This is a genomic window from Arthrobacter sp. Soil_N43 (assembly GCF_057655195.1).
Genome location: NZ_JBDGML010000062.1, coordinates 1 through 57,671, shown reverse-complemented (window position 1 = coordinate 57,671; position 57,671 = coordinate 1). Strand labels below are relative to the sequence as shown.

Below are 57,671 nucleotides of genomic sequence, written 5' to 3'. Positions count from 1 at the left end.
GGGTGAGCGTCTATGAGGGGCTGAACGTCCGTTACATGGACCCGGACCAGATCGGCGGCACGGCGGAGCTGACCGTGGCGGACCTGTCCTTCATCTCGTTGACGCTCGTCGTGGCCCCGCTGGCCGCGTGCACCAGCCCCGGCGGCGACCTCGTGCTCATGGTCAAGCCGCAGTTCGAGATCGGCAAGGAGCGGCTCGGGCGCACCGGCGTGGTCACGTCCGAGCGCGAACGCCGGATGGCAGTCGGTAAAGTGGCGGGGGCTGCCGTGGATGCTGGACTGGAACTCCGCGGACTGGCCACCAGCCCGCTGCCCGGGCAGGACGGAAATGTCGAATACTTCCTGTGGATAAAACGAAGAATTGCCGAAGACTTGCCTAAGATCGAAGAGCGGGATGCAGCCGTGGCTGTGTTGCTCGGAAAAATCTGGCCGAACCACTAGAGAGCGGAACCGATGAGCAGGCGTGTACTGGTACTTGCCCACACCGGCCGCGAAGAATCCCTGAAGGCTGCCTGGGAGGCGTGCGCCCAGCTGCACGCGTCCGGCATCATCCCGGTGATGCAGGAATCGGAACTGGGCGACATGGAGGGCTTTTTCGGCCGGCTGGAGCACCCTGTGGAGGTTCTGCACGACCATGTCCAGCTGCCCGATGTGGAGCTTGTCATGGTGCTCGGCGGGGACGGCACCATCCTTCGGGCCGCGGAACTCGTCAGGGAAGTGGATGTTCCCCTCCTCGGCGTGAACCTGGGCCACGTGGGGTTCCTGGCCGAAAGCGAGCGGGCGGACCTCGCCCAGACCGTGGAATGGATCGCCAGCCGTGAATACACGGTGGAAGAGCGCATGACCATTGACGTCCAGGTGTGGGTCCGCGGGCAGAAAATCTGGCACACGTGGGCACTCAATGAGGCAGCCATCGAAAAGGGGAACCGCGAGCGGATGCTTGAGGTGGTCACCGAGGTGGACGAGCGTCCGCTGACCTCCTTCGGGTGCGACGGCGTGGTGCTCGCCACGCCCACGGGATCGACGGCCTACGCGTTCTCGGCCGGCGGCCCCGTGGTGTGGCCCGAAGTGGAAGCCCTGCTGATCGTCCCCATCAGCGCCCACGCGCTGTTCGCCAAGCCGCTGGTGGTCTCACCGCGGTCCAGGCTTGCCGTGGAGGTGCTGAACCGGACGGACGCGCAGGGCGTGCTGTGGTGCGACGGCCGCCGATCGGTTGACCTTCCGCCCGGCGCCCGGGTGGAGGTCACGCGTTCCGCCACCCCCGTCCGGCTGGCCCGCACCCACCAGACGCCGTTTTCCGCACGGCTGGTCCGCAAATTCGAACTGCCCATCCACGGCTGGCGCGGGCCGGTGCCGCAGTCCGGGACCGTCACCACAGGCCCTGTGCCGATCGTGCGGACGCCCCGGTCCATGGCTCCTCCGCCGGCGCCCGGCTACGCCGGGCAGATCCTTGCCGGGCAGTCCGAAGAAACCGATCCTCCGACTGGGAAGTGATCCATGCTTGAAGAACTGAGAATCCGCGATCTGGGCGTTATTGCTGACGCCACGCTGCCGCTGGGCCCCGGGCTCAGCGTGGTCACCGGCGAAACCGGCGCCGGCAAGACCATGGTGGTCACCGCCGTCGGGCTGCTGCTCGGCGCGCGGTCCGACGCCGGTGCCGTCCGCAGCGGCGCAAAGAGCGCCTCCGCCGAAGCCGTCGTCAGGCTCGAGTCCGGGCATGGCGCCGTGGAACGAGCCCGTGACGCCGGGGCGGAAATCGAGGAGTTCGACGGCGGCGCGGAGCTGCTGCTGGCACGGCGCCTGGGTGCAGACGGGCGCAGCCGCGCGTTCCTCGGCGGCAGGGCCGCGCCGGTGGGCGTGCTGGCCGAAATCGGCGAGTCGCTCGTGGTGGTGCACGGGCAATCGGACCAGATCAGGCTCAAGAGCGCCGCAGCCCAGCGCGAGGCCCTGGACAAGTTCGCGGGGGAGGCCCTGGCCGCCGCCCTGGGTGGATTCCAACAGCTGTACGCCTCGTGGAAGGCCAGCCAGACCGAGCTGGAGACCCTCCGCAGTGCGGCGCGGGACCGGCTGCGCGAGGCCGAATCCCTCGAGGCCTCGCTGGCGGAGATCGACGCAGTGGACCCCCAGCCGGGGGAAGACGAAACTCTCAAGGCCGAGGCCGTGAAGCTGGCGAACGTCGAGGAGCTCCGGATCGCGGCCACCGCGGCACACCAGGCGCTTATCGCAGAGGACTTCGGCGAAACCGGTGACGCCACGACGCTGGTGGACAGCGCCAAGCGGACACTGGAGCACGTGGCCGAGCACGATGAGGAGCTCGGCGCGGCCGCCGCGCGGCTCGCGGAAGTGGGGTTCCTGCTCAACGACATCGCCACCGAGCTGGCAAGCTACCAGGCCGGCCTGGACTCGGAGGGCCCTGAACGGCTGGCAGAGATCGAGGAACGCCGGGCAGCCCTCGCCAAGCTCGTCCGCAAGTATGCACCGAGCATCGACGAAGTCCTGGAGTGGGCGGAGAAGGCCCGCGTCCGCTTCGATGAGCTGCAGGACGATTCCACGCGGATCGAGAGCCTGGACGCAGAGGTGGCCCGGGCAGAGGTGGAGCTCACCAAGCAGGCTTCGGCCATCAGCAAGATCCGGGCGAAGGCAGCCAAGGACCTGTCCGCAAGGGTGAGTGCCGAACTGACGGCCCTCGCCATGGCGGATGCCACCCTCGTGATCAACATCGAGGCCGCAGGCCAGCTGGGCCCCTACGGCGCGGACGACATTTCCTTCCTGCTCCGGCCCCACTCGGGTGCGCCGGCCCGGCCCCTGGGCAAGGGTGCATCCGGCGGTGAGCTCTCGCGTGTCATGCTCGCCATCGAAGTCGTGCTGGCCGCCGTCGACCCCGTGCCCACGTTCGTCTTCGACGAAGTGGACGCCGGGGTGGGTGGCCGCGCCGCCGTCGAAATCGGGCGCCGGCTGGCCATGCTGGCACGGCATGTTCAGGTCCTCGTGGTCACCCACCTGCCGCAGGTCGCCGCCTTCGCTGACCAGCACATCCGGGTGACCAAGACCTCCGTACGGGGTGCCGACGGCGCCACCGCCACCGGGTTCACCTCCAGCGACGTGCAGCTGCTGGACGAACCCGAGCGGGTCCGGGAACTGGCACGGATGCTGGCGGGCCAGGAGGATTCGGAGACGGCGCAGGCCCACGCGCAGGAGCTGCTGGACGACGCCAGGCTGCTGCCGCAACAGGCCTAGGCGGCCTCAGCCCCTGGGTCTCTCTTGCCCTCAGGGCGCCGGGCACGGGAGACTGAGGCATTTGGGGGCGCGTTACCCGACCCGTGGAAGGCTCAATTGATGATAGGCTCGAATTCCGTGGTGCAGCGATCAAATTCCCGTGTAAATTCCCGGTTCCCGGGCTCGTCCAAGACGACCAAACACATCTTCGTCACCGGCGGTGTGGCGTCCTCGCTCGGTAAGGGACTGACGGCTTCAAGCCTCGGCCACCTGCTGCGGGCACGCGGTTTGTCTGTAACTATGCAGAAGCTCGATCCCTACCTCAATGTGGATCCGGGCACGATGAACCCCTTCCAGCACGGCGAGGTCTTCGTCACAGATGACGGCGCCGAGACCGACCTCGACATCGGGCACTACGAGCGCTTCCTCGACGAAAACCTCGAGGGCTCCGCGAACGTGACCACCGGCCAGGTCTACTCCACCGTGATCGCCAAGGAGCGCCGCGGCGAGTACCTCGGCGACACCGTCCAGGTCATCCCGCACATCACCGATGAGATCAAGCGCCGCATGCGGCTTCCGTCCGAGGGCAAGAACGCGCCGGACGTCATCATCACCGAGATCGGCGGCACGGTTGGCGATATCGAGTCGCAGCCGTTCCTTGAGTCCGCCCGCCAGGTCCGCCAGGACATCGGCCGGACCAACGTCTTCTTCCTGCACGTGTCCCTGGTCCCGTACATCGGGCCCTCGCAGGAACTCAAGACCAAGCCCACCCAGCACTCCGTGGCGGCCCTCCGCTCCATCGGCATCCAGCCCGAAGCGATCGTGATCCGCTCCGACCGCGAAGTGCCCGATGCTATGCGCGAGAAGATCGGCCGTATGTGCGACGTCGATATCGACGCCGTGGTCAATGCCGCCGATGCGCCCAGCATCTACGACATTCCCAAGACCCTGCACACCCAGGGCCTGGATTCCTACATCGTCCGGGCGCTCGACCTGCCCTTCAAGGACGTCGACTGGACCAGCTGGGACAAGCTGCTCGAAGCTGTCCACAATCCGAAGCACGAAGTCGAAATTGCCCTCGTGGGCAAGTACATCGACCTTCCGGATGCCTACCTCTCCGTGACCGAGGCCCTGCGCGCCGGCGGTTTCGCCAACGACGCCAAGGTCAAGATCCGCTGGGTGCCGTCCGATGAGTGCGAAAGCCACGAAGGCGCGGTCCGGTCGCTGGACGGCGTGGACGCCATCTGCGTTCCCGGCGGGTTCGGCATCCGCGGCCTCGAAGGCAAGCTGGGTGCGTTGAAGTTCGCCCGTGAATCCAGGCTGCCGGTGCTGGGCCTGTGCCTGGGACTGCAGTGCATGGTCATCGAGTACGCCCGCAACGTGGTCGGCCTCGAAGGCGCTTCCTCCAGCGAGTTCGAGCCCGACTCCAAGTACCCGGTCATCGCCACCATGGAAGAGCAGCTCGAGTTCGTCGAGGGCCGCGGTGACCTCGGGGGCACCATGCGCCTCGGACTCTACGAGGCCAAGCTGGAAGAGGGCTCGGTCATTGCCGAGACCTACGGCACCACCACCGTCAGCGAACGCCACCGCCACCGCTACGAGGTCAACAACAAGTACCGCGAGCAGATTGCCGCCCAGGGCCTCGTGTTCTCCGGCACATCGCCGGACGGCAAGCTCGTCGAGTACGTGGAGCTGCCGCGTGAGGTGCACCCGTATTACGTGGCAACGCAGGCCCACCCCGAGCTGAGTTCGCGGCCCACGCGCCCGCACCCGCTGTTCGCAGGGCTGGTCAAGGCTGCGCTGGACCACCAGAGCGGCAATGCCGACACCGGCTCCGTTGCTCCTGTGTCCGGGACCGCAGCGCCGGAGGTGCCAGCCGCTGAGGCTGCCTCCGGGGCGACCGCCCGCTAACTGATTGCACGGTAGGCCAGAGCACTAATGACGGAGGACGGCGCGATGCCCGGTATTTCTGAAAACACCCCTGCTGCACGGCAGGTTTCGGATGCGCCGAGCCCGCGCCGTCTGCTGTCCACGGAAAAGGTCTACGAGGGCCGGATCTGGGACGTCGTGAGCGACAGCTTCAAGCTGACCGACGACGGCACCGCGCTGGTGCGTGACTACATCGACCACCCCGGGGCCGTGGCCGTGCTGCCCATGAACGACGACGGCGAGGTGCTGCTGATCAAGCAGTACCGGCACCCGGTCGGCATGGACCTCTGGGAGATTCCCGCAGGCCTGCTGGACGTCGAAGGCGAGGACTTCGTGGCAGGAGCCGCGCGGGAACTCGCCGAGGAAGCGGATCTCGTGGCCGGTACATGGAACGTCCTGGCGGATTTCTTCAACTCTCCCGGATCCTCCAGCGAAGCCATCCGCATCTACCTTGCCCGCGGGCTCACCGAAGTGCCGCACCACGAGCTTCACGTCCGCACGGACGAGGAAGCCGAAATTGAACTGCACTGGATTCCGCTCGAAGAAGCCGTGGCTGCGGTGCTGGAGGGTCGCCTGCATAACCCGTCCGCCGTCGTCGGGGTCCTTGCCGCCGCGGCGGCTAAGGCAGACGGATTTTCCGGGCTGCGGCCGGCCGATGCCCCGTGGCCGGCCCACCCCAGCCAGCGCTGATGACGGCGGGCACGGCAGCAGCTGAGACCCCGCCCGCCCCGGGCGATCCTGGAGGGGACCGGGAGGCTCAGGTGCGCCCGGGCGCCGACCGTACCCGTTCCGAACGCCCGAGGACCGCGATCGACCGCGCCGTCACCGACTACCTCCAGCACATGGGCGTCGAGCGGGGCCTGGCCGCCAACACCCTCTCCGCCTACCGCCGCGACCTCGTGCGGTACTCCAACTACCTCGCCGCCGAAGGCCTCAGCCGCCCCGGCGATGTGACGCGCCGGCACGTGACGGGCTTCGCCCAGGCATTGTCTGACGGTTCGGACGGCGGAACTCCCCTGGGCGTGAGGTCGGCGGCCCGCACCGTCGTCGCCGTCCGTGGGCTGCACAAGTTTTGGGCACTGGAAGGCATGACGACGGCGGATCCCGCCAGCGACGTCCACCCGCCCCTGCCGGGGAAGCGGCTGCCCAAGGCCATCACCGTGGACGAGGTCACCCGGATCCTGGAAGCCGCCGGTACCGACACCGCCACGGGCCTGCGGGACAGGGCCCTGCTCGAATTCCTCTATTCCACCGGCGCCCGCATCAGCGAGGCAGTCGGGCTGGACGTGGATGACATCTCCGTGCAGCCGGCCGAAGACGGACCCGCCATAGTGCGGCTGTTCGGCAAGGGATCGAAGGAGCGGCTGGTTCCGCTCGGATCCTATGGGGCCCGGGCCCTGGATGCGTACCTGGTGCGCGGCCGGCCCCTGCTCGCGGCCAAGGGCAAAGGAACACCGGCGCTCTTCCTCAATGCCCGGGGCGGGAGGATCAGCCGGCAGAGCGCGTGGACGATTTTGAAGGCCGCAGCCGAAAAAGCCAACATCACCAAGGATGTGTCCCCGCACACCCTGCGCCACTCGTTCGCCACCCACCTGCTCGAGGGCGGGGCGGACGTCCGCGTCGTGCAGGAACTGCTGGGCCATGCCTCGGTCACCACCACCCAGGTGTACACGCTCGTCACAGCTGACACGCTCCGGGAAATCTACGCCGCCGCCCACCCGAGGGCGCTGGGATAGAGAATGGATCCATGAGTTCGACGTCTGTCACGCTGTGCTTCCTGTTGCGCGATGGCCCAGCAGGCCCCCAGGTCCTGCTGGGCCTGAAAAAGACCGGGTTCGGCGTCGGCAAGATCGTTGGTCTGGGCGGTCACGTTGAAGCGGGGGAGACCGACGCCCAGGCTGCCTGCCGTGAGGTTCACGAGGAAGCCGGCGTCACCGTGCTGGAGGAAGACCTTCGCGACGCCGGACTGATCGAATTCGTCTTTCCGGCCCGGCCGGAATGGAATATGTCCACCCGGCTCTTTACCGCCCGGCGCTGGGCCGGCGACCCGGTGGAGAGCTCGGAAATTCTTCCGGAATGGTTCCTGGTTTCCGCTCTTCCCTTGGAGCGCATGTGGCAGGACGCGGAGCACTGGCTGCCCGCGGCCGTGGACGGGGGAGTCGTCGAGGCCGTCATCACCCTAAACGAGGACAACGAGACCGTGGCCTCCGCTGAATATTCTTCGCGGAGTGTGTAACAGCCCGGGCCGCTGGCGGAAACAATACGTGTAGCCTGCCAGGCCAGGACCGTACTTCTTTCGTTTGGGGGATGCGTGGGATCGGAACGCGAACTGGCGTTCATCGCCGTTCACAGGGAAAGCTATCCGCGGGTCTACAGATTCGTGCGTCGGCGCGTGGAGTCCGCGGAGGTTGCCGAAGAGCTTGCAGCGGACGTCTTCCGCGTGGTGTGGCAGAAGTGGGACGACAGGCCCCGGACGGACTCCGCCTGGCTTTTTACGGTTGCCCGGAACCTGATCGGAAATGCCTACCGCAGCCGTGACCGGATGCTGGCGCTGCAGGAGAAACTCAGATCAGCCGCGGAACTCCGCCCCGATGCGGAGTCCGAGGACCTGGTGGTCCAGGATGTCATGGCGGCACTGCGTGAGAACGAGCGCGACATCCTCCAGCTGGCCTACTGGGACGAGTTAAGCATGGCGGAAATCGCCGGCGTCCTTGGGTGCAGCGAATCCGCCGCGAGGGTCCGGCTGCACCGTGCGCGGGCGGCCTTTCGCAAACGGATGCCGGCGGCGGCAGGGTCGATCACTCAGAAGATGGAGGCATGAGATGGATCCGATCCAGAAGCTGATTTCCGGGGCCGACCCGCTCCGTAATGACACTGCGGAAGTTCCCGACGCTGACGCGGCCCTGCGCGGAGTCCTCGCCGGACCACCCGTCTTCAGCGACGGCCTGCCAGCCAACGTGGTGCCGTTCGTGGAACGGAGGCGGAGCAGGGCGCGGTTAGCCGGCGTGCTTGGGCTGGCCGCAGCGGCAGTGACCGCCGGCGTCCTGGTGGGCACGAACCTCGGGGCCGTGACGCTGGCCCCCGCTCCTGCCGGCCCCGCCGCGCCGACAGCCTCAGAAGCCACTCCGACGGTATCGCCGACGCCGGCTGCATCACGGACGGCGGCGGCGCCGGCACCAACCCAGGCAGCGCCAGCAGGTGCGTGGGTGTCCTTTACCGACGCGACAGGCCAGGCCACCTTCGAACACCCGGACGGATGGACGGTAAGAGAAGATCCGCAAACCATCGCCGGAGGCTCCTACAACGCTGTCGAGGTGAGAAATTCCGGCGGCAAGACCGTGGCCACCCTGAATCTGGCCTACGACGGCACGGGAGGCCCGATGTGCCCCGACCCAAAGCCCTTCCAAACGCTTGATTCAGTGGTTCTCGATATTCCGCAAAAGGCCGCCAAACTCAGGGAATTTCCGCGTGGCCCCTCGGCATTTGTCTTCAGGGTCATCCGGGGAGAGAAGGTGTACGGCTCCATGGCACTCACCGACGGCGAGCTGGCTCCGCAGCCCACCACGTGCGGTTTGTATAACGGGATCCTGGGTCCGGACAACGTTCCTTTCGCGCACTTTGGTGACTCCGTGTGGCTCACCGCTGATGGTCAGAACGCTCCGCTCACCTTCGATACCGTCGCAGCAGCGAAGGCCCACATGCAGACGCAGGAGTACCAGGACATTAAGCGCATGCTGGTCTCCCTGGCGCTGCGCCCGGCCGGAACGGCCCCGGCACGTGGTTAGTTAGCAGACAGGCCTGCCGTAACGGCGCCGGGCCGGCCACCGATGTGGTGACCGGCCCTGCGTCGTGCGTTCCGCGGCTGTGGAACCTAGGGCACGTGCCGTTCCTCGGCGCCGTTGTAGGTGCTCAGCGGCCGGATCAGTGAGTTCGATTCGAGCTGTTCCATGATGTGGGCCGTCCAGCCGGTGATGCGGCTGGCGACGAACAGCGGGGTGAACATCTGCGTGTCGAAGCCCATGAGGTGATAAGTAGGCCCGGCCGGGTAATCCAGGTTCGGCTTGATCCCCTTGGCCTCATCCATGGCGGACTCGAGCCCGTTGTAGAGCCCCAGCAGTTCCGGCCTGCCGTAGTGGGCGATCATCTTGTCCAGGGCGGCCTTCATGGTGGGCACGCGAGAGTCGCCGTGCTTGTACACGCGGTGCCCGAAGCCCATCACCTTCTTTTTGTTCGCCAGCGCATGTTCCATCCAGGCCTTGGCCCGGGCCGCGGCATCCTCCAGGGATTCCTCCGGGCGGATCCCGATCTCGTCGAAGGTGTGCATGACGGCCTCGTTCGCGCCGCCGTGCAGCGGACCCTTGAGCGCGCCGATCGCGCCGGTCACCGCCGAATGCAGGTCGGACAGCGTGGACGTGATGACCCTGCCGGCGAAGGTGGAGGCGTTGAAGGAGTGCTCGGCGTAGAGAATCATGGAGACGTTGAAGGCCTCCACCACTTCCGGCACCGACTCCTCGCCGAACGTCATCCACAGGAAGTTGGCGGAGTAACCAAGGTCGTCGCGGGGCTCCACCAGGGCCTGGCCGCGCCGGCGGCGCTGGTCGTACGCCACGACGGCGGGCATGGCCGCGAACAGGTCCACGGCCTTGGCCATGTTGGCCTCCCGGGAGGAATCCTCCGCGAGTTCGTGGCGCGCGCCCATGACCGAGGCAGCGGTCCTGCAGACATCCATGGGGTGGGCCGTGACCGGCAGGATGTCGATCACCTGTTTCACCACAGGGTCCAGGGGACGTCCGGCCCGCTCCCGCCCCGTAAAGGCGGCCAGCTCCTCTGTAGTGGGGAGTTCGCCGTTCCAGAGCAGGTAGGCGACCTCTTCGAAGCTGCACCGTGCTGCGAGTTCCTGGACCGGATAGCCCCGGTACAGCAGCGAATTGGTATCGGAGTTGACCTTGGAGACGGCGGTGTAATCCACCACGACGCCTGCGAGGCCTTTTTTGATCTCTTCTTCAGCCATGCTGAACTCCTTCGTTCCTTGCCTCAGTTGACCGGCCCCCCAGGGCCGGCGGTCCGGTTTGGACTGCGCGTCAGTCGGTTCCGGGGATCCGGAAATTAAAGACGCCCGTATCAAAGCGGTTGTAGGCCTCGTAGTCCACGAGGTCGTACAGCCGCGCACGGGTGAGCATGCTTCCTACCTGTGCCTCCTGCGTTCCGTCGGCCCTGATCGATTCCAGCGTACGCTCCGCGGCGCCCATGGCACTACGGAGCAGGGTCACGGGATAGATGACCATGTTCACGCCGACGTTCTGGAGCTGGTCCACGGTGAACAGGGCGCTTTTCCCGAACTCGGTCATGTTGGCCAGGATCGGCACGTCGACGGCGTCCCGGATGGCCTGGAATTCGCTGAGGTCCTTCATGGCTTCCGGGAAGATGGCGTCGGCTCCGGCATCCACCAGGGCGCGGGCCCGGTCCTTCGCGGCCTCCAGGCCCTCAACCGCCCGGATGTCGGTGCGGGCCATGATGAGGAAGTTGGGGTCGCGCCGGGCATCGGCGGCGGCCCGGATGCGTTTGGTGGCGGTGTCGAGGTCCACGACGTTCTTGCCGTCCAGGTGGCCGCAGCGTTTGGGGTTGAACTGGTCTTCGATGTGGCAGCCGGCGAGTCCGGCGTTTTCCAGTTCCTGGACGCTGCGGGCGACGTTCATGGGCTCGCCGAACCCGGTGTCGGCGTCCACGATCGAGGGCAGGTCGGTCATCCGGGCGATCTGCCCGGCCCGTTGCGCGACTTCTGTCAGGGTGGTCAGCCCGATGTCCGGCAGGCCGAGGTCGTTGGCCAGCACCGCGCCGGAGATGTAGACCCCGGCGAACCCCTTTTCCTCGATCAGCCGTGCGGAGAGGGGGTTGAAGGCGCCGGGGAACTGCGCGATGGTGCCGGAGGCCAGCAGTTCACGGAAGCGCAGGCGTTTCTGTTCGGGTGTGGTCTTGGAGTACAGCATTTAGAACAGCCCCTTGGGTGCCGCGGCGAAGTCGATGACGCCGGGGGCGGCGGTGATGTTGAGCTGGTCGAGTTCGCCGGCCACCAGTTCCGGGAGGCGTTCGACGGTGGCGAGGAACCTGTTGATTTCGGCTTCTTCGACCAGGCCGGTGGCCAGGGTGCGGAACTTGTTCACGTACTGCTCGCGGGCGAACGGCCGGGCACCGAGCGGATGGGCATCGGCCACGGCGATTTCGTCGGTGATGACGGTGCCGTCGGTCAGGGTGATTTCCACGGACCCGCCGAAGGCCTTCTCGTTGATGTCCAGGGAGTGGTAGCGGCGGGTCCATTCCGGGTCCTCCACGGTGGTGACCTTGTGCCACAGCTCCACCGTGTCAGGCCGGGCGGCGCGCTCGGGGGCGTAGGAGTCCACGTGGTGCCAGGCGCCGTCCTGCAGCGCGACGGTGAAGATGTACGGGATGGAGTGGTCCAGGGTCTCCCGGGACGCGGTGGGGCTGTACTTCTGCGGATCGTTTGCGCCCGAGCCGATCACGTAGTGGGTGTGGTGGCTGGTCTTGATCAGCACGGACTGCACGTTGGACGGGTCCGTGGCCTCGGGGTGTTCCTTGTGCAGCTTCCGTGCCAGGTCGATCCAGGCCTGGGCCTGGTATTCCGCGGAGTGCTCCTTGGTGTAGGTGTCCAGGATGGCGCGTTTCGCCTCACCGGGCGTCGGCAGCGGGACCATGTAGGAGGCGTCCGGGCCGTCCAGCATCCAGGCGATGACACCGTCCTCGCCTTCGTAGATGGGCACCGGGGAGGTCTGTCCGCGCATCGAGCGGTCCACGGCCTCTACGGCCATCTTGCCCGCGAATGCAGGGGCGTGGGCCTTCCAGGTGGAGATTTCGCCCTTGCGGGACTGCCGCGTCGCGGTGGTGGTGTGCAGTGCCTGGCCCACGGACTGGAAGATCGTTTCGACGTCGAGGCCCAGCAGGGTGCCGATCCCGGCCGCGGCGGACGGGCCCAGGTGCGCCACGTGGTCGATCTTGTGCTTGTGCAGGCAGATCGCCTTCACGAGGTTCACTTGGATCTCGTAACCGGTGGCGATGCCGCGGATGAGGTCCGCGCCGCTGGATCCCACGTGTTGGGCCACCGCCAGGATGGGCGGGATGTTGTCGCCCGGGTGGGAGTAGTCCGCCGCGAGGAAGGTGTCGTGGTAGTCCAGTTCGCGGACCGCGACACCGTTGGCCCAGGCCGCCCATTCAGGGGAAACCCGTTCGCCGATTCCGAAGACCTTTGCGCCCTTGCCGTTGGCAGAAGGGCCGTGGGCGAGGGCTTGCGCCCGGGCCGCAATGATGGGAGCACGGTTCAGCGATGCAATGGCCACCGAAGCGTTGTCGATGATGCGGTTGATCACCATTTCGGTGACGTCGTCGGTGACGGCTACCGGGTCGGCGGCGACCACGGCGATCTTGTGGGCCAGCTGGTCCTCGCGGGGCAGGTTTTCCTCGCTCTTGTATACGCGGACGTGGTGTTCCTTCACTATGGGGGCTCCTTGCTAGGTATGGACGGCTAATGGGGTGTGTGGGTCGCTTTGACGTGGGAAAGACTGCGGTGCAGGTGCACGGTGGTGGCCGCTTCGGCCAGGCGCGGGTTGCGGGCGGCTATCGCTTCGGCGATGGCCGCGTGCTCGGCCGCTGCTGCGGTGAGCCGGGCGGCGTCGTCGGCGGCCAGCCGCCGGACGCGCACCAGATGCACCCGAAGGCTCCGCATGGCCTGGGCCAGATAGGAGTTGGAGATAGCCGCATCAATGGCTTCATCCAGCCTGCCGACAAGCTCGTAGTATTCGTGCCGGGCCGGATCAGCGCCGCTGATCAGGTCCGGCGCTTCGAGCAGCTCCTTCTGGAGCTGGAGGAAGAGTGCGGCGTCGCCGCGCTCGGCAGCCAGGGCAGCTGCCCTGCCCTCGAGCGTTTCGCGGAGCTCGAACAGTTCGTCGATGTCCTCAAGCGAGATATCGGTGACGACGACGCCACGGCCGCCCGCCGTCGTCGTCAGCCCTTCCGCCGTCAGGCGGCTCAGCGCCTCCCGAAGGGGCGTGCGTGAGACGCCCAGGCGTTCGGACTGCTCGACTTCGGCGAGCACCGTCCCGGGGAGGAGCCGCCACTCGATGATGTCATCACGCAGTGCCGCGTACGCCCGGTCGCTGGCGCGCATGCCGCCTCCCTTCAATGGTCGATGCCACTGAGTGTATACATGAAGGCGGACTTTGCCCAGCGTTATCCGGATTTTCCGCGCATTATCCGGTTCCGTGTATACACGGAACCTGGCCCGGAGGCGCTCAGGCCCGGGACCAGCGGTATTCGTTTTCCGGGCGGCCTGGCGCCCCGTACCGGGCGGTGCGGGAGACCGTGCCGGCGTCGGCCAGGTACTCCAGGTAGCGCCGGGCCGTGACCCGGGACATGCCCAGCGCCGTCATCACCTCTGTGGCTGAAACCGCCCCCGGCTGCTGCCTGATGAAGTCGCGGACCGCCTCAAGGGTGGACGGTGCCAGGCCTTTGGGAAGGGGCAGCTCGGACGGCGCCCTGAGGCTCGCGAACGCCTGGTCGACGTCGCTCTGGGAAGCTCCCATCTTGGAGGATCCGGCTCCGGGTGCGGCCAACTGCTCGCGGAACTGCCGGTAACTCTCCAGCTTGTCCGCGAACGTGGCAAACGTGAACGGCTTGATGAGGTACTGCACCACGCCGATGGAGACAGCGTTGCGGACGATCGTGAGCTCCCTGACCGCCGTGATGGCAATGATGTCGGCAAAGTGGCCGGCGGAACGCATGCGGCGGGCGATGTCCAGCCCGTGCAGATCCGGAAGGTTCATGTCCAGGAGGACCAGCTCCACGGGACTGCCGGCGGCTGCGAACTCGGTAAGCATCCGCAGGGCAGACTGCCCATCCGGGGCGGTACCGGCCAGCGTGAAGCCGTCCAGCCTGCCCACATAGGCGGCATGCGCCGCCGAGGCGATCGGCTCGTCCTCGACGACGAGGACCCGGATGTCTGTCACGCTTGCTCCTCCAGGAGACTGTGCGGGTCCGGCAAGGGCAGCGCGATGTGGAAGCGTGCGCCGCCCGAGCGGCCGGAATTGGTGATGGTCATCGTACCGGCCAGACGCTGGACCGCCTGCTTCACAAGCGCCAGCCCGAGGCCGCGGCCGAAGGGCCCGGCCTCCTTGGTGCTGAAGCCGTACCGGAAAATGTCGTCGATGGCATCCGGTGCAATGCCCTTGCCGGAATCCTCGACAGTGATCTCCAGTCCGCCGCCGTCTGACTCCACCGTCAGCTCCACACGCCTCGGGGCCGGTGCGTCGGAGGCGGCATCGATGGCGTTGTCCAGCAGGTTGCCAAGAATGGTGACGAGGTCCTGGACGGCAAGGCCCGTGGCGCCTGTTGTCCGGGACGCCTCCACGGCCAGCTCCACGCCGCGTTCATGGGCTTCGGCGGCCTTGCCCATGATGAGCGCGCTGAGCACGGGTTCCTGCACGGACCCCATGATGTCGTCCGTCATCTGCTGGCTGAGTTCAAGATCTTTGGTGGCGAAGTCGAGGGCCTCGCCGGTCCGGCCGAGCTCCAGCAGCGAAACCATGGTGTGGAGGCGGTTGGCGTGCTCGTGGGTCTGGGCGCGCAGTGCGTCCGAGAGCGTCCGCATGGTCTGAAGCTCGCTTCCCAGCGATTCGATTTCGGTGCGGTCCCGGATCGTGGCAACTGTTCCGAACACCGGGGCAGGCCGGCCTGCGGGGGAGTCCGGGCCCACGGCGGGGCCCTGGTTCACCACCAGGACGCCGGAGGCCGTCAAATGGATTTCATCGTGGACGGTGCGGCCCGATTCAAACAGGTTCTTCAGGCTCGGCGTCAGCGGCAGGTCGGCCAGGAACGGAGCGTTTGACGGATCGTCGCCCGAGTCCCGCGGCTCGAGCCCCAGCAGTTCGGCGGCCTGGTCGTTGTACATCACCACGCGTCCCCTGGGGTCGATCAGGATGACACCTTCGCGCACCGAATGCAGCACGGATTCGTAGTAGGCAAAGAGCTGGGCAAGCTGTTCCGGTCCCCAGCCGCGCGTTACCCGCCGGAGATATCCTCCGAGCAGCCAGGAGGCGATGGACCCGGCCGCGAGGAGGGCGCCGGAGATAGCCAGCAGGGCCGGAATCCTGCCGGCCACCGCGACGTCGATGGTTCTGACCGTGACACCGGCGGCCACCAGGGCCTTTACCGAGCCGCCGGCGTCCTTGACCGGAGCAATTGTCCGTACGGAGGGGCCCAGGGTTCCGGCGGTGATTTCCGTGAACACGCGCCCCTCAAGGGCATCGGAGATTGAACCGATGTACGGCTGGCCAAGCTCCTCGGTCCGGGGGTGCGTCCAGCGTGTCCTGTCCGGCGCCATGATGGTGATGAAATCGGCGTCGGCGTCCTCCATCACCCTGAGCGCGTAGGGCTGGAGCCGGGCCGAGGGATCAGCGGAGGCCGCGGCCTGCAGCACCAGCGGGTTGTCTGCAACTGAAACCGCCAAGGCCGTCATCCGGCGTCCGGCCTCGTCATAGGTGCGGTCGCGGGCGTCGATGAAGGCCGCGGTCCCCACGACTGCGGTGAGCGCCAGCACGAACAGCAGATTGGCCACGAACAGCCGCCTGGCAATGCTCCAACGGTGGATCACAACACCTCCTATGACCAATATGAACGCAACGGTGAGCCAAGTCACTTTGTGCCGAATGATGGAAATCACAAAGGACCGACGCGATCAGCCCAGAGTCTGTGCCGAAGCGTTTTCCAGATTATCCATAAGGAGACACATCATGGCTTCTCAACGAGGAGAGTCGGCTGCACCGGCCAAGGCCGGCCGCAAGGGACTGGACAAGTCCCACTACCTTTACATCGCCGTCATCGCCGCCGTCATCCTGGGCGCCGTGGTGGGGCTGCTGTTCCCCGAAGTCGGGAAATCCCTGAAGCCGCTGGGCGACGGGTTCATCAAACTCATCAAGATGATGATCGCCCCGATTATCTTCTGCACCATCGTCTTGGGCATCGGCTCCATCGCCAAGGCCGCGACCGTCGGCAAGGTCGGCGGCCTGGCCCTCGGGTACTTTGTCCTCATGTCGACGTTCGCCCTTGGCATCGGCCTTGTGGTCGGCAACCTGATCCACCCCGGTGAAGGCCTGAAGCTGGCGCCGTACGATCCCAACAAGAAGGCTGAACTAGACAGCACCGTAGCTTTCCTCCTTGGCATCATCCCGGGCGACATCCCTGTCCTGCCCACACTCTTCGCCGCCATCCTCGTGGGCTTTGCACTGCAGAAGATGGGCGCGCAGGGCGCCCCGGTCCTCAAGGCCATCGGCCACGGCCAGGCTGTGGTGTTCCGGATCCTCATCATGATCATGTGGCTGGCTCCGGTCGGCGCATTCGGCGCCATCGCTGCGGTTGTCGGTGCCACGGGCTTCCAGGCAATCGTGAGCATGTTCACCCTGATGGCCGCGTTCTACATCACCTGTGCACTTTTCATCGTGGTAATCCTCGGCGGCCTCCTGCAGGCGGTGGCAGGCGTGAACATTTTCAAGCTGATGAAGTACCTGGCACGCGAATACCTCCTGATCTTCTCCACCTCATCGTCCGAGGCCGCGCTGCCCCGCCTGATCGCCAAGCTCGAGCACCTGGGTGTCTCCAAGCCGGTCGTAGGCGTCACCGTTCCCACCGGTTACTCCTTCAACCTGGACGGCACGGCCATCTACCTGACCATGGCATCCCTGTTCGTGGCCAACGCCATGGGAACCCCGCTGGATCTTGGTGCCCAGATCTCCCTGCTGATCTTCATGATCATCGCCTCCAAGGGTGCAGCCGGCGTCACCGGTGCAGGCCTGGCCACACTGGCCGCCGGCCTGCAGGCCCACAAGCCCGAACTTCTGGGCGGCGTCGGCATGATCGTCGGCATCGACCGCTTCATGTCCGAGGCCCGGGCCCTGACCAACTTCACCGGAAACGCCGTGGCCACCGTTCTGATCGGAACCTGGGTCAAGGAGATCGACAACCAGCAGGTGGGCCGCGTCCTGTCCGGCGAGGAGCCCTTCGACGAGCAGACCATGATTGCCAGCCACCACGGTGTCCAGGAGACCCCGGCGCAGCAGCCCGTTCCGGCCAACGCCTAGGCATCACAGGGCCAGGCTGAAACCCAGGCTTACCATGCAGCGGCGCTCCAGCGCCCATAACCGCCCGCACAGGCCAGCCCTGTGCGGGCGGTTTGCATGAGCGGAAGGCTAACCTTCGACCTCAAGTAAAAGGTCAAGGCTCAAACGCCATCAAAAGTCAAGTTCCACGAAATGCCGTGTCGGGCGCTGTAGCCTTGGGTGGAAGAAGCACGGGTGCTGGACATTCAGCGGCCCCGGCATTCAGCGGCACAGAAAAATCACCGTCATCGAAAGTGTGGATAGATACGTGAGCAGCGAACAGGGTTCAGCAACTCTGGAAGGCACGGAACTCGACCTGGAAGACGCCGTGATGGGTCCCACAGGACGTCCCTACCGCGAATTTCCGGAGCCCGCGCCGCTGTCCTCCCATGGACCGGCCCGCGTGATTGCAATGGTCAACCAGAAGGGCGGCGTGGGTAAGACCACGTCAACCATCAACCTCGCGGCCGCGCTGGCGGAGTACGGCCGCCGCGTGCTGCTGGTGGACTTCGACCCCCAGGGGGCGCTGTCCGCCGGGCTCGGCGTCAACCCGCACGAACTCGACCTAACCGTCTACAACGTCCTCATGGACCGCAAAGTGGACATCCGTGACGCGATCCACCAGACCGGCGTCGAGAACGTTGACCTGCTGCCTGCCAACATTGACCTGTCCGCCGCGGAGGTCCAGCTCGTCAATGAGGTGGCTCGCGAACAGGTGCTCGACCGCGCGCTGAAGAAGGTCGAGGACGACTATGACATCGTCCTGATCGACTGCCAGCCCTCGCTGGGCCTGCTCACGGTGAATGCGCTCACGGCCGCCCACGGCGTGATCATTCCGCTGATTTGCGAGTTCTTTGCACTGCGGGCCGTGGCGCTCCTGGTGGAAACCATCGACAAGGTCCAGGACCGCCTCAACCCGCGGCTGCAGGTGGACGGGGTCCTCGCCACGATGTACGACGCCCGGACACTGCACAGCCGCGAGGTGATCTCCCGCCTGGTGGAGGCCTTCGGCGACAAGGTCTTTGAGACAGTCATCAAGCGGTCCATCAAGTTCGCCGACGCCACCGTTGCCGCCGAACCGATCACCAGCTACGCCGGCAACCACATCGGCGCCGACGCCTACCGCCGTCTCGCCAAGGAGCTCATTTCGCGCGGCGGCGCGCCGTAGCCTGGGCCGTGGCTGAGTCGGCAACTCCCCTCGCGGAACGTGCCCGGCCGGCCGGCACTTCCGACGGCGGTGCCGCGCCGGAAGCTGGCGCCGCGCCGGATGCCGGCGTTGCGGGCGCGAAAAAGCCGGGTTTCGAAGTCCGCCTGGCGAACTTCACCGGCCCCTTCGACCTCCTGCTGGGGCTGATCGCCAAGCACCAGATGGACATCACCGAGGTGGCACTCGCCACCGTGACCGATGAGTTCATCAAGTACATCCGGAACCTGCAGTCCCTGGGGGAGGAGTGGGCCCTCGACGAAGCCAGCGAGTTCCTCGTCATCGCCGCCACCCTCCTGGACCTCAAGGCCGCCCGGCTGCTCCCGGCCGGCGAGGTCGAGGATGAGGACGACGTCGCACTCCTGGAGGCCCGGGACCTGCTTTTTGCGCGGCTGCTGCAGTACAAGGCGTTCAAGCAGGTGGCCGCCCTCATGGACGCGACCCTTGAGCTCGAGTCCCGGCGGTATCCGCGGCAGGTGGCGCTCGAGGAACACTTCGCGGCGATGCTGCCTGAACTCGTCTGGAAGCACACTCCGCAGCAGTTCGCGGCCCTGGCCGAAGGCGCCCTGACGCCCAAGGCCCCGAAACCCACCGAAGTGGGGATGGCCCACCTGCACGGGAGCCCGGTCAGCGTCAGGGAGCAGGCGGAGCTTATCGGGCTTCGTCTGCGGGAAGGCGGGCCCCTGTCCTTCCGCGCCCTGATTGTCGACGCCGAATCCACGCTCGTGGTGGTTGCGCGTTTCCTCGCCCTGCTGGAGCTCTTCCGCGATCAGGTCGTGGCATTTGACCAGGTGGCGCCCCTCGGCGACCTGGCAGTGCGGTGGACGGCATCGGCCGAATGGAGCAGCGATCAACTGAGCGAAGAATATGAGGACCAGCCGTGAGGAAGCCCCAACAGGAACCGCAGCCCGGCGACGCCACCGACCTGTCCGGGCTACCGGGTGGCGCACGCGCCGCCCTGGAGGCCGTGCTGATGGTGCTGGATGAGCCGGCGTCCGCCACGGACCTTGCAGCAGGCCTGAACCTGACCGTGGAAACGGTGGAGAAGTTGCTGCTGGAACTGCAGCGCGAGTATGACGGCTATACTGTTAAAGCCCCGGATATGGAAACCGCCAGTGACGCTGGCTTCACCTCCAGCCCCCGGGGTTTTGAATTGCGGAATGTTGCCGGTGGCTGGCGCATCTACTCCCGGGCTGAATTCGCCGACATTGTCGGTGCCTTCGTCCTGGAGGGCCAGACAGCCAGGCTGACGCAGGCAGCGCTTGAAACGCTTGCCGTCATCGCTTACCGGCAGCCCGTTTCCAGGGCCAGGGTGTCTGCAATTCGAGGGGTCAACGTTGACTCTGTCGTGCGGACGCTGACCCAGCGCGGGCTGATCGAGGATTCCGGAACTGATCCGGAATCGGGTGCAATCCTGTACCGCACAACGTCGTATTTCCTTGAACGCATGGGAATCGGCTCGGTGGCGGAGTTGCCTCAGATTTCACCGCACCTTCCGGGGCTTGACGGAATCGATGAGTTTTACGACGCCGGAAGAATGTAGGCAACTGTGCCTGCAGAACAGTATTAACCAGTGCAGATTTAATCTGCAGGGCTGGCTAGTGTTGTCCTTGGACAACCGTTGCCGGTCAACACAACGAAGGACGGGTCATGACACAGGCGGGACGCCAGGGTTCACCACGTAAAAGTTCAGGACGTAAAGCTCCGGAACGAAATTCAGCGGGCAGCGCAGGACGCGGTGCCCCCAGCCCCCGCGGCGGCGGTTTCGGCGCCGGCCAGCGGGACTTCTCCAAGGGCGGCGACCGCCCCTACAAGGCCCCCAAGCCGCGCGAGGAGCGTTTTGTCGATCCCGACGAATCACCCGTCGCTGACACGGGCCGGCCTGCCGCAGGCGACTGGAAGTCCGGCGCCAAGCCGGCAGCCAGGAAGCCCGGAGCACGCAAGCCCGGGGCAGGAAAGACGCCCGGCACTCCCGGTGCGCTCAAGCCCAAGCCGCGCTCCGCTGCGGCCAAGGCCTACGGTACGCGCGCGTTCGGTGGCGAGCGGTTCGGCCAGAACCTCGGCGCCGTCCGCAAGCCGTCTCGCAAGCGCGGCCCCAGCGGCCCCGTGCCGCAGTCCGAACTGCACGACGCCGACGGCGTCCGCCTGCAGAAGGTCATGGCCCAGGCCGGAGTGGCTTCGCGGCGCGTCTGCGAAGAGATGATCGCCGAAGGCCGTGTGGAAGTCGACGGCCAGGTCGTCACCGAACTCGGTGTGCGCGTCGACCCCAAGACATCCGTTATCCACGTGGACGGCCTCCGCATCCAGCTCGATGAGTCCCTCGTATACATGGTCTTCAACAAGCCCAAGGGCGTCGTGTCCACCATGGAAGACCCGGACGGGCGTCCGTGCATCAGCGATTTCGTCCGCAATACCCATGGCGAGCGGCTCTTCCACGTCGGCCGCCTGGACGTCGCCACCGAGGGCCTCCTGCTGCTGACGAACGACGGCGAACTGGCCAACCGCCTGACGCACCCTTCCTACGAGGTGCCCAAGACGTACCTGGTCCAGGTCCGGGGTCCCTTCCCGCAGGGCATCGGTGCGAAGCTGAAGGCCGGCGTTGAACTGGAAGACGGCATCGCCTCTGTGGACTCCTTCCGCCTCGTGGACTCCACCCCGGGCCACGTGCTGATCGAAGTTGTGCTGCACTCGGGCAAGAACCGGATCGTCCGCCGGCTGTTCGACGCTGTCGGATTCCCTGTGCTGCGCCTCGTGCGTGTCAAGGTTGGCCCCATCGGACTGGGAGACCAGCGCCAGGGAAGCATCCGCAACCTCGGTAAGCAGGAAGTCGGCCACCTGCTGGCATCCGTAGGACTCTAGGGCATGTCGGCATTCCGTAATCACGGCCGAGGGCACTTGAGCGGACCGGTCGTCGTGATTGGCACGGGCCTGCTCGGCACGAGCATCGGCCTTGGTCTTCGCGGCCGCGGCGTGGCCGTCTACCTCTCCGATCCGTCGCCCACCAACCAGGCCGTTGCCGTGGACATCGGCGCAGGCCTGCCCCTGGCGGCGCTGGAAGGTGAGCAGCCGGAACTCGTCGTCGTGGCTTCACCGCCGGACGTGACGGCCGACGTCGTCGAACAGGCGCTGTCCGACTACCCGGACGCCACTGTGGTGGACATTGCCAGCGTGAAGGCAGCCATCCAGGACGAGCTGCGCCGCCGCGGCGTGGACCTGTCCCGGTACGTCGGAACCCACCCGATGGCAGGGCGCGAGAAGTCCGGGCCGGTGGCTGCCCGCGGCGAGCTGTTCACGTCCATGCCATGGGTCGTCTGCCCGTCGGAGGAAACCTCGGCCGCGGCCTTGCAGGCCGCAAGGGCGCTGGCCACGGATCTTGGCGCCCTCGTGTCGCAGTTCACCGCCCATGAGCACGACGAAGCCGTGGCCCTGGTCTCCCACCTGCCCCAGGTGATGTCCTCGCTGCTGGCCAGCCGCCTGCAGGGCACGCCGCTGCACGCGCTGTCCCTGGCGGGCAACGGGCTCCGTGACGTTACCCGCATCGCCGCCAGCGACCCCACGCTGTGGGTGCAGATTCTCGGCGCCAATGCCGGGAAAGTCGTCGAGATCCTCTACGGCGTCAGGGAAGACCTCAACAGGCTGATCGGCACGCTGGAGGACCCGGCGGCACCGGGTGCCCGGCTGGACCTCGCCCAGCTGATGAGCGAGGGCAACGCCGGCCAGTCACGGATTCCGGGTAAGCATGGAGGGCCTCCGCAGGCCTATTCATGGCTCACCGTGCTGGTGGATGACAGGCCGGGGCAAATCGCCCGGCTGCTGACGGAAATTGGCGAGATCGGCGTCAACGTCGAGGACCTGCGGCTGGACCACTCGTCCGGCCAGAACGTCGGCATGGTGGAATTGTCGGTCCTGCCCAACAGGCACGATCTCCTCATTGAAGCCCTCAACGACCGTGGATGGCGGGTACTGCAGTAATGACACAGGAACTTATCGACACGATGCCGGCGCTCCGGCTGGGCCGTCCGCTTGTGGTGGCCATCGACGGACCGTCGGGATCCGGCAAGTCCAGCGTCAGCAAGGAAGTGGCCCGCCGCCTCAACCTCGCCTACCTGGACACCGGCGCCATGTACCGTGCGCTGACCTGGTTCTGCCTGGACCGCGGCACCGACCTCAACGATGCCTCCGCAGTCGAGCTCGCGGCCGAAGACATGCCGCTGGACATCAGCACCACCCCGCACGAGGAGTACGTGCGGGTGGACGGCACCGATGTCACCGCAGCCATCCGGGAACCCGCCATCTCCTCGGCGGTCAGCACCGTGGCAACCACGCTCGGTGCCCGGACGGAACTCATCCGCCGCCAGCGGGCACTGATCGAAAAGCACCACCGCCGCATGGTGGTGGAAGGCAGGGACATCACTACCGTCGTCGTGCCCGGCGCAGAGGTCCGCATGCTGCTCACCGCCAGCGAAGAGGCACGGCTGCGCCGGCGCGGAATCCAGCTCGGCGGCACCCAGAGCGCCGAACAGCTCGCCGCCCAGGTAACCCAGCGGGACGCCAAGGACTCGACTGTGGTGAATTTCACCCAGGCGGCCGACGGCGTGGTGACGCTCGATTCGTCCGACCTGGACTTCGAGGAAACCGTGACGGCGGCGCTGCGGATCGTCACCAAAGTGATCAACCATGAGTGACGCCGCTGCGGCCGCCGCGACGGGGCTCCCGCCCCGATGGACCATGGGATGGAGCCGGCCTGTGGGCTGGCTGCTGGATCATGTGGTCTACCGGACGTCCGTCACGGGGCGCTCCAACGTCCCCACCGAGGGCCCGGTGATATTCGCCGGCAACCACATCAGCTTCCTGGACGGGCCTGTCATGTTCGGAGCTTCCCCCCGTCCCATGCACATCCTCGTCAAAAAGGAGATGTTCACGGGGTTCCTGGGGCGCGTGCTGCGGGCTTCGGGCCAGCTGCCCGTGGACCGTACCGGTGACCGGGCCGCGCTGCAGGTCAGCAAGGCCGTGCTCGATGCCGGCCGCTGCATCGGGATCCTGCCGGAAGGCACCAGGGGGAGCGGGAAGGCAGCCGGCATCAGCAACGGCGTCGCCTGGCTCGCGCTGAACTCGCAGGCCACGATTGTGCCGGTGGCCATCCTGGGCACGCGGCAGGGCGGCGAGCACCTTGACACGGTTCCGCGCCCGGGCCGCAGGCTCCATGTCAGCTTTGGCGAAGCTGTCAGCATCAGCCGGAATCCCGGCGAGACTGGGCGTGCTTCAATGGACAGGGCGGCAAAGGAAATCCGCGCTGCGCTGGCGGACCACGTCCAGAACACCATTCATCTCAGCGGGCAGGCCCTGCCTTCCGCGGATTTCCCACACGAACGTACAGACGCAGTAGCCGGGTCGCCGGCAGATCACCACTAAGGAAAGTGCAATGAGCGATACGACTCAAACTTCCGGCCGCTCCGGCGCCGGCGAAGACGAATACACGCCCACCGGCACCGACCAGGTGGCTGAACATCTCGCAGCCCTGGACGATGAGGAGGCAGAGCTCCGCGCGGCCTCGCTCCGGGCTGGACTGGATGACTACGAACTCGACGAGGAAGACGCCGCCCTCCTGAGCGGCCGCTACGATGACGAGGATCTGGAGGGCCCGGTCAAGCTGGACCCCGTCCTGGCGATCATCGGACGCCCCAACGTCGGCAAGTCCACACTGGTTAACCGCATCCTGGGCCGCCGCGAGGCTGTCGTGGAGGACACCCCCGGGGTGACCCGCGACCGCGTGATGTACTCCGCCCACTGGAACGGGCGCAACTTCACCGTCGTGGACACCGGCGGATGGGAACACGATGCCCGCGGTATCCATGCCCGGGTGGCGGAGCAGGCCGAAATGGCCGTTGAGCTCGCAGACGCCGTGCTGTTCGTTGTCGACTCCGCCGTGGGTGCAACCGCCACGGACGAAGGCGTCATGAAGATGCTGCGCAAGAGCAAGAAACCCGTCATCATGGTCGCCAACAAAGTGGACGACTTCGCGCAGGAAGCAGACTCCGCCACGCTGTGGGGCCTCGGCTTCGGCGAGCCGTACCCCGTCTCGGCCCTGCACGGCCGCGGCGTTGCAGATCTCCTGGACCACGTCATGGACACGCTTCCGGAGTTCTCCACGATCGAGGGGCTCGAACGCTCGGGCGGCCCGCGCCGCGTGGCCCTGATCGGCCGGCCCAACGTGGGCAAGTCATCCCTGCTGAACAAGCTGGCCGGCTCGGAGCGCGTAGTGGTGGACAACACCGCCGGCACCACCCGCGACCCGGTGGATGAATTCATCGAACTCGGCGGGCGCACCTGGCGCTTCGTCGACACCGCCGGGATCCGGCGGCGCCAGCACATGGCGCAGGGCGCCGACTTCTACGCCTCCCTGCGGACGCAAAGCGCGCTCGAAAAGGCGGAGGTCGCCGTCGTGCTTCTGGCCGTTGACGAGGTGCTGAGCGAGCAGGATGTCCGCATCCTGCAGCTCGCCATCGAATCGGGACGCGCCCTCGTGCTCGCTTTCAACAAGTGGGACCTCCTGGATGACGAGCGCCGCCGGTATCTGGAACGCGAAATCGAGCAGGACCTGGCCCACGTTGAATGGGCTCCGCGCGTCAACATCTCGGCCAAGACCGGGTGGCACAAGGACCGCCTCGTGCCCGCACTGGACCTTGCCCTCGAGAACTGGGACAAGCGCATCCCGACCGGCCGGCTCAACGCCTTCCTGGGCGAGCTCGTGGCCGCACACCCGCATCCGGTCCGCGGCGGCAAGCAGCCCCGCATCCTGTTCGGCACCCAGGCCTCCAGCCGCCCGCCGAAGTTCGTCCTGTTCACCACGGGATTCCTGGACCCGGGTTACCGCAGGTTCATCACCCGGCGGCTGCGTGAAACGTTCGGTTTCGAGGGTACGCCCATCGAGGTCAACATGCGTGTCCGCGAAAAACGGGGCAAGAAGCGTTAATTAGGACACACCGGGCCCGTGGCGGACGAAAATGTCACGGGCACCCTCCGGAATCGTGTAAGCTTTTGGAGGTGGTTCGGCCGGACTGCTTAGGTGAAATTCTTCTGAACTTCACTGAAGCGGAGAACGGCGGAACTGACGGGCTGTAGCGCAGCTTGGTAGCGCACTTGACTGGGGGTCAAGGGGTCGCAGGTTCAAATCCTGTCAGCCCGACCATAAAAACCCCGCCGATCCTGTACTGGATCCGGCGGGGTTTTTCTTTGCCCTTTTCCGTTTATTCTGCCCGGAACCCTTGGGAGGTCCTTGAGGAACCCGGTTATTTGAGGCCCCAGGATCATTTGAGGAACCGGGACGTCCGGCGGTCCGCGAGGATCTTGCCGTTGGTCTGGCAGGTGGGGCAGTACTGGAGGGACGTGTCCGCGAAGGACACCTCGCGGACGGTGTCCCCGCAGACCGGGCAGGGCAGTCCGGCACGGCCGTGGACCCTCATGGCGCCCCGCTTCGCATCCTTCAGGTCGCCGGGGGCCTTGCCCGTTGCCTCCTCCACGGCCGCACCGAGAACGCTGTGGATGGCGTCGTACAGAACCCGGACGGTCTCTTCGTCCAACGAGTCGGCCATGGCGTACGGCGAGATCCTGGCCGCGTGCAGGATTTCGTCGCTGTAAGCATTTCCGATGCCGGCAATCACGCTCTGGCTTCGCAGCACACCTTTGATCTGGTGGTGGCTGGCAGCCAGGAGCCCGGCGAACTTCGCTGGGCTGAACCCGGGATCCAGCGGGTCCGGTCCAAGGGCCGCGATTCCGGGCACGTCCTGGGGATCGTGCACCACATAGACGGCAAGGCTTTTCTTGGTGCCGGCTTCGGTCAGGTCGATGCCGATGTGCATGCCGTCCTCGCCGGCGAACGCCAGCCTCGCCGCGATGGGACCCTTGCCTGGCCGGAGCATGCCCTGCCCGGGCGGTGGCTGCCTGGCCGTAGCCTGCCCGGCTGTAGCCTTCGCGGCCGGGGCCGCTGCGGGCGACTCCGTGTAGCGCACCCAGCCGGCGCGGGCGAGATGGAAGACGAAGTGCAGGCCATCGGCGTCGATGCTGACGAACTTGCCGAACCGCCGGACGCCGGTCACGGCGCGGCCTTCCAGGGCCGTGTAGGGAGGACTGGCGGTCTTGAGCACGGCAACGGAGAGGACCTGGAGCTTCGTCAGCACGGTGCCCTCAAGGTGTGTGCCGAGAAAGGAACTCAGGCCGGCCACTTCGGGTAGTTCTGGCATGCCCCCACTGTGGCACAACGCGGCAGGTGTGTCAGCGCCTGAGCAGGGCCGATGTGGTTTCGGTGCGGCCTCCGGCCTGACGCGTATGCCTATACTTTCAGCGGTGGCTAGTTCCCTAGGCCTCCGTTGACATTGGTGATTGACCCGATGAAAGGCCCCTGATGAGCAACATTCCCTCTGATCTGTCCTACACCGCGGAACACGAATGGGTGTCCGCGCCGAACGCCGACGGTGTGGTCCGGATCGGGATCACCGACTTTGCCCAGGACGCCCTCGGGGACGTCGTCTACGCACAGATGCCCGAAATAGGAACTGCCGTGACGGCGAACGACGTCATAGGCGAGGTCGAGTCCACCAAGAGCGTCAGCGATATTTACGCCCCGGTGTCCGGCGAAATCGTGGCCCGGAACGAGGCCCTGGACAGCGATTCAGCCCTTATTAACTCCGATCCCTACGGCGACGGCTGGCTCATTGAGGTCAGGCTTGCGGAACCTGACGCAGTGGACTCCCTGCTCAGTGCATCGGAGTACGAACAACAGGTAGGCTAAAGCTAGCTGTTCGCGCTAAGCCGGGCCATGGCATCCAGTGCTGGTATCCAGTGGTGGTATCCAAAGGCCCGGCCAGCGCACGGCAAACCGGAGGTGCCAGGCGTTTCCGGACAGTACGCGTTGATTGCAGGGGGACATCTGCAACGAAGGAGGAGGAATCCATGGTTGGCGGCGAACAGAACCACACCGGCGGTGATTACGGCACGGGCGTGGGAAGGGCTTCGGAGACAACCTCGATCAACCTCACCCCGGTCCGCGACGAGCCGACGATCGTGCCCAAGCTTTCTCCGGAGGAGCGGACTGCCGTCGAGGCGTTGCCCTCCGGCTCCGCACTGCTGGTCGCACACAGCGGCCCCAACTCGGGCGCCCGCTTTTTGCTCGACTCCGACGTCACCACTGCCGGGCGGCACCCGGATGCCGACATCTTCCTCGACGACGTGACCGTCTCACGCCGGCATGTCGAATTCCGCCGCACTGCCCGCAGCTTTGAAGTTGTGGACACCGGCAGCCTCAATGGCACCTACGTCAACCATGACCGCGTGGACAGCGTGGAGCTGAAGTCCGGAAACGAAGTCCAGATCGGCAAGTTCCGACTCACCTTCTACCTGAGCCCTGCCCGCGCAGCAGGACGCGCCTGATTCGGAGCGCTGCCTGTGGCAATGGCACAACCGGAGCGCCGTGGACCCCTGGTCCTGAACATCGGGGAGGTCCTCGCTCAGTTGAGCGACGATTTCCCGAGCATGACGGCGTCAAAAATCAGGTTCCTTGAGGAAAAAGGACTCATCAATCCCCGGCGCACGCCGGCAGGCTACCGGCAGTACTCCGACGGCGACGTCGAGCGGCTCCGGTTTGTCCTGTCGCTCCAGCGCGACCAATATCTGCCGTTGAAGGTGATCAAGGACTATCTTGATGCCATCGACCGCGGAGAGCGTCCGGACAATCTTCCGCCCGGCGTGACGGTCTCCCCGCGCATCGTTTCCGATGAGCTGGCGGCTGAACTGCAGAACAAGTCCCGCAAGCTCAGCGAGGAACAGCTGAGGGCGGAGTCCGGTGCGAGCGTGTCGCTGCTGCAGTCCCTGCTGAGCTTCGGGCTGATCGGGCACTCGAACGGCCAGTTCGATGAGCATGCACTTCAGGTGGCGCGTGCCTGCGTGCAGCTGGAGGGCCACGGGCTGGAACCCCGTCACCTGCGGCCCTTCCAGGCTGCGGCGGAGCGGGAGTTCGGGCTGGTGGAACGGGCCGTTGCCACGCTGACGTCCCGCAAGGATGCAGCCTCGCAGGCCAGGGCCGCAGAGGCGGCCCGGGAAATCAGCGACCTTTGCCTGACGCTGCACCGGGCTCTGGTCCAGGACCGTATTTCACGGATGGAGATCTGATGATCGAAGTCGAGATTGTGGGCGTCCGGATCGAGCTGCCCTCCAACCAGCCCCTGGTGCTGCTCAGGGAAATCCACGGGGAACGGCACGTGCCCATCTGGATCGGCACGCCGGAAGCCAGCGCGATCGCTTTGGCGCAGCAGGGCGTGGTGCCGCCGCGCCCCATGACGCATGACCTGTTGGTGGACGTGGTGGAAACCCTCGGCCACGCTGTGGTGAGCGTCAACATCGTGGCGGTGGAGGACAACATCTTCTACGGTCAGCTGCAGTTTGATAATGGCGCCACCGTCAGCTCCAGGGCATCGGATGCCCTGGCCATCGCCCTGCGCGCGAAGTGCCGGATCTGGTGCGCGGATTCCGTGATGGATGAGGCCGGAGTCCGGATCACCGAACACGACGAGGGGGAGGACACCGAGCAGGGCCCCACCGTGGACGAAGAGAGCGAACTGCGCCAGTTCCGTGAGTTCCTGGATGACGTGGAGCCGGAAGACTTCGACGGCTAAGGTCACGTTAAGGTTAAAGTTGAGGCTGAAAGTTTCGACACGCCCCTTCAATGAGCCGAACATCTTTGACCTTGGGCCGTGGCAGGCCTAACGTCGAAGGTACCAAGTTCCCATTGCATACAACAGCCGCGCAAGTCACACTGGAAAGTGCTACTCCGGCCGAATTACATGCATGAGTTTCAATCTGACCCTCGTGCATGCAGGCTGTTGCGGCAAGTTCCCCAGGGGAGCTCATGACAAGGAGGATCCACGTGAGTCCGAAAGGCGAAGCAGGCGAGCTGAAGCAGCCCTCAACGGCCGGCGTAGCTGTGCCCGCAAGCGGTGCTCAGGGCCTTCTCTTCACTGAGGACCTCCCCGTCTTGGACGAGGACGCCGGATACCGCGGTCCCACGGCCTGTAAGGCAGCGGGCATTACGTACCGCCAGCTGGACTACTGGGCCCGCACGGGCCTGGTTGAACCGGCCGTCCGCGGAGCCGCCGGCTCCGGGTCTCAGCGGCTGTACGGCTTCCGGGACATCCTGGTCCTGAAGGTGGTCAAGCGGCTGCTTGACACCGGTGTATCGCTCCAACAGATCCGCTCCGCCGTGGAACACCTGCGTGAGCGGGGCGTCGAAGACCTTGCACAGATCACCCTCATGAGCGACGGCGCCAGCGTCTACGAGTGCACGTCCGCCGACGAGGTCATCGACCTCGTCCAGGGCGGACAGGGTGTCTTTGGCATCGCAGTGGGCCGGGTTTGGCGCGAAGTCGAAGGGAGCCTCGCCTCACTGCCCAGCGAACATGCCAGCGAGCAGGGCTTTCCCGACGACGAGCTGAGCAAGCGCCGGGCCGCCCGCAAGATCGGCTAGGCCCGCGGGGCGCCCCTTGGGCATCCATCTCGACGTGCAGCGAAGGCCGCCTCCCCGACGGGGAGGCGGCCTTCGCTCTTTCGTGGCTGCCCGCGGGCCTTAGCGGTTGCTGCGGGTGCGGCTCGCCCTGCCGGCTGACATCAGGTTGCCCAGGAGTGTGTCGAACAGCCCGGCAGCCGATTTGGCGGAGTCGCCGGGCCAATGGTGGATGGAATGCGCGGCGCCTTGGATCTGCTGCCAGTTTGCCTGCTCCGGAATGTGGGGTGTCAGCAACAGGTCGCCGAACATTGACTGCATCTCGGCAAGGCGGAACGCGTGTTCGGAAGACCCGGTACGCACCCGGTTCGCGACGATGCCCGCAGGGGACAGGTTGGGGGCGAACTCCTGGCGGAACAGCTGGATGGCACGCAGGGTGCGCTCAGTCCCTGCCACGGAGAACAGGCCGGGCTCTGCCACGAGGGCCACCTTGGTGCTCGCCGACCAGGCCATGCGGGTCAGTCCGTTCAGGGACGGCGGGCAGTCCACCAGGACGAGCTCGTACTTCTCCGCCCCCGCCAGAACGGAGGAGAGCCGGCGGAGATCCCTTTTGCCCAGGTCGGGGCGGTCGTAGATGCCGGTGTAGGCCGAGCCCACGGCCACGTCCAGGGCGGTGGGGCCTGAGCCGTTGCTTTGGGCCCGCGCGGTCCAGCCGCTGGCAACAACGTTTTCGGGAAGCCGGGCCTTGCGGGGATTCTTGAGCATCCGGCCGATGTCCAGCTTGTCACTCGGCTGCACTCCCAGGGCTGTACTGGCGTCGGCATGGGGGTCCAGGTCCACAACGAGGGTGGGGATGCCGGCGGCCAGTGCCGCAGACGCCAATCCGGTTGTGACGGATGTCTTGCCGACACCGCCTTTGAGGCTGCTGATGCTGACTACTTGCACTTGAAAACCAATACCTAACGCCGGTTGCCGTGTTGGGGTAGTTTGGCTCCGGCAACGCCGGAACCGGGGGACAGGCTTCGCCGCCCCATTCATCATATGTGGAGCCGGCGCCTAATCCCTTCTTATCGGGTCCGGGCATGGCTCACTGGATGGCCCTCCCGGATCCGGCCGGGCACAGCGTGATTGTGGCTTCGAAATGACGGATAATTTGTGATGGTCGACACAATGATTTGTGTTTCAATACGCGCGTCTTACACACTGTGACGACACTTACCGAACCACCCGCGATGATGCAGGAGAAGTATGTTTTCCAAGATTCTGGTGGCCAACCGCGGCGAGATCGCAATCCGTGCTTTCCGCGCAGGCTACGAACTCGGTGCCAAGACAGTCGCCGTGTTCCCCAACGAGGACCGTAACTCGATCCACCGCCAGAAGGCCGACGAGGCATACCTCATCGGTGAAGAGGGCCACCCAGTACGCGCATATCTTGACGTTGACGAGGTCATCCGGGTCGCCAAAGAATCCGGAGCCGACGCCATTTACCCCGGCTATGGCTTCCTTTCCGAGAACCCGGACCTTGCCCGTGCGGCCAAAAACGCCGGCATTACCTTCGTCGGGCCCCCGGCCGAGGTCCTGGAACTCGCCGGGAACAAGGTTGCCGCGCTGGAGGCTGCCCGCAAGGCCGGCGTCCCCGTGCTGAAGTCGAGCGCGCCCTCGAAGGACCTCGACGAACTCATCGCCGCCGCGGATGAAATCGGCTTCCCGATCTTCGCGAAGGCAGTTGCAGGCGGCGGCGGACGCGGCATGCGCCGTGTCGATACCCGCGAAGCGCTGCCCGAGGCGCTGCAGTCCGCCATGCGCGAGGCCGACGCTGCGTTCGGTGACCCCACCATGTTCCTGGAGCAGGCCGTGCTCCGTCCCCGGCACATCGAAGTGCAGATCCTGGCCGACGCCGAAGGCAACGTCATGCATCTGTTCGAGCGTGACTGCTCCATCCAGCGCCGCCACCAGAAGGTTATCGAGATCGCCCCCGCGCCTAACCTCGACGAGGGCATCCGCCAGGCCCTGTACCGCGACGCTGTGAAGTTCGCCAAGGCGCTCAACTACGTCAACGCCGGTACCGTCGAATTCCTCGTGGACACGGTAGGGGAGCGCGCCGGCCAGCACGTCTTCATCGAAATGAACCCGCGCATCCAGGTGGAGCACACGGTCACCGAAGAGGTCACCGACGTCGACCTGGTCCAGGCGCAGATGCGGATCGCCTCCGGCGAAACCCTGGCCGACCTCGGACTGTCGCAGGAGACGGTATTCCTCAAGGGCGCGGCGCTCCAGTCCCGCATCACCACCGAGGATCCGGCGAACGGCTTCCGCCCGGACGTCGGAAAGATCACCGGCTACCGCTCGGCCGGCGGCGCCGGTGTAAGGCTCGACGGCGGCACGGTGTACTCGGGTGCCGAAATCAGCCCGCACTTCGACTCCATGCTCGTCAAGCTCACCTGCCGCGGCAGGGATTACCCCGCCGCAGTGGCCCGGGCACGCCGTGCCCTCGCGGAATTCCGCATCCGTGGTGTGTCCACCAACATCTCGTTCCTGCAGGCTGTGCTGGATGATCCTGACTTCATCGCCGGCGATGTGGCAACCTCCTTCATCGACGAGCGCCCTCAGCTGCTGAAGGCCCGCGTTTCAGCCGACCGCGGCACCAAGCTGCTGACCTGGCTGGCTGAGGTCACCGTCAACAAGCCGAACGGTGAGCTCGCAGTCCACATCGATCCCGCCGAGAAGCTTCCGGCCGTGAAGGGGAGCGAGCCGCAGCCGGGCTCGCGCCAGCGACTGCAGGAACTGGGTCCGGAAGGTTTCGCCCGTGCCCTGCGTGAGCAGACGGCCGTAGCCGTCACGGACACCACGTTCCGCGACGCCCACCAGTCGCTGCTGGCCACCCGCGTCCGCACCCGCGACCTGGTGGCCGCCGGACCTGCCGTGTCCTCGCTGCTGCCCGGTCTGCTCTCCGTCGAGGCCTGGGGCGGCGCCACCTACGACGTTGCCCTTCGCTTCCTGGGCGAGGACCCCTGGGACCGCCTGGCTGCCCTGCGGAAAGCCATGCCGAACATCTGCCTGCAGATGCTGCTCCGCGGCCGGAACACCGTGGGCTACACCCCCTACCCCGAGGAAGTGACGGAGGCCTTCGTTAACGAGGCGGCCGCCACGGGCATCGACATCTTCCGCATCTTCGATGCGCTGAACGACGTCAACCAGATGGCTCCGGCCATCCGCGCAGTGCGTGCGACCGGCACGGCCGTCGCCGAAGTGGCTCTCTGCTACACCGGCGACATGCTGGACCCGAACGAAAAGCTGTACACGCTGGACTACTACCTGCAGCTGGCGGACAGGATCGTCGAGGCGGGCGCGCACATTCTCGCCATCAAGGACATGGCAGGCCTGCTGCGTCCGGCAGCGGCCGCGAAGCTCGTCCGTGCCCTGCGGGAACGGTTCGACCTCCCGGTGCACCTGCACACCCACGACACCGCCGGCGGGCAGCTCGCCACCCTGTTCGCGGCCGTCGATGCCGGTGTTGACGCCGTCGACGTCGCCTCGGCATCCCTGGCCGGAACCACGAGCCAGCCCTCCGCGTCTGCGCTGGTCGCAGCCCTGGCACACACCGAGCGCGACACCGGCCTGAGCCTGGCCAACGTCAGCTCCCTGGAGCCCTACTGGGAAGCCGTGCGGCGCGTGTACGCCCCGTTCGAGTCCGGACTGCCGGGCCCGACAGGCCGCGTGTACCAGCACGAAATCCCCGGCGGGCAGCTGTCCAACCTCCGGCAGCAGGCCATGGCGCTGGGCCTGGGCGAGCGCTTCGAGGCCATCGAGGACATGTACACCGCCGCGGACCGCATCCTGGGCCACCTGGTCAAGGTCACGCCGTCCTCCAAGGTGGTGGGCGACCTCGCCCTGCACCTCGTCGGGTTGAACGCCGATCCCGCGGACTTCGAACAGAACCCGCAGAACTACGACATCCCGGACTCGGTCATCGGCTTCCTCTCCGGCGAGCTTGGCGATCCTCCCGGAGGCTGGCCGGAACCGTTCCGCACCAAGGCACTGCAGGGGCGGAGCATCAAGGTCCGCGATGCGGAGCTCAGCGCAGAAGACAGCGCAGCGCTGAAGGGTGACTCCAAGACCCGTCAGCAGACGCTGAACCGCCTGCTCTTCGCCGGCCCCACCAAGGACTACCTGAAGAGCGTGGAAACGTACGGCAACGTTTCCGTCCTGGACACGCGCGACTACCTTTACGGTCTGCAGCGCGGCCAGGAGCACGTGATCCAGCTGGAGAAGGGCGTCCGCCTCATCGCCTCGCTGGAAGCGGTCTCGGAGCCGGATGAGAAGGGCATGCGCTCGGTCATGTGCACGCTCAACGGCCAGTCCCGTCCGGTGCTGGTGCGGGACAAGTCCGTGGTCAGCAACGTGAAGGCCGCCGAGAAGGCCGATCCCGCCCAGCCGGGGCAGGTGGCTGCGCCGTTCGCCGGGGCCGTGACCGTGACGGTCAAGGCAGGCGACACCGTCAAGGCCGGCGACACCGTTGCCACCATCGAGGCCATGAAGATGGAGGCGTCCATCACGACGCCGGTGGGCGGCAACGTGACGCGGCTCGCCATTTCCTCTGTGGAACAGGTTCAGGGCGGAGACCTGCTGCTCGTTGTTGAATAGCGGCCGGCTTGATGACCCGGTTGAGGAAGCGCCGGGGCCTTGCCGGTAGGCTGGGAATCTGAATAAAGGCTGTGGGGGCGGCGGATGCCGCCCCCACAGCCTTTGCATGATGAACAGGAACACACTGAGCGGGAGCCCATGACGCAGACGAACACGCCCAAGCCCGCGCCGCGGCCCGCCCGGGCCGCCGGCGCTGAAGAGCCCACCCCGGAGAAGGCTGCTGCAGCGTCCGCGCAGGATGCGGCGACAGGCACCGCCGTCTCCCCGGACACTGTGCCGGAGGCCGCTGTTTCCCCGGACACCGCGCCCGTGGACACAGTCCCGTCCGCAGCGCCCCCGGGCGACATTAACGTGGTGACAGTCTCCGACGCGCAGGACCGGACATCGGCCGGTTCTCTGTCCGCCGTCAGCACCATGACGATTCCGGTTCGTCCGGCCTCCCTGCCCACGGTGACGGCGGGACCCGCCGCCACCGTGCCGGAGGAGCCAGAGGGCAGCACGGCGGAGGAAGAGAACCAGGCAGATCCCGAGGCCCAGCACCAGCTCAGCGAACGCCGCGAACGCGCGGAAGGACCCGAGCCCGCTGCTGCCCTGACCGCGGACCGCCTGTTGAACAAGGCTGCCGCCGCACCCGTTGCCGGCTGGCGGCGCTGGCTGCACCAGGCCACGTTCGGCTTCGTGAACCTGGGCGATCCGGACAGTGTTAGGATCCAGCGCGCTTTAGAGCACCGGATTGCCACGCGCCTGGGGGAGCGCACCCGCTATGTCCCGGTGCTTTCACGCAAGGGCGGAGTGGGAAAGACCACCGTCACCACCCTTCTGGGGATGGTGCTGGCCGACCTGCGGGAAGACCGGGTGATCGCCATGGACGCCAACCCTGACCGCGGAACACTGTCGGACCGGTCTCCCGGCCGGGCGGATTTCACGGCCCGCCAGCTGGTCAAGGACAGGTTCACCGTCAACTCCTTCGCGCAGTTGTCCAACTACACGGCGCGGGACGGTTCACGGCTGGATGTTTTGGCTTCCGATACCGACCCCATGGTGGCCCATGCCTTCGACGACGCCGACTACCGCGCCGTCACCGACATCCTTGGCCGCTACTACTCGATCGTGCTGACCGACTCGGGAACGGGGATGGTTCACTCCGTCATGAAAGGCACCCTCGAGAAGGCCGATGCCGTCGTCCTGGTGTCCGGCGGCAGTGTTGATGAGGCCCGGCTCGCCTCGGAAACACTGTCCTGGCTGGAAGCGCACGGGCGCCAGGACCTGGTGGACAAGGCCACCGTTGTCATCAACATGGCTGCCGGCGACCGCACCCTTGTGAACATTGACGAAATCGAGCAACACTTCCTGTCCCGGGTCAAGAACGTGGTGCGGATTCCCCACGACCGGCACCTGGCCGAGGGGTCCCGCATCCAGCTGAGCCAGCTCAAGCCCGCCACACGCCGCGCCGCAGTGGAGCTGGCGGCCTTGGTGATGGAGGAACTCCAGCAGTCCTGAATCAGCCCGGAGGGCCGATGCAGGTGCCAACGCGAGAACCCCCGCCGTTTCCGGCGGGGGTTCTCGCATATCCTGCAGTCGCTGGCTCTAGGCCCTCGTGGGCTTGGGCGCGGCGTACATCTCCTCGATCACGGTCTCGAAATCCTTAACGACCTGCGCGCGCTTGACCTTCATGGACGGGGTCAGGTGGCCCGACGCTTCGGTGAAGTCGCTGGGTACGATCCTGAAGGACTTGATGGCCTCGGCCTGTGAGACGGACTGGTTAGCGTGGTTGATCAGCTCCTGCACGGCCGACCTGACGGTCTCATTGTCGGCTGCCTCGGCCAGGGTGGTTTCGGCCGGCAGGTTGTGGCGCTGCAGCCACCCGGGAAGGGCTTCCTCGTCGAGGGTCACCAAGGCACCGATGAAGGGGCGGTTATCGCCCACCACGAGCACCTGCGAAACCAGCGCGTCTGCCCTGATCTGGTCCTCCAGCAAGGCCGGAACCACGTTCTTGCCTCCGGCGGTCACGATGATTTCCTTCTTCCGGCCGGTGATCGTGAGGAACCCGTCGGCGTCGAGCTGGCCGATGTCGCCGGTGCGGAACCATCCGTCGACGAAAGCCTCAGCCGCCAGGTCATCGCGCTTGTAGTAACCCCGCATGACGCAGGCGCCCTTGGTGAGGATCTCGCCGTCGTCCGCAATCTTCACGGTGTTTCCGGGCAGGGGTGCGCCGACGGTGCCGATCTTGATGCGCTCGGGAGTGTTGACGCTGACCGGGGCCGTCGTCTCGGTCAGGCCGTAACCCTCCAGGATTTGCAGTCCAATGCCCTGGAAGAAGTGGCCAAGCCGCTCACCCAGCGGACCGCCGCCGGAGACTGCGTGCGCCACGTGACCGCCCATGGCGGCCCGCAGCTTTCCATAAACGAGCTTGTCGAAAATGGCGTGCCGGACTTTGAGCCCCAGCCCGATCCTGCCGTCCTGCCGGGCGCGGGAGTAGGCAATGGCCGTGTCCGCGGCCTTGTGGAAGATCGCGCCCTTGCCGCCGTCTTCCGCCTTGGTGAGCGCCGAGTTGTACACCTTCTCGAAGACGCGCGGCACTGCAAGGAGGAAGGTGGGCTTGTAGCTCTGCAGATCCGGCAGGAGGTGCTTGATGTCCGGCGTGTGGGCCACGGTGGCGCCTGCCGCCACAGCCAGGACCGAGATAAACCGCGCGAAGACGTGCGCCAGCGGGAGGAACATGATGGTCCGGGCTTGCTCGTTGACGATCTGGCGCAGCGAGGTCGCGAGGGCGTTCTCTGAAAGTTCCACGAAGTTACCGTGGGTCAGTTCGCAGCCCTTGGGGCGTCCCGTGGTTCCCGAGGTGTAGATGATGGTGGCAGTGTCCTTGAGCTTGGCGGCCTTCCGGCGAGCCTCAAGGTCGGCGTCGCTGATGTCCCTTCCGGCGTCCCGGAGGGCCTCCAGGCCGCCGCCTTCGAGCTGCCAGACATGGGTGAGGGCGGTGAGCCCCTCGGAGGCGGCCGCCTGCCTGATGACGTTCTCGTGGTGGCCGGTCTCGCCGAAGGCGGCCACGGCGCCCGAGTCGCCAAGGTTCCAGGCAACCTGGGAGGGGGAAGACGTCTCGTAGATGGGAACGGACACGCCGCCGGCGAACCAGACGGCGAAGTCGACCAGCGCCCATTCATAGCGCGTCCGGGACATGATTCCCACCCGGTCCCCGGCTTGCACGCCGCTGGCGATGAGTCCTTTGGCGAGGGCGGAGACGTCGGCCAGGAAGTCAGTGGCGACAATGTCCTGCCACTGTCCGGCGGCATCCAGCCGGGAAAACAGCGCCGGATTCGACGCCTTGGCCGCCTGGCGCACCAGGAGGTCTGTGATGTTGGTGTCCGGGGGGACGTTGACCAGGGGCGGAACACTGATTTCGCGCACGATAGCTCCTCTGATAGCCGTAGGCCGCTGCGGTTAGTCCTAACCTTAGTACCCGACGCCCAAGGGCCAGGTGCCATTTAGTTACTCGCCAGTAACTTTACGTCACTGCCGGGGTCGCGCCAAGCGGCGAAGTGCAGGCTTTGGCCCGGGTCAGGCACCTAGAATGGGGGATTATGCAGCCTTCCCCACGGAGTGAACAGACCGGACCGTCCAGCACCGCCCGTCAGTCCAGGTCCCGGGCGTGGCGGCGCGGTTTGGTCGGCAAACAGGGCGGCAGCGCACCTCACCGCACGCTCCGGCAACACCTTCGTCCCGCAGCCACCGGTCTCGCCATCGGCATCGACATTGGCGGCACCAAGGTGGCGGCCGGAGTGGTTGACGCGGAGGGGCGGATTCTCAACGAAGCCAGGCGGTCCACTCCCGGAAGCGATCCCCGCGCCGTCGAACGCGTGATTGTTGAGCTGGTCGAGGAGCTCAGCCGTGGGGCCCGGATCAGGTCGGTCGGCATAGGCGCCGCAGGCTGGATGGATCTCGACGGCGGCACCGTTTTGTTCAGCCCCCACCTGGCATGGCGCAACGAGCCCCTCAGGGACAACCTGCAGCGGCTGCTTCGCCGCCCGGTCATGCTGGTCAACGATGCAGACGCCGCCGCCTGGGCTGAGTGGCGGTTTGGCGCAGGCCAGGGACAGGACCGCCTGGTATGCATCACCCTTGGGACGGGGATCGGCGGGGCCATGGTGATGGACGGGCGCGTGGAGCGGGGCCGCTTTGGCGTCGCCGGCGAATTCGGCCACCAGATCATCATGCCCGGCGGCCACCGCTGTGAGTGCGGCAACCGCGGCTGCTGGGAACAGTACGCGTCCGGCAACGCCCTCGGCCGGGAAGCCCGTGAGCTCGCCCTGGCCAACTCGCCGGTGGCACAGGAGCTCCTCAAAGCCGTCGACGGGCAGGCTGACCGCATCACGGGCGCCACTGTGACGGAACTGGCCATTTCCGGAGACGCAGCCTCCAAAGAGCTCCTCGAAGACGTGGGTGACTGGCTGGGGCTGGGCCTGGCCAACCTGGCCGCGGCCCTGGACCCCGGCAAGTTCGTCATCGGCGGCGGGCTGTGCGCCGCGGGAGAGCTGCTCGTGGCGCCGGCCCGGAAGGCCTTTGCCCGGAACCTTACCGGCCGGGGGTTCCGGCCCGCCGCGGAAATCGCACTGGCGGCCCTCGGGCCGAACGCCGGCCTGATCGGCGCGGCGGACCTGTCACGGGTCAGCAGCCGCACCCATAACTGAGCATGACCGCCTAGACGCGGGCGCCGTCGTCGTTCTCGTCCTTCTCCTGGGGCAGCTTCATGATCAGGTACACCACCGCTCCCACGAAGATGACCACCATGCCGAGAATTGCCAGCAGCGGGGCTGAACGCCAGAACATCGACGCCAGGACCAGTGCCACGGGGGCGCCCACCGCGCCCAGCCAGGCCAGCATGGTCAGAGGGTCGACGCCGGACAGGCTGGGTGGGTCCTCGGGCACAAACGCGTCGTCCTCGTCTTCCACACCATAGTCGCGCGGTCCCTCCGGCGCGGTTGCTTCCTCAGGGCTGGCGTCTTCTGCGGCGCGCTGCCGGGCTGCTGCCTGCTCCCGTTCCGCGGCTGACAGCTCGATGGGCGCTCCTGCGTTGGGAGCCAGCCCGAGAGGATCAAAGTCACTGAACCGCTTGGCAGGCCCTCCAGTGGCAGCGCCGGACGCTTCGCTGTCTGCAACGGGAGTATTCGCGGTTCCGGCGTGGGGGTCGGTCCCGCCGTCAGGTTCGCCAAGGCCGGCACGGTTGTCGGCGTCGAGGCCGGTGGTGTCCCCTTCCAGCCTGGCCACCAGGTCAAGCCAGACGGCGTCGTCCTGATTGGCGCTGGGGTCGGACGAATTTGAATCGGGCCTATTCATTGGGATCGCCCTTCTGGCTGGCTGTCGCGGACAGGTCGGGACCCGGGCGGGTTTCCGCAAGGATGTCACGGATGAAGTCCACGGAGCCGCTGAAAATTTGCCCGGCGTCGTTATCGAGGGTGGCTACATGGTAGCTGTTCTCCAGCATGGTCAGCTGCAGCGGCGCCTGGGTCAGGCCGCGGCGGAGCGCCGTGATGCTCGAGTCGGACACGACGTGGTCCACGGTTGAGCGGAAAACGCGGACGGGAGCGGTCACCCGCGGCAGCAGCAGCCGGGTGGACTTGAAAAGCTTGTTCAACTCGTGGGCCGCCGCCACCGGTGTCCGGTCATAGGCGCCTTCGTTGACGTCCGGCTTCAGGATGTCGTTGCCGATGGCCGGCGTGCTCTTGAGCACGAGTTTGAGGATGCCGGCTAATGGCGCGCGGGGATCGTCGATCACCAGCGCGGGGTTGACCAGGATAGTACCGGCCACGGGCCGGGTGGCGGCGATGCGCAAGGCAAGGGCGCCGCCCATGGAGATGCCGGCGGAGAAAACGGCGTCACACTCTTCTTCGAGTTCCAGAAATGCGGCGTCCATGGCACCGTGCCAGTCTGTCCAGCGGCTGCGGGCAAGGTCCTGCCATGAGGTTCCGTGGCCCGGAAGAAGTGGCATGCGGACTGCGAAGCCAGCGGCGGCAAGTTCCATGGCCCAGGTCCGCACGGCGTGCGGACTCCCGGTGAACCCGTGGGCGAGGGCGACGCCCACCCTTGGCCCTTCGCCGGAGAAGGCGCTGCTGAAGGGACTGTGGTCCGGAAGTGTGCTCATTGCTTCTCCGTCGATACATTGCTGCGGGCATGCACCTGGAAGAACCTCTCGGACGCGTCGAAAATTTCCTGCGCATCGGCGTCCAGGGTGGCAACGTGGCCGCTGTGCTCCAGTGGCACGACCTCAAGGCTCGCCGAGCCCAGTCGCTTGCGGATCATGGCCAGGGATGTGGGCGGCACAACGGCGTCGTTCCGCGACTTGAAGACCAGGACCGGTGCCGTGACACGGGGGAGTCCGCGGGCCGCGGCGGCGAAGAGTCTTTTCAGCTGATGGACAGCGGCAAGCGGCGTGCGGGAATAGTCGCCGTCTTCGGTTGGGGACGCCGTCGGATTTTCTTCCTCGATGGGGACCGTGGTCCGCTGGAAGTACTTGAGCAGTCCGATGACCCGGATACGCCGGTCGTAGAAGCTCAGCGCGGGGTTGACCACAGCCACGCCCGCCACCCGCCGGCGGGAGGCCGTCAGGAGGGCAATGGCGCCGCCCATGGACAGTCCGGCCACGTAGCAGGCGTCGGTCCTGGCGGCGAGTTCCTCATACGCAGTGTCGAAAGCGCGGTGCCAGTCCGTCCATCCGCGGCGTGCCAGGTCCTGCCAATCGGTTCCGTGGCCGGGCAGGAGGGGCACCGAGACTGCGAAGCCGCGTTCCGCCAGATATTGGGCCCACGGAAGGATGCTCAGCGGGCTGCCGGTGAAGCCATGGCAGATGGCGATTCCGATGCGGGCGTTGGGGCCGTGGCCCGGGTAGCTGAAAGCGGCGGGCCTGGTCCGGTCGCTGCTTTCTGTCATGAGTCCATCGTGTCACTGTTCCGTGCAAATCTCACTAGAGTAGGGTTGCATTGCAGTGCCGGCAGGCCCTTGTGAATGCCGGCCGGTTGCCTTCCGGAGGGGTTGGACGCGTGTTTTATTGGGTCATGAAAAGGATCTTCCTGGGTCCGGTGCTCCGCACTCTGTTCCGGCCGTGGGTCAAGGGACTGGACAACCTGCCGGCCGATGGGCCTGCGATCATTGCGTCGAACCACCTGTCCTTTTCGGACTCGATCTTCATGCCGCTCATGGTGCCCCGGCCCGTCATCTTCCTGGCGAAATCCGAGTACTTCACGGGTACCGGGCTCAAGGGCCGGCTGACGGCGCTGTTCTTCCGGCTCACCAACCAGCTCCCCATGGATCGCTCCGGCGGGGCGGCCTCCGCCGCTTCGCTTGAGGCCGGGATGGATGTCCTGACCCACGGGGGATTGCTGGGGATCTATCCCGAGGGAACACGAAGCCCGGACGGTCGCCTGTACCGGGGCAAGGTGGGGGTGGCGCGGCTGGCGCTGCAGGCCCGGGTCCCGGTCATACCGGTTGCCATGATCGGCACGGACAAGGTTCAGCCGATCGGAAAGAGGCTGCCCAGCATCCGCCGCATCGGCATGATCTTCGGGGCGCCCCTGGACTTCAGCCGGTACCACGAAATGTCCGACGACCGGCTGATCCAGCGGTCCGTGACCGACGAAATCATGTACGAGCTCATGCGCCTCTCCGGGCAGGAATACGTGGACGAGTACGCGGCAGTGGTCAAGCTGCGCCTGGCGGGCAAGGGACCTGCCCCCGCGGCGGCTTCCGGGGAAAGCCAGCCTGGTGAAGTCCCGGCCGATGAAGGCCAGCGCAACGACGGTCAGCCCGGAGAAGTTCAGTCCGGCGGAGTTCAGTCCGGTGATGGCAAGGCCGGTGAAAGCGCCGCGGACGACGGCGACACCGACGCCGGTTCCTCCCGCCGCGCCTAAGCGCCCCGCAGCTTCGCGGCTGCCGTGAGGGATGTATGACGCCAGGGGCGGGACAATGACAGCCCGGGTGTCCCGATGCCTGCCTGGGCAACTACTCTTAGTAGTGTGACTGAGCTATCTGCAAAACCTGCCCCTTCCCTGACCAGCACCGCACAGAGCGGCGCCGCCAACTATCCGGGACTGGACAACTGGCGGGACCTTCCCATCTCGCAGCAGCCGACATGGCAGGACAAGGACGTTTTTGACGCGTCCGTTCAGGAACTCTCGGCCCTCCCGCCCCTCGTGTTCGCCGGCGAAGTCGACGTGCTCCGCGAGCGGCTCGCCGCTGCCGCCCAGGGTAAGGCTTTCCTCCTCCAGGGTGGTGACTGCGCCGAGACATTCGGGGACGCCACGGCGGACAAGATCAGCGCCCGAGTGAAGACCATCCTGCAGATGGCAGTGGTCCTGACGTATGGTGCGGCCATGCCGGTCATCAAGATGGGCCGGATGGCGGGGCAGTTCGCCAAGCCGCGCTCCTCGAACGAAGAAACCCGCGATGGCGTGACCCTTCCCGCGTACCGCGGTGACATCGTCAACGGGTACGACTTCACACCCGAATCCCGGGGCCACGATGCCAGCCGCATGCTGAGGGCTTACCACACGTCCGCGTCGACGCTGAACCTGATCCGCGCCTTCACGCAGGGCGGCTTCGCGGATCTCCGCCTTGTGCACCAGTGGAACAAGGGCTTCACCGAAAACCCTGCCCACGCCCGCTACGAATCCCTGGCGCGCGACATCGACCGCGCCATCAAGTTCATGGCGTCCTGTGGCGCCGACTTTGAGGCGCTGAAGCGCGTGGAGTTCTACGCCAGCCACGAAGCACTGCTGCTTGACTACGAGCGCGCCCTGACCCGCATCGATTCGCGTACCGGCTTCCCGTACGACACGTCCGCTCACTTCCTCTGGATCGGTGAGCGCACCCGCGAACTGGACCACGCGCATGTCGACTTCCTCTCGCGCGTCCGCAACCCGATCGGTGTAAAGCTTGGCCCCACCACCACCGGCGATGACGCCCTGCGCCTGATCGACAAGCTGGATCCCAACCGCGAGCCCGGCCGCCTGACCTTCATCAGCCGGATGGGTGCGGGCAATATCCGCGAAAAGCTTCCCGCGGTGGTGGAAAAGGTCACTGCCTCTGGTGCGCAGGTCCTGTGGGTCACTGACCCGATGCACGGCAATACGGTTACGTCGCCGAACGGCTACAAGACCCGCAATTTCGACGACGTCATCGACGAAGTCCGCGGCTTCTTCGAAGTGCACCACGCCCTGGGAACTGTTCCGGGCGGCCTGCATGTCGAAATGACCGGGGACGACGTCGCCGAGTGCCTGGGCGGTGCCGATCCCATCGACCAGGAAGCATTCCTGGACCGCTACGAGTCGGTCTGCGATCCGCGCCTGAACCACATGCAGTCCCTGGAGATGGCGTTCCTCGTCGCCGGCGCCCTCACCCGGCACTGACAACAGGGCGGTTATCCGCGGCACCCTTAGGTTCAGGGGGCCCGGGCCAGTGATTCTGTGATGCTGGTTCCGGGCCGCCCCTAGACGACGGTCAGTGTTACGACCGATCCTTCCGGAACCTCGACGTCGACCGGATCCTGGTCGCGGACCGTCCCGAAGAATCCGCCGAGGATGTTGTTGACGCGGACTTCGAATCCGCGCTTCTCCAATGCCTCGCGCGCGTCGCCGACCTGCTCCCCGATATAGTTCGGCACCTTCACGAGCTTCGGGCCCGCGGAAATGGTCAGCGTTACAGTCGCTCCCCGCGTCAGTGTTCCCGAGGCGGGCTCCTGCTTGACCACGGCGCCCTTGGGAACATTCCGGTCGTTGACGGTTTCGTCCGCAACCACGGCAACCAGCCCCGCCGCCTCAATGGCCCGGAAGGCCGCGCCTTGTTCCTCTCCCCGGACGTCCGGGACCGGAATGGGCTGGGGGCCCTTCGACACCGTCAGGCTCACCGGTGTTCCGTGCCTGACTTGGGTTCCGGCAGCGGGGGACTGCGCGAGCACCGTCCCAGCCGGCGCCTCTTCATCAAACTTTTCCGTGACCTTACCCAAGGCCATCTCAGCACCGCTGAGCGCTTCCTTCGCGGCATCAAGGGACTTGCCCGGCAGTTGCGGAAGCGGGAACAGCTGGGGACCCTTGGACACGAACAGCGAAACCTGCTGGTACTTGCGGATCTCCGTTCCGGCCTCAGGGTCCGAGCCCACTACGAGGCCGGCGCGGACGTCATCGTCGAACACGTCCTGGGTGCTGGACTGGAAGCCGGCGCCTTCGAGGAGCTGCTGTGCCTCGGCCACGGTTCTGTTTGCCACGGCCGGAACCGTCCCCGGAGATCCTGGCCCCATGCCGAAGAACCAGCCGGCGCCGGTGGCCAGCAGTGCCGCAATGACCAGGATGACGATCCAGAGGACACCGCGGCGCCGCGCGTTGCCTTCACGCAGGGTGCGGAGCGGTGTCGCGGCAGCCCTGGAGCGTGCCCTTTGGTCGACGCGGTCCTGCTTCCGCTGTTCGCGTTTGCTTAACGGCCTTTGACTGTCTCCGCCGTCACCGTAGGCGGCCGGAGCAGCTGAGCCGGCGTCGTCGTCGGCGTCGACTCCGAACTTTGCCGGCAACCGCCTGGTCGGAATCATGGTGGTGGGGTTGCTGGTGTGGGAGATGACCTCCGTCGGGCGCTGCACGCCGGGTCCGTCCACCGGGGACAGCACCTCGGTGTGGCTCCCCGGTGCTGCCGCGGATGGCAGGCGCGCAGGAGCCGGCGGAGCCGCGATTCCGGGCCCGGCCGGGTTGAGGCCCATGGCGCCCGTGGCGCCCGCGGCATTCGCCGCGTGCCGGGCTGCCGGAGGTTGCAGGTCCAGCTCCGCGTCAGAAAGGTTGGTGCGGATGTGCCTGAGCTCCGAGAGGAGGGCGTTTCCGTCCACGGGGCGCTTGTCCGGGTCATTGGCCGTGCACCACTGCACGAGCTCGTCGACTTCTTCGGCGAGCCCCGGGACGAGGCCCGACGGCGGAGCAACGGTCGAGTTGACGTGCTGGTAGGCAACCTGGATCGGAACTTCGCCGTCGAAGGGCTGCTGGCCGGTCAGCATCTCATACAGCATGATTCCGGTGGAGTAAATGTCGCTCCGGGCGTCTGCCGGCTTGCCGAGCACTAATTCCGGGGAGAGGTACGCCACCGTTCCGATCAGCGTGCCGGTGGTCGTGGTGGTGGTGACCGCACGGGCCAGCCCGAAGTCGCCGATTTTTATCCGGCCGTTTTCGGCAATCAGCACATTTTCCGGTTTGACGTCACGGTGTATGAGGCCGGCGTCGTGGGCGGCGCCGAGGCCTTCCACTACCGGATCTATGAGGGCGAGGGCCAGCCGGGGCGACAGGGCGCCTTTTTCATTGATGACATCACGGAGCGTGTGTCCCTTGATGTATTCCATCACGAGGTACGCCGTCTGGCCGTCATGTCCCTGATCCAGAACGCCCACAACATGGGGATGCGAAAGTTTCGCGGCGGAGCGGGCCTCGCGCGAGAGGCGGTCGAGGAAACTGCCGTCGTTGACGAGGTGCGGGTGGAGGACCTTCAGTGCGACGTCACGGTCCAGGCGTTGGTCCGTGGCCAGGTAGACGGTGGACATTCCGCCCCTTGCCAGCTTTGAATTCACCCGGTAGCGGTTATCCACCAGGGAACCAACGAGACTGTCCGACACCTTTTCCTGCACCCTTCGATCCTAATCGCTGCAACGATACGGGTCCGGATCAAAATGCGATCCGGACCCGTATCGTTATCCTCATTGGCCCCACATCACGCGGATGAGGGGCCCGGCAGCCTAGGCGAAGTTCCTTCGGTGCGCCTTGATCGCCGCGACGTAGGTCTTGGTGTCGGAGTACATGCCGTACTTGCTGACAGAGTACTGGCCCTGGTAGTAGCCGGCGATGGCGTAGTCCAGGTTCTTGCTGGTGCGGATCAGCTGCCGGATGATGGCCACCCCGGCCGTCGCATTGTCGTAGGGGTCAAGCAGGTTGAGCTTGCGGCCCACGAGGTCGGACGCCCATTCGCCTGAGGTAGGTATGACCTGCATGGTGCCGATGGCGTTGGCAGGGGACACCGCGCGCTGGTTGAATCCCGACTCCTGGTACGCGAAAGCCAGTGCCAGTGCCGGGTCCACGCCCATGCGGCGGGCTGTATCCGCCACGATGGATTTCATCTGTGCCAGCGAGGGCACCGGCGACGCGTTGAGCAATGCCTTGTTCTTGTTGGCCGAGCTCACCACCGCAGCGGGGTACGTGAAGCCGAGGAAGGAACTGGGCACCAGCGGGGTGACGCTGGATGCCGGCTGAACCGGGCTCGCGCCGGTGGACTTGCCCGGGATGACCAGCTTGTTACCGGGGTAGATGATGCTGGTCACCTTGAGCCGGTTCGCGGACAGGACGTCGGCCAGCCGGACACCGTGCCGGGCTGCGATGCCTGACAGCGTATCGCCGGACTTGATGGTGTAGGAACGGGATGAGGCTGTGGGTGCCGAGGTGGCCGGGGCGGGAGACGTCGCGGCGCCGGCTCCGATCCGGATTTTCTGGCCCGGGTAAATGATCGACGACAGGGACAGGCGGTTCCAGCTCAGCACCTGGGACAGCTTGACGCCGTGCCTGGCAGCGATGCCGCCCAGGGTGTCACCCGACTTCACGGTATAGGTTTTCGCACCGGTGCTGGCCAAGGCAACAGTTGCCGCTGCCGGCCTGGGCGCCGGCGCCGCGGCCCCCTTGAGCTTCAGCTTCTGGCCCGGGTAGATCACCGAGTTGACCTTCAGGTTGTTCAGCCTCAGGACTGCCGACGTGCTGAGGCCGTACCGGTGGGCGATGCCGCTGACGGTATCTCCGCGGACAACCCGGTGGCTGCTGGGCGTGACGCGGGCTGGCTGCAGGCCCGCGGGAATGGCTGCCGGGACGGATGCTGCCGGAATGACGCCTGCCTTGGCCGCGGCGGCCTGGGCTTCCATGGCAGCGGCCAGCGTTGCCGGGATAGCACTGGGGCGGGCATCGGCGCCGGCAGGCTGCGCGAGCGCCAAGGAGGACAGCATCACGGCGGGAAGTGTCGCCGTCGTCGCCGCGATCATGGGCAGGCTTGGCCTGGGGGGCTGCTTGGGCGAGCTGGTCGTCGTCATGGGAAAGATCCTCTTCTCAGCGGCGAATGCTGTCGGTCAGGCCAGTGTGACTAATGATTCTAGTGTTATTCAAGTTATTCCTGTTACAAATGTGATCTATGAGAATCTCTCACGATTTTCCGATTAGCACAAGAAAGGGCGCCCGCTCAGGAAGTCCGGGTCTGCTGGTGTGTCGCCGGACGAGACCAGCGAAAATGCGGGGAGGCAGGGGACCGACTAGGCGTGCGGGTGCCCGCCGTGGCAACCTTGACCCGTGAGTACTGTAGAAAGCCTTGTTGGCGACTGGTTGCCCCTGCCCGACGTAGCCGAGTTGCTGGACGTTTCCATCACCAAAGTCCATGGGTTGCTTGATGAGCGGGCGCTGGCCGCAATACGCGTGGGCGACCGCCGCATCCGTTCCGTGCCTGCCGCTTTCCTGATGGACGGCCACGTCGTGGAGAGCCTCAAGGGCACCATCGTCGTTTTGTCGGACGCGGGCTATTCAGACGAAGAGCTCATCACCTGGCTCTTCACGCCCGACGAATCCCTCCGCGGCCGCCCCATCGACGCCCTGCGGGATGGGCGCAAAACCGAAATTCGCCGACGCGCCCAGTCCTTGGCCTGGTAGATCCGGCCAAGGAAAACGGAGTAGGTAAACCGGGGCAGGTAAATCCCGCCTCATGAATGCAGCGTGGTAAATGCGGGGCGGGACAGACCGCCCCGCATTTCAACGCCGGCTCATTCGGGCGCCCCAGGGCCCCTACGCGGCGCGGCTTACTGTTGCTTCGGCCAGCTTCCTTAATGCCGTCTTCGGCAGGTCGTCCAGCGGGAGCAGCTCCAAGGCGCCGTACGCGGCGGCCCCGAACTCCTCGATCAGGACCTCGGTGGCATGCAATGCCCCGCAGTCCGCAATAATCCTGCGGATCTCCGCTACATCTTCCGCGCCCAGATCCGGACTGCCCAGCTTCGCGTCGATGAACGCTGATTCCTCCGGCGTGGACAGATCCAGGGCGAAAGCCACCAGTACTGTGCGCTTGCCTTCCCGGAGATCATCGCCTGCAGGCTTGCCCGTTGTGACCGGATCACCGAAGACGCCCAGGACGTCGTCGCGGAGCTGGAACGCTTCGCCCAGCGGCAGCGCGAAGGCGGAGTAGCCGCGCAGCAGGTCATCCGAGGCGCCTCCGAGCGCGCCGCCCAAAGCGAGCGGGTGTTCCGTGGAGTACTTGGCCGATTTGAAGCGGATGATGGACTGGGCGCGGCTCACGGCGCCGGCACGGTCCCGCACCGGCCCGGCCACTTCTTCCAGAATGTCCAGGTACTGCCCCGCCATGACCTCGGCTCGCATGAGGTTGAAGATCAGCCGTGCCCGGCTCCCCGAGGCCGCCTGCTTGCCGATGTCCGTAAATGCTTCCTCGCTGAAGGACAGGCACAGGTCGCCGGCCAGGATGGCTGCCGCGTGGCCAAAGCGTTCGCTGTCCAGGGCCCAGCCTTGGCTTTCGTGCAGCTGGCTGAACCGGCGGTGGACGCTGGGGCCTCCGCGCCGCGTATCGGACCGGTCGATGATGTCGTCGTGGATGAGCGCGGCGGCCTGGAAGAGTTCGAGGGCCGCGCCCGCGGTGATCACATCCTCGGCGTCCGCGGGACCGCCGGCACCTCTCCAGCCCCAGTAGCACATGAGGGCCCGCAGCCGCTTGCCTCCGGTGACAAGGTTTGAGATCGACCCCATGATCGGATCGATGTCGGGCGAGATTGCCGTCATCACGGAGTGCCTCGTGGTCAGGAAGTCTGTGAGCTTGCCCGCGACGGCGGCCACGAAGGCCGCCTGTTCTACACGGAGCTGTTCGGCCACCGTCACTTGACGGACTCAGGCGCCACGTTGGCCCCGATCGTGAACGTGGACACTCCGGCAGTCGCGGGGACTGCGATGTTGACGGTCTCGTTCCCGGCCCGGACAAAGTCCTTTGAGACTACGGCACCGACCGTGTTGCCCGGAACGGCCTTGAATCCCTGCGCTTCGAGCGCCTTCGTGTAAAAGGCGACGACGGCGGCAGGCTTGGCGGCAGTCGAGCCCACCAGGGCGACGGTTGCGGGGGAGGAGGACTTATCGAAACTGCTGGCCACGACCTTGGCCCCCGGCATGGGCGGAAGCAGCTTTTGCGGGAATCCTGCGACGAGGGCGCCCACCATGGCGGAGGTGCCCGGCGATGCCGAGGGGCTGGGTGGCGCTGTGGTGCTCGCCTGGGCCATGGCCGTGGTGGACGCCGCAGCTTCAGGGGCTGCTGCGGGACCGGGGGCAGGTGCCGTGCAGGCCGACATCACCACCATCACCGTGCCGGCCGCAAGCAGGCCGAGGCCTGCAGGCATGTGCGTTCCAATGACCTTCACAGGTGTATTCCTCCTGGGGTTTGATGCCGGATCCAGCCTCCAGTTTAGTCAGCCCCAAGGGCATAGGATTGCAGATGTGGTGCCGGACCAGGACAGAGAGCAATTCGAAGCGCGTCTTCGGGAGCTTCGGCGCAGCAGTATTCTGCACGTGGATATGGACGCTTTTTTTGTTTCCGTGGAGCTGCGCGGGCGCCCGCAGTTGCGCGGCAGGCCGGTTATCGTCGGATTCCCGGCGGACCGATCCGTGGTCCTGTCAGCCTCGTACGAAGCACGCGCCTTCGGAGTTAAGTCTGCGATGCCGATGGTCGTAGCCCACCGCCTGTGCCCGCAGGCCATCGTCATCGAGCCGCGCCACAAGCTCTACTACGAAGTGTCCGGGCAGCTGATGTCCATCTTCGAGTCCATCACTGAGCTGGTGGAGCCGCTGAGCGTGGACGAGGCGTTTCTTGATGTAGGGGGAGCGATCCGCAGGCTCGGCTCCCCGCAAGCCATTGGCGAACTCATCCGGAGCCGGGTAGTCGGCGAACTGGGCATCACCGCTTCTGTGGGCATTGCCGCGAGCAAGTTCGTTGCCAAGATCGCGTCCACGCGCTGCAAGCCCGATGGCCTTCTGCTCATCCGGCCGGAGGAGACAGTGCCATATCTGCATAGCCTCCCGGTCAACGCCCTGTGGGGCGTCGGCGCCAAGACGGCAGACGTACTGGCCAGGATGGGTATCCGCACGGTCGCTGACGTTGCCGCCACTCCGGTTGCGTCACTGAAGAAGGCTCTGGGCGCCACCGGCGAGCACGTCCACCGGCTGTCGTGGGGCATCGATCCCCGGGCTGTGACGCCCATCCGGCTGGAGAAGAGCATCGGGGCGGAGGAAACGTTCGCTGTGGACACGGCCGACGACGCACTTCTCAACAAAGAGCTGTTGCGTCTGTCTCACCGGACGGCAGAGCGCCTGCGGGCGTCCGGAATGGTGGCACGGACCGTGGCCCTGAAATTGCGGTACGCGGATTTCTCCACAGTTACCCGGAGCAGGACAGTCCACGCGCCCGTGGACAGTGCGCAGCTGATCTACTCCACAATCCTCCAACTGCTGGAGTCCTTGGGGAACCGGTCCATGCCGGTCCGGCTAGTAGGGGTCCGCGCCGAGCAGCTGGAGCCTGCAGCGCAGACATCCCTGCAATTGAGCCTGGACCGGAGGGATGACAACTGGCGGTCGGCCGAACAGGCGCTGGACAGGGTGGCAGAGAAATTTGGCAACAAATCTGTCCTTCCGGCACGGCTCTTGGACGGTGCCACGGGGGCCGCCAGGCCTCCTCGGGAGCAGGCCTGAGCAGGCGGCCGGGGCGGGCCGGATTCTAGCCGGTTTTTCAGGGTTCTTTCGACGCCGCGGCAGGCGAAAGCGTCTTTCACAACACCGCCCAACAAACTATCCTTAGAGATACAAAGATTTCGAACGTCTGGACATGTGTGGATCACCTGACCCGCCTGCGTCCGTATGCTTGGATCCATGGACCTGCCAACGATGGAGGGCCGGGAACCTGTAGAGCATGCCGGTCGTTGACGAGGCAGGAACAGCTGGTCCTGACCAGTCCAGACGTTGGCCTACTTAAGGAGGTCGTGATGCCGCTCTCGGAGCACGAACAGAAGCTGCTCGAGCAACTCGAGAGGCAGCTGCATGAGGACGATCCCAAGTTCGCCAGTTCCATGGGCTCGGATCCTGGCCGCACATGGTCCACCCGGCACATTGTGATTGGCGTACTCGCGACGCTCGCAGGGGTCCTGCTCCTGCTGGTGGGGGTATCCCTGCAGAACATCTTCGTGGGTGTCCTTGGATTCGTCGTCATGGGAGCGGGTGTCTACTTCGCCACCATGCGCAGTGCTTCCAGCGGCAAGGCTAAGGCCGGCGGACGGGGAAAGAAGTCCAAGGGCAAGAGCTCTTTCATGAGCAGCCTTGAAGAGCGCTGGGATGAAAGGCGCCGCGGAGAGTCCTGACCTCCGCCGCCCCCACTTCCCACCACCTCCACCTGGCACCACCCTCCACTTGCCACCACACCACGCCTAAACGATGACCCGCTCCGGCGGGTCATCGTTATTTAACGGCCATTCCGGGACACCTGCCGGAGTGGCGCTTCCGGAGGCCGCGATTCTCCCTCCACTCCCCACCCCCGGGCTGAGCCCCGGAATTCCACGGAACTTGATTCTCCAATTGCCGGATAATTCATTGCGCCGCGTTGACTGTGGTGAGAAGTGGAGTAAAGTGGAGCGAGTAAGAGGGTAGTGGCAGCGCGGGGGTTGTTCGGCTTCTGACAGCAGAGGGGTGGTGGGGATGTGTTCCTGGGGACACACTCGCCGCGTCTGGATGAAAAGGGCCGGATCATTCTTCCTGCCAAGTTCCGTGAGGAACTTGCCGGCGGACTTGTTCTCACGCGAGGCCAGGAGCGCTGCATCTACGTCTTCAGTGAGCAGGAATTCGCGAGGGTTCACGAGCAGATCCGGGAGGCTCCCATCTCCAACAAACAAGCTCGTGACTACATTCGCGTCTTTCTCTCCGGAGCCTCGGACGAGGTACCTGACAAGCAAGGGCGGGTGACTATCCCTCCTGCCCTTCGGGAGTATGCAGGGCTCGGCAGGGAACTGGCCGTCATCGGCGCCGGCACCCGCGCAGAGATCTGGGATGCCCAGGCTTGGAATGTGTACCTGGCGGAGAAGGAAACCTCCTTCTCCGAAACCGACAACCCCATCGCCGGCATTCTCTGAGTGCCGGCAGGCAGCACCCGAATCTGTTTCTTGAATGAGATCTCCAGCCGCCCATCCAACCGTCTTCCTGGCTCACTTCCCCGGAGCCAGGCGGCCAACCGGACAGGCGCGGATGGGGATCTGACTTAAGAAGCAAGCAACCCGCGGCAAGCAGGAAGGACGAAGGCATGAACGAACACGACAACGCCAAACCTACGTCCGAACGCCATGTGCCGGTTCTGAAGGACCGGTGCATTAATCTGTTGGCGCCGGGATTCGAAGCAGCGCGCCTGCGCGGAGAAACTCCGGTGGCAATCGACGCCACGCTGGGGATGGGCGGACACTCGGAGGCGATGCTGCAGCGCTTCCCTGACCTGCATCTTGTGGGCATCGACCGCGACGAAGAGGCGCTCGCCCTCGCCGGTGAGAGGCTGAAGCCCTTCGCCGGGCGCATCGACCTCGTCCATGCCGTCTATGACGAAATCGCCGAAATCCTGGAGGACCTCGGTATTTCGGAAGTCCACGGCATCCTGATGGACCTCGGGGTGTCCTCGTTGCAGCTCGATGAGCGGGAACGCGGCTTTGCCTACTCTTTTGACGCGCCCCTGGACATGCGGATGGACACCAGCCGCGGGCAGACGGCGGCTGACGTCGTCAACACCTACAGCGAAGAAGACCTGGTCAGGATCATCCGGAAGTGGGGCGAGGAGAAATTCGCCGGCCGCATTGCCAACAGGATTGTCACGGCCCGGGCGGACAAGCCGTTTGCCACCACCGGAGAACTGGTGGAGCAGATCCGGGCTGTTGTGCCGGCCGGTGCCGCCAAGTCGGGAGGCCACCCGGCCAAGCGGACGTTCCAGGCTCTGCGGATCGAGGTCAATGAGGAACTCGACGTCCTCGAACGTGCGGTCCCCGCAGCCGTGGAAGCCCTCGCACTGGGCGGCCGGATAGTGGTCATGTCCTACCACTCGCTGGAGGACAAGATCGTCAAAAGCGTCTTCCAGGCGCGTTCCAAGTCATCCGCACCGCTGGGATTCCCGGTGGAGCTGGAAGAACACAAGCCCGAACTCAAGACCCTGACCAAAGGCACCGAGGTGCCAACCGCCGTCGAGATCGCGGAGAATTCTCGCGCAGCATCCGCCCGGCTGCGCGCAGTGGAACGCATCAGAGCCAGGAGAGCCGCATGAGCACCGCAGCTGTCAAGACCTACCCCCTCGCCTCCAGCCGCAGCGCCGGGGACGTTGATTCCGGGCTGTCGGGAGCGCGCAAGGCGCGGACGCCGTTGTCCGTTGTCCGGTCCGTTCCCAAGAAGCACCGTGCACCGTTCGTGGTTCTCTGCTTTGGCCTGCTCGCCGTGGCGCTCATCGCTGTCCTCGTCCTGAACATCTCGGTGTCTACCGCCCAGTACCAGCTGGTGAGCCTGCGCAGCGAACAGACGACGCTGACCAAGCAGAACCAGGATCTGACACAGCAGGTCCAAAACTTCGAAGCGCCGCAGAATCTGGCAGCCAAGGCCTCAGAATTGGGGATGGTAGCTTCCACAGGGAAGGGCCAGATAGATCTGTCCACGCTCACTGTCAGCGGCCAGGCCAAGCCTGCCGTCAAGGGTGACTCGGCTGGAGCGGTAATCGCCGCCCCGGCTGTTCCCGGCCAGCTCAACGTCGTCCCGCCGGCAAGTACTGCCGACCCGCTGGAAAACCGGAAGCCTGCGGCGGAAGAGGCCGTGTCAGCGCCGGTGGCTGCGGCCCCCGTTGCTGCGCCGGCCGCCGCCCAGAAGCCGGCGGCGGCCCTCAACGGCGGCACCATCCCGGCGCCTGCCCAAAAGGCGCCGGGGCAGTAACTGGCAGAACGGACGCGGCTGGCAGCCAGCAAGGCAAGCAGTAAGGGATGATCGTGGCGCAAGGCAAGGCAAGCAGGCAGAAAGTCCCGAACGCCACCAAGCGGTTGCGCCTTGGACTCGGCGTGATGCTGGCGTTACTCCTGGTAGTCGGGGGAAAGCTCTTCCTGGTCCAGGGCCTGGACGTTGGCGGCATGGCGGAAGCTGCCCTCAGCAACCGGCTGCGGCCGACCGTGCTGCCTGCGGAACGGGGCAGCATTGTCGATGCCAACGGGACGGTGCTGGCCAACAGCGTGATTCGCTACAACATCACCGTAGACCAGGCGGTCAACACCAAGACGGAGTCCTTCAAACGGCTCGAAACCGTCAACGGCGAGGAAGAACTCGTCACAGTTTCCCGGGACCAGGGGATCGCGGAACTTGCCGGCGTCCTGGGGATGCGGGTGGAGGACGTCCGGAACTCCGTCACGGGCAAGAAGACTTACTACATCGTGGCCAAGGACCTGAAGCCGGACGTTGAAGACCGGGTATCCAAGCTGCAGATTCCGGGCATCTTCTCCGAAGGAACCAGCAAGCGGGTTTACCCGAACGGTTCTGTCGCGGGCGGCATCGTGGGGTTCCTGGAGAACGGTGACACCGGACAGGCAGGCCTGGAGCAGACACAGGACGCCATCCTCAGGGGAACACCCGGCAAACGACTTTTCGAGATCGGCGCCGACGGCCTCCGCATTCCGGTGGGCGTGGACCAACTGACGCCCGCCCAGGACGGCAAGGACGTCAAACTCACCCTCAATTCGGACCTGCAGTATTTCGCGCAGCAGGCCATCCAGAGCCAGGCGGACAAGCTGAGCGCGGAGTGGGGCACCATCATCGTCTCCGACATCAAAACCGGCAACATCCTGGCCATGGCGGACACTAACGCGCCCGACCCCAACGATCCCGGCAAGGTGGCGGCTGAGGACCGCGGAGTCCGGGCAGTCACCGCAGCTTACGAGCCAGGGTCCGTGGAAAAGATGATCACCGCCGCCGCGGTCATCGAAGAGGGCAAGGCCAAGCCGCTCGACACTTTTGTCATCCCGCCCTCCTACGTGGTTGACGGCCAGCAGTTCGATGATTCCTTTTCCCACGGGACTGAAAAACGGACGCTGGCCGGCATCCTCGGATGGTCCATGAACACCGGAACGGTCATGGCAGGGCAGCGGCTGACCAAGGAACAGCGGCATGACTGGCTGCAAAAGTTCGGCATCGGCGAGGCCCCCGAGATTGGCCTGCCCGCCGAAGCCAAGGGCATCCTGACGCCGGCCGACCAGTGGGACGGCCGCCAGCAGTACACGGTGCTCTTCGGCCAGGGCGTATCGCAGTCAACGCTCCAGACTGTCCGGGCCTACCAGTCCATCGCCAATGGCGGGGTGATGCTCCAGCCGCGGCTCATTGACAGTTACATCAACCCCGACGGAACCGAGGAGAAAGTCCCGGCGAAGCCTGCCCGGAAGATTGTGTCCAAGGAGACCGCCAAGCAGGTCCGGGACATCCTGGAAAGTGCCGTCACGGAGGGCCAGATCAAGGAAGCAGCGATCGACGGCTACCGTGTCGGGGCCAAGACCGGGACGTCGCAATCGCCCTGTGATGACGGCACGGCAGGTTTCTGCGGCTACACGGCCTCGATGGTGGGAATGGCGCCGATGGACGATCCGCGGTTTATTGTTGAGGTGGTCCTGCAGCGGCCCAAGGGTTCCATTTACGGCATTACCAACGGTCCCGTTTTCCGTTCGGTCATGAGCCAGGCACTGCGAACGTACAACGTTCCGCCGTCCAAGGGGCAACCGGTCAAGCTGCCGCAGTTCGCCAAGTAGTAAACGCGCTTTCAACGACCGCGGTGCACGTGAACGCTTCGTTCTGCCGTGTCCCGCTGGTCCACTAGTACCCACGGAGATCCACTTGTCAGAGCACAATGCCCCCGGCACTGCCGGTGCCCCGGACGGGCAGGCTTCCCCCGGCGGGTTCCGGCCAACGGCCGTCGCCGCAACAGAACTGGGTGCCATCGGCCGGTGGGTCGGACTCACCGTGCCCGGAGCCGCGGCGGACGTTCACGTTACCGGGATCTCCCTCAACTCCCGGACGGTGGAGCGCGGCGACCTTTACGTGGCACTCCCCGGGTCCACCCGCCACGGCGCGGACTTTGCCGCCGCGGCGATCGAGTCGGGCGCCGTCGCTGTGCTGACGGACGACGCCGGTGCGCGGCTCCTGGCGCTGGCGCCTGATATCTCCGTGCCGGTGCTCGTGGTGGATGAGCCCCGGGCCGTCGTCGGCCGCCTGTCAGCGCTGATCTACCGGAGCCAGGCAACGGACGGCTCGTCGCCGTCGCTCTTCGGCGTCACCGGAACCAACGGCAAGACCACCACCACATACTTCGTCAATTCCCTGCTTCAGGCTCTTGGGAAGAGAACGGGGCTGATCGGCACCATCGAGATTGTGGCCGGCGGCGATCCGATTCCCAGCCTCCTGACCACGCCGGAATCCACCGACGTCCACGCCCTGCTGGCCCTCATGCGCGAACGGGGGCTCGACGCAGCGTCCATGGAAGTGTCCTCGCATGCAGTCTCGTTCCGCCGCGTTGACGGCGTGGTCTTCGACGTCGTCGGGTTCACCAACCTGACCCAGGACCACCTCGACCTGCACGGCACCATGGAGGACTACTTCCGCACCAAGGCGGAGCTCTTCACCGAGGGGCGTGCCCGCGCCGCTGTGGTGACGGTCGACGACGAGTGGGGACGCCGTCTCGCCGCCGAGGCGGGCCTTCCGGTCACCACGCTGTCAACCCTGCCGGTGGGTGACGGTGACGGACGGTCCCCTTCCGCAGCCCCGTCGGGCAGCGCGGACTGGACCGTCACCGAGCCGCGGCCCCGCGGCCTCGGCACCGAATTCACCCTGCGCGGCAGCACCGGCGTGGAGCTCCGCGTGCATACCGGGCTCCCCGGCAGCTTCAACGTCTCCAACGCCGCCCTTGCGTTGGCC

At 66.0% G+C, this 57,671-nt stretch carries 52 protein-coding genes and 1 tRNA gene (1 of these 53 running past the window's edge); 37 read left to right on the top strand and 16 right to left on the bottom strand.

All coding sequences use genetic code 11. The annotated features are described in order from the left end of the window. The 9 genes from AC3A3W_RS05550 to AC3A3W_RS05510 form a co-directional block, all read left to right on the top strand. A protein-coding gene (locus tag AC3A3W_RS05550; RefSeq protein WP_487440980.1) for a TlyA family RNA methyltransferase crosses the window boundary here: on the top strand, positions 1-440 show its 3' portion. It extends 373 nt beyond the left edge of the window; the window shows 440 of its 813 coding nt (coding positions 374-813); its start codon lies beyond the left edge, outside the window; the stop codon is at positions 438-440. A 12-nt stretch (positions 441-452) separates the two neighbouring features. Next, positions 453-1,493 (top strand): NAD kinase, encoded by a 1,041-nt coding sequence (locus AC3A3W_RS05545; protein WP_487440979.1) that lies wholly within the window; start codon positions 453-455, stop codon positions 1,491-1,493. Positions 1,494-1,496: 3 nt separating this feature from the next. Next, positions 1,497-3,236, top strand: a complete 1,740-nt coding sequence (gene recN, locus AC3A3W_RS05540; RefSeq protein WP_487440977.1) for a DNA repair protein RecN — start codon at positions 1,497-1,499, stop codon at positions 3,234-3,236. A 99-nt stretch (positions 3,237-3,335) separates the two neighbouring features. Next, a complete protein-coding gene (pyrG, locus tag AC3A3W_RS05535; RefSeq protein WP_487440975.1) occupies positions 3,336-5,126 on the top strand; it encodes a CTP synthase in 1,791 nt (596 codons plus the stop codon). A gap of 45 nt (positions 5,127-5,171) precedes the next feature. Further along, positions 5,172-5,834: an NUDIX domain-containing protein gene (locus tag AC3A3W_RS05530; RefSeq protein WP_487440974.1), complete on the top strand. Its 663-nt coding sequence runs from the start codon at positions 5,172-5,174 to the stop codon at positions 5,832-5,834. Continuing rightward, positions 5,834-6,880, top strand: coding sequence for a site-specific tyrosine recombinase XerD (gene xerD, locus AC3A3W_RS05525; protein ID WP_487440972.1), 1,047 nt, complete (start codon positions 5,834-5,836; stop codon positions 6,878-6,880). Before AC3A3W_RS05530 ends, xerD begins: the two co-directional genes overlap by 1 nt. A gap of 11 nt (positions 6,881-6,891) precedes the next feature. After that, entirely contained in the window at positions 6,892-7,380 is a 489-nt protein-coding gene (locus AC3A3W_RS05520) for an 8-oxo-dGTP diphosphatase (protein ID WP_487440970.1), read from the top strand. 75 nt (positions 7,381-7,455) lie between these two features. Then, positions 7,456-7,965 carry an RNA polymerase sigma factor gene (locus AC3A3W_RS05515; protein WP_487440968.1) on the top strand — a complete coding sequence of 170 codons (510 nt, stop codon included), beginning with the start codon at positions 7,456-7,458 and terminating at the stop codon, positions 7,963-7,965. Between the two features lies 1 nt (position 7,966). Continuing rightward, a complete protein-coding gene (locus AC3A3W_RS05510) occupies positions 7,967-8,929 on the top strand; it encodes a hypothetical protein (protein WP_487440966.1) in 963 nt (320 codons plus the stop codon). Between the two features lie 86 nt (positions 8,930-9,015). Here AC3A3W_RS05510 and AC3A3W_RS05505 read toward each other — a convergent pair whose 3' ends face one another. The 6 genes from AC3A3W_RS05505 to AC3A3W_RS05480 all read right to left on the bottom strand — a co-directional run bounded on the left by AC3A3W_RS05505 (position 9,016) and on the right by AC3A3W_RS05480 (position 15,801). Then, entirely contained in the window at positions 9,016-10,155 is a 1,140-nt protein-coding gene (locus AC3A3W_RS05505) for a bifunctional 2-methylcitrate synthase/citrate synthase (protein ID WP_487440965.1), read from the bottom strand. 70 nt (positions 10,156-10,225) lie between these two features. Further along, complete coding sequence (prpB, locus tag AC3A3W_RS05500) at positions 10,226-11,131, bottom strand: methylisocitrate lyase (RefSeq protein ID WP_487440963.1); 906 nt, start codon at positions 11,129-11,131, stop codon at positions 10,226-10,228. Further along, complete coding sequence (locus AC3A3W_RS05495) at positions 11,132-12,652, bottom strand: MmgE/PrpD family protein (RefSeq protein WP_487440993.1); 1,521 nt, start codon at positions 12,650-12,652, stop codon at positions 11,132-11,134. A 26-nt stretch (positions 12,653-12,678) separates the two neighbouring features. Further along, on the bottom strand, positions 12,679-13,320 hold the full coding sequence (locus AC3A3W_RS05490; RefSeq protein ID WP_205652662.1) for a GntR family transcriptional regulator: 642 nt from the start codon (positions 13,318-13,320) through the stop codon (positions 12,679-12,681). Between the two features lie 124 nt (positions 13,321-13,444). Further along, positions 13,445-14,158 carry a response regulator gene (locus AC3A3W_RS05485; RefSeq protein WP_487440961.1) on the bottom strand — a complete coding sequence of 238 codons (714 nt, stop codon included), beginning with the start codon at positions 14,156-14,158 and terminating at the stop codon, positions 13,445-13,447. Then, positions 14,155-15,801, bottom strand: a complete 1,647-nt coding sequence (locus AC3A3W_RS05480; RefSeq protein WP_487440960.1) for a sensor histidine kinase — start codon at positions 15,799-15,801, stop codon at positions 14,155-14,157. The genes AC3A3W_RS05485 and AC3A3W_RS05480 overlap by 4 nt, the downstream gene beginning before the upstream one ends. 139 nt (positions 15,802-15,940) lie before the next feature. On the opposite strand from AC3A3W_RS05480, the gene AC3A3W_RS05475 reads away from it, so the two are divergent. The 10 genes from AC3A3W_RS05475 to AC3A3W_RS05430 all read left to right on the top strand — a co-directional run bounded on the left by AC3A3W_RS05475 (position 15,941) and on the right by AC3A3W_RS05430 (position 25,695). Beyond that, entirely contained in the window at positions 15,941-17,284 is a 1,344-nt protein-coding gene (locus AC3A3W_RS05475; RefSeq protein ID WP_487440958.1) for a cation:dicarboxylate symporter family transporter, read from the top strand. Positions 17,285-17,570: 286 nt separating this feature from the next. Then, the gene (locus tag AC3A3W_RS05470; RefSeq protein ID WP_205652596.1) at positions 17,571-18,470 is read left to right on the top strand and encodes a ParA family protein; all 900 of its coding nucleotides are present in this window, start codon (positions 17,571-17,573) and stop codon (positions 18,468-18,470) included. A 143-nt stretch (positions 18,471-18,613) separates the two neighbouring features. Next, positions 18,614-19,390, top strand: coding sequence for a segregation and condensation protein A (locus tag AC3A3W_RS05465; protein ID WP_487440991.1), 777 nt, complete (start codon positions 18,614-18,616; stop codon positions 19,388-19,390). Continuing rightward, positions 19,387-20,049 carry an SMC-Scp complex subunit ScpB gene (gene scpB / locus AC3A3W_RS05460; RefSeq protein WP_487440956.1) on the top strand — a complete coding sequence of 221 codons (663 nt, stop codon included), beginning with the start codon at positions 19,387-19,389 and terminating at the stop codon, positions 20,047-20,049. Before AC3A3W_RS05465 ends, scpB begins: the two co-directional genes overlap by 4 nt. Before the next feature lie 107 nt (positions 20,050-20,156). Continuing rightward, a complete protein-coding gene (locus AC3A3W_RS05455; protein WP_487440955.1) occupies positions 20,157-21,365 on the top strand; it encodes a pseudouridine synthase in 1,209 nt (402 codons plus the stop codon). Positions 21,366-21,368: 3 nt separating this feature from the next. Further along, positions 21,369-22,478 carry a prephenate dehydrogenase gene (locus AC3A3W_RS05450; RefSeq protein ID WP_487440953.1) on the top strand — a complete coding sequence of 370 codons (1,110 nt, stop codon included), beginning with the start codon at positions 21,369-21,371 and terminating at the stop codon, positions 22,476-22,478. Further along, positions 22,478-23,191: a (d)CMP kinase gene (gene cmk / locus AC3A3W_RS05445; protein WP_205652600.1), complete on the top strand. Its 714-nt coding sequence runs from the start codon at positions 22,478-22,480 to the stop codon at positions 23,189-23,191. The genes AC3A3W_RS05450 and cmk overlap by 1 nt, the downstream gene beginning before the upstream one ends. After that, positions 23,184-23,918, top strand: a complete 735-nt coding sequence (locus tag AC3A3W_RS05440; protein ID WP_487440951.1) for a lysophospholipid acyltransferase family protein — start codon at positions 23,184-23,186, stop codon at positions 23,916-23,918. Before cmk ends, AC3A3W_RS05440 begins: the two co-directional genes overlap by 8 nt. Positions 23,919-23,928: 10 nt before the next feature. Further along, on the top strand, positions 23,929-25,479 hold the full coding sequence (gene der, locus AC3A3W_RS05435; RefSeq protein ID WP_487440949.1) for a ribosome biogenesis GTPase Der: 1,551 nt from the start codon (positions 23,929-23,931) through the stop codon (positions 25,477-25,479). Between the two features lie 139 nt (positions 25,480-25,618). Beyond that, positions 25,619-25,695, top strand: a tRNA-Pro gene (locus tag AC3A3W_RS05430). Positions 25,696-25,813: 118 nt separating this feature from the next. Here AC3A3W_RS05430 and AC3A3W_RS05425 read toward each other — a convergent pair. Further along, on the bottom strand, positions 25,814-26,746 hold the full coding sequence (locus AC3A3W_RS05425) for an Fpg/Nei family DNA glycosylase (RefSeq protein ID WP_487440947.1): 933 nt from the start codon (positions 26,744-26,746) through the stop codon (positions 25,814-25,816). Positions 26,747-26,907: 161 nt separating this feature from the next. Here AC3A3W_RS05425 and gcvH point away from each other — a divergent pair, with 161 nt between their 5' ends. From gcvH to AC3A3W_RS05400, 5 genes are all read left to right on the top strand, one after another. Then, positions 26,908-27,294: a glycine cleavage system protein GcvH gene (gcvH, locus tag AC3A3W_RS05420; protein ID WP_205652604.1), complete on the top strand. Its 387-nt coding sequence runs from the start codon at positions 26,908-26,910 to the stop codon at positions 27,292-27,294. Positions 27,295-27,455: 161 nt separating this feature from the next. Continuing rightward, positions 27,456-27,932, top strand: a complete 477-nt coding sequence (locus tag AC3A3W_RS05415) for an FHA domain-containing protein (RefSeq protein ID WP_487440945.1) — start codon at positions 27,456-27,458, stop codon at positions 27,930-27,932. A gap of 21 nt (positions 27,933-27,953) precedes the next feature. Then, positions 27,954-28,670 carry a transcriptional regulator FtsR gene (gene ftsR / locus AC3A3W_RS05410; protein ID WP_487440943.1) on the top strand — a complete coding sequence of 239 codons (717 nt, stop codon included), beginning with the start codon at positions 27,954-27,956 and terminating at the stop codon, positions 28,668-28,670. Further along, positions 28,670-29,173: a bifunctional nuclease family protein gene (locus tag AC3A3W_RS05405; RefSeq protein ID WP_205652606.1), complete on the top strand. Its 504-nt coding sequence runs from the start codon at positions 28,670-28,672 to the stop codon at positions 29,171-29,173. Before ftsR ends, AC3A3W_RS05405 begins: the two co-directional genes overlap by 1 nt. Positions 29,174-29,424: 251 nt before the next feature. Further along, complete coding sequence (locus AC3A3W_RS05400; protein WP_205652607.1) at positions 29,425-30,021, top strand: MerR family transcriptional regulator; 597 nt, start codon at positions 29,425-29,427, stop codon at positions 30,019-30,021. A 99-nt stretch (positions 30,022-30,120) separates the two neighbouring features. On the opposite strand, the gene AC3A3W_RS05395 is transcribed toward AC3A3W_RS05400, so the two are convergent. Next, positions 30,121-30,942 (bottom strand): ParA family protein, encoded by an 822-nt coding sequence (locus AC3A3W_RS05395; protein ID WP_205652608.1) that lies wholly within the window; start codon positions 30,940-30,942, stop codon positions 30,121-30,123. Positions 30,943-31,245: 303 nt separating this feature from the next. Here AC3A3W_RS05395 and AC3A3W_RS05390 point away from each other — a divergent pair, with 303 nt between their 5' ends. Both AC3A3W_RS05390 and AC3A3W_RS05385 read left to right on the top strand, forming a co-directional pair. Next, positions 31,246-34,641, top strand: a complete 3,396-nt coding sequence (locus tag AC3A3W_RS05390) for a pyruvate carboxylase (protein WP_487440940.1) — start codon at positions 31,246-31,248, stop codon at positions 34,639-34,641. A gap of 138 nt (positions 34,642-34,779) precedes the next feature. Then, positions 34,780-36,141 (top strand): MinD/ParA family ATP-binding protein, encoded by a 1,362-nt coding sequence (locus AC3A3W_RS05385; protein WP_487440939.1) that lies wholly within the window; start codon positions 34,780-34,782, stop codon positions 36,139-36,141. An 87-nt stretch (positions 36,142-36,228) separates the two neighbouring features. On the opposite strand, the gene AC3A3W_RS05380 is transcribed toward AC3A3W_RS05385, so the two are convergent. After that, positions 36,229-38,049 (bottom strand): AMP-dependent synthetase/ligase, encoded by a 1,821-nt coding sequence (locus AC3A3W_RS05380; protein WP_487440937.1) that lies wholly within the window; start codon positions 38,047-38,049, stop codon positions 36,229-36,231. A gap of 173 nt (positions 38,050-38,222) precedes the next feature. Here AC3A3W_RS05380 and AC3A3W_RS05375 point away from each other — a divergent pair, with 173 nt between their 5' ends. Then, entirely contained in the window at positions 38,223-39,329 is a 1,107-nt protein-coding gene (locus tag AC3A3W_RS05375; protein ID WP_487440936.1) for an ROK family glucokinase, read from the top strand. Between the two features lie 10 nt (positions 39,330-39,339). On the opposite strand, the gene AC3A3W_RS05370 is transcribed toward AC3A3W_RS05375, so the two are convergent. From AC3A3W_RS05370 to AC3A3W_RS05360, 3 genes are read right to left on the bottom strand one after another with little or no spacing between them, the layout of a single operon-like run. Further along, entirely contained in the window at positions 39,340-39,975 is a 636-nt protein-coding gene (locus tag AC3A3W_RS05370; protein ID WP_487440934.1) for a hypothetical protein, read from the bottom strand. Beyond that, entirely contained in the window at positions 39,968-40,780 is an 813-nt protein-coding gene (locus AC3A3W_RS05365; protein ID WP_487440932.1) for an alpha/beta hydrolase, read from the bottom strand. The genes AC3A3W_RS05370 and AC3A3W_RS05365 overlap by 8 nt, the downstream gene beginning before the upstream one ends. Then, positions 40,777-41,565 carry an alpha/beta hydrolase gene (locus AC3A3W_RS05360; protein WP_487440931.1) on the bottom strand — a complete coding sequence of 263 codons (789 nt, stop codon included), beginning with the start codon at positions 41,563-41,565 and terminating at the stop codon, positions 40,777-40,779. The genes AC3A3W_RS05365 and AC3A3W_RS05360 overlap by 4 nt, the downstream gene beginning before the upstream one ends. A gap of 110 nt (positions 41,566-41,675) precedes the next feature. On the opposite strand from AC3A3W_RS05360, the gene AC3A3W_RS05355 reads away from it, so the two are divergent. Together AC3A3W_RS05355 and AC3A3W_RS05350 are read left to right on the top strand one after the other, a co-directional pair. Then, a complete protein-coding gene (locus AC3A3W_RS05355) occupies positions 41,676-42,542 on the top strand; it encodes a lysophospholipid acyltransferase family protein (protein ID WP_487440930.1) in 867 nt (288 codons plus the stop codon). Between the two features lie 105 nt (positions 42,543-42,647). Next, positions 42,648-44,039: a class II 3-deoxy-7-phosphoheptulonate synthase gene (locus tag AC3A3W_RS05350; RefSeq protein ID WP_487440929.1), complete on the top strand. Its 1,392-nt coding sequence runs from the start codon at positions 42,648-42,650 to the stop codon at positions 44,037-44,039. Positions 44,040-44,119: 80 nt separating this feature from the next. Here AC3A3W_RS05350 and AC3A3W_RS05345 read toward each other — a convergent pair whose 3' ends face one another. Together AC3A3W_RS05345 and AC3A3W_RS05340 are read right to left on the bottom strand one after the other, a co-directional pair. Continuing rightward, a complete protein-coding gene (locus AC3A3W_RS05345; protein WP_487440927.1) occupies positions 44,120-46,285 on the bottom strand; it encodes a Stk1 family PASTA domain-containing Ser/Thr kinase in 2,166 nt (721 codons plus the stop codon). Between the two features lie 108 nt (positions 46,286-46,393). Continuing rightward, positions 46,394-47,725, bottom strand: a complete 1,332-nt coding sequence (locus AC3A3W_RS05340) for a lytic transglycosylase (RefSeq protein WP_487440925.1) — start codon at positions 47,723-47,725, stop codon at positions 46,394-46,396. Between the two features lie 253 nt (positions 47,726-47,978). Between AC3A3W_RS05340 and AC3A3W_RS05335 the strand changes: the two genes are divergently transcribed. Next, positions 47,979-48,332: an Rv2175c family DNA-binding protein gene (locus AC3A3W_RS05335; protein ID WP_205652619.1), complete on the top strand. Its 354-nt coding sequence runs from the start codon at positions 47,979-47,981 to the stop codon at positions 48,330-48,332. Positions 48,333-48,464: 132 nt separating this feature from the next. Here AC3A3W_RS05335 and AC3A3W_RS05330 read toward each other — a convergent pair whose 3' ends face one another. After that, positions 48,465-49,559, bottom strand: a complete 1,095-nt coding sequence (locus tag AC3A3W_RS05330; protein WP_487440923.1) for a polyprenyl synthetase family protein — start codon at positions 49,557-49,559, stop codon at positions 48,465-48,467. Further along, entirely contained in the window at positions 49,556-50,089 is a 534-nt protein-coding gene (locus AC3A3W_RS05325; RefSeq protein ID WP_487440921.1) for a hypothetical protein, read from the bottom strand. The genes AC3A3W_RS05330 and AC3A3W_RS05325 overlap by 4 nt, the downstream gene beginning before the upstream one ends. A gap of 76 nt (positions 50,090-50,165) precedes the next feature. Between AC3A3W_RS05325 and dinB the strand changes: the two genes are divergently transcribed. The 7 genes from dinB to AC3A3W_RS05290 form a co-directional block, all read left to right on the top strand. Next, entirely contained in the window at positions 50,166-51,413 is a 1,248-nt protein-coding gene (gene dinB / locus AC3A3W_RS05320) for a DNA polymerase IV (protein ID WP_487440920.1), read from the top strand. Between the two features lie 290 nt (positions 51,414-51,703). Next, entirely contained in the window at positions 51,704-52,075 is a 372-nt protein-coding gene (locus AC3A3W_RS05315; protein WP_205652623.1) for a DUF3040 domain-containing protein, read from the top strand. A 336-nt stretch (positions 52,076-52,411) separates the two neighbouring features. Next, entirely contained in the window at positions 52,412-52,840 is a 429-nt protein-coding gene (mraZ, locus tag AC3A3W_RS05310) for a division/cell wall cluster transcriptional repressor MraZ (protein WP_078028973.1), read from the top strand. 167 nt (positions 52,841-53,007) lie between these two features. Next, positions 53,008-54,006 carry a 16S rRNA (cytosine(1402)-N(4))-methyltransferase RsmH gene (rsmH, locus tag AC3A3W_RS05305; protein ID WP_487440917.1) on the top strand — a complete coding sequence of 333 codons (999 nt, stop codon included), beginning with the start codon at positions 53,008-53,010 and terminating at the stop codon, positions 54,004-54,006. Then, positions 54,003-54,659: a cell division protein FtsL gene (gene ftsL / locus AC3A3W_RS05300; protein WP_487440915.1), complete on the top strand. Its 657-nt coding sequence runs from the start codon at positions 54,003-54,005 to the stop codon at positions 54,657-54,659. Before rsmH ends, ftsL begins: the two co-directional genes overlap by 4 nt. A 47-nt stretch (positions 54,660-54,706) precedes the next feature. Next, the gene (locus AC3A3W_RS05295; protein ID WP_487440913.1) at positions 54,707-56,509 is read left to right on the top strand and encodes a peptidoglycan D,D-transpeptidase FtsI family protein; all 1,803 of its coding nucleotides are present in this window, start codon (positions 54,707-54,709) and stop codon (positions 56,507-56,509) included. A gap of 85 nt (positions 56,510-56,594) precedes the next feature. Then, positions 56,595-57,671, top strand: a 1,077-nt coding sequence (locus AC3A3W_RS05290; protein WP_487440911.1) for a Mur ligase family protein, incomplete at its 3' end; no start/stop codon positions are given.

What these genes read in the sequence shown, in the direction of transcription:
- AC3A3W_RS05440 (WP_487440951.1), top strand. Translation starts at nt 23,184, where the DNA reads ATGAGTGACGCCGCTGCGGCCGCCGCGACGGGGCTCCCGCCCCGATGG.
- AC3A3W_RS05510 (WP_487440966.1), top strand. Translation starts at nt 7,967, where the DNA reads ATGGATCCGATCCAGAAGCTGATTTCCGGGGCCGACCCGCTCCGTAAT.
- AC3A3W_RS05520 (WP_487440970.1), top strand. Translation starts at nt 6,892, where the DNA reads ATGAGTTCGACGTCTGTCACGCTGTGCTTCCTGTTGCGCGATGGCCCA.
- AC3A3W_RS05365 (WP_487440932.1), bottom strand. Translation starts at nt 40,780, where the DNA reads ATGAGCACACTTCCGGACCACAGTCCCTTCAGCAGCGCCTTCTCCGGC.
- AC3A3W_RS05340 (WP_487440925.1), bottom strand. Translation starts at nt 47,725, where the DNA reads ATGACGACGACCAGCTCGCCCAAGCAGCCCCCCAGGCCAAGCCTGCCC.
- pyrG (WP_487440975.1), top strand. Translation starts at nt 3,336, where the DNA reads ATGATAGGCTCGAATTCCGTGGTGCAGCGATCAAATTCCCGTGTAAAT.
- cmk (WP_205652600.1), top strand. Translation starts at nt 22,478, where the DNA reads ATGACACAGGAACTTATCGACACGATGCCGGCGCTCCGGCTGGGCCGT.
- gcvH (WP_205652604.1), top strand. Translation starts at nt 26,908, where the DNA reads ATGAGCAACATTCCCTCTGATCTGTCCTACACCGCGGAACACGAATGG.
- AC3A3W_RS05390 (WP_487440940.1), top strand. Translation starts at nt 31,246, where the DNA reads ATGTTTTCCAAGATTCTGGTGGCCAACCGCGGCGAGATCGCAATCCGT.
- AC3A3W_RS05505 (WP_487440965.1), bottom strand. Translation starts at nt 10,155, where the DNA reads ATGGCTGAAGAAGAGATCAAAAAAGGCCTCGCAGGCGTCGTGGTGGAT.
- AC3A3W_RS05315 (WP_205652623.1), top strand. Translation starts at nt 51,704, where the DNA reads ATGCCGCTCTCGGAGCACGAACAGAAGCTGCTCGAGCAACTCGAGAGG.
- AC3A3W_RS05545 (WP_487440979.1), top strand. Translation starts at nt 453, where the DNA reads ATGAGCAGGCGTGTACTGGTACTTGCCCACACCGGCCGCGAAGAATCC.
- xerD (WP_487440972.1), top strand. Translation starts at nt 5,834, where the DNA reads ATGACGGCGGGCACGGCAGCAGCTGAGACCCCGCCCGCCCCGGGCGAT.
- AC3A3W_RS05405 (WP_205652606.1), top strand. Translation starts at nt 28,670, where the DNA reads ATGATCGAAGTCGAGATTGTGGGCGTCCGGATCGAGCTGCCCTCCAAC.
- ftsL (WP_487440915.1), top strand. Translation starts at nt 54,003, where the DNA reads ATGAGCACCGCAGCTGTCAAGACCTACCCCCTCGCCTCCAGCCGCAGC.
- AC3A3W_RS05455 (WP_487440955.1), top strand. Translation starts at nt 20,157, where the DNA reads ATGACACAGGCGGGACGCCAGGGTTCACCACGTAAAAGTTCAGGACGT.
- AC3A3W_RS05490 (WP_205652662.1), bottom strand. Translation starts at nt 13,320, where the DNA reads ATGCGCGCCAGCGACCGGGCGTACGCGGCACTGCGTGATGACATCATC.
- AC3A3W_RS05370 (WP_487440934.1), bottom strand. Translation starts at nt 39,975, where the DNA reads ATGAATAGGCCCGATTCAAATTCGTCCGACCCCAGCGCCAATCAGGAC.
- AC3A3W_RS05415 (WP_487440945.1), top strand. Translation starts at nt 27,456, where the DNA reads ATGGTTGGCGGCGAACAGAACCACACCGGCGGTGATTACGGCACGGGC.
- AC3A3W_RS05450 (WP_487440953.1), top strand. Translation starts at nt 21,369, where the DNA reads ATGTCGGCATTCCGTAATCACGGCCGAGGGCACTTGAGCGGACCGGTC.
- AC3A3W_RS05475 (WP_487440958.1), top strand. Translation starts at nt 15,941, where the DNA reads ATGGCTTCTCAACGAGGAGAGTCGGCTGCACCGGCCAAGGCCGGCCGC.
- AC3A3W_RS05385 (WP_487440939.1), top strand. Translation starts at nt 34,780, where the DNA reads ATGACGCAGACGAACACGCCCAAGCCCGCGCCGCGGCCCGCCCGGGCC.
- ftsR (WP_487440943.1), top strand. Translation starts at nt 27,954, where the DNA reads ATGGCACAACCGGAGCGCCGTGGACCCCTGGTCCTGAACATCGGGGAG.
- AC3A3W_RS05375 (WP_487440936.1), top strand. Translation starts at nt 38,223, where the DNA reads ATGCAGCCTTCCCCACGGAGTGAACAGACCGGACCGTCCAGCACCGCC.
- prpB (WP_487440963.1), bottom strand. Translation starts at nt 11,131, where the DNA reads ATGCTGTACTCCAAGACCACACCCGAACAGAAACGCCTGCGCTTCCGT.
- AC3A3W_RS05360 (WP_487440931.1), bottom strand. Translation starts at nt 41,565, where the DNA reads ATGACAGAAAGCAGCGACCGGACCAGGCCCGCCGCTTTCAGCTACCCG.
- AC3A3W_RS05295 (WP_487440913.1), top strand. Translation starts at nt 54,707, where the DNA reads ATGATCGTGGCGCAAGGCAAGGCAAGCAGGCAGAAAGTCCCGAACGCC.
- AC3A3W_RS05425 (WP_487440947.1), bottom strand. Translation starts at nt 26,746, where the DNA reads ATGCCAGAACTACCCGAAGTGGCCGGCCTGAGTTCCTTTCTCGGCACA.
- der (WP_487440949.1), top strand. Translation starts at nt 23,929, where the DNA reads ATGAGCGATACGACTCAAACTTCCGGCCGCTCCGGCGCCGGCGAAGAC.
- rsmH (WP_487440917.1), top strand. Translation starts at nt 53,008, where the DNA reads ATGAACGAACACGACAACGCCAAACCTACGTCCGAACGCCATGTGCCG.
- recN (WP_487440977.1), top strand. Translation starts at nt 1,497, where the DNA reads ATGCTTGAAGAACTGAGAATCCGCGATCTGGGCGTTATTGCTGACGCC.
- AC3A3W_RS05530 (WP_487440974.1), top strand. Translation starts at nt 5,172, where the DNA reads ATGCCCGGTATTTCTGAAAACACCCCTGCTGCACGGCAGGTTTCGGAT.